This window comes from Methanobacterium sp. (assembly GCF_016217785.1).
GTDB lineage: Archaea > Methanobacteriota > Methanobacteria > Methanobacteriales > Methanobacteriaceae > Methanobacterium.
In genome coordinates this window covers 1-45,229 of sequence record NZ_JACRGA010000022.1, presented here as the reverse complement: position 1 = coordinate 45,229, position 45,229 = coordinate 1, and the positions used below count along the sequence as shown (strand labels likewise).

The following is a 45,229-nucleotide window of genomic DNA, read 5'->3' as shown; positions in this document are numbered from 1 at the left end:
TGCAGGAATTGCGCAGTGTAAACGGTAATCCCATTAACAGTAACAGTGTTAGGTATAGATTTGGTTGTTTCAATGGTGTTTTGTAACACTACAGCCGCAGCAACAATCTGCTCCGGTGTAAAAGTAACCGGAGGCGTGTACAATATCGGAATATTCGAGGAAGTGAAAGGTTTCACCGTTACAAAGGAAGGTAAACTTCCCGTACTATTGTAGATGCTCAAAATTCGTGTGAATAGATAGACCTGTGATTGATATCCAATTTTCCCCAATCCAATAAATCCATAAGGTGGCGCCTGATGATTCTCATCCATATAACCATTAATACGATGAGCAAAATCTAAATAATCTGCTAGAGTTACAGAACCAGAATTCAATTGCTCTTCTGAAAAACCTGGAACATTATCGTTTTGAAGTGCAATAGGTGTATTATCCTTATTATGAATCTGATCAGTGGCCTGTATAGCTAAATGCAGAAACTTAGCCATGTTAACAGAAACACCGCCAATAACTACGTAAGTAGGAAGTTTTTTATTGGTTTCTACAAATTTATTTATACGCTGAGCCGCATCAATAATCTGAGAGATGCTAAAGTCAATGATAACTGATGTATGAACTGTTTGACTGTCAATTGTTGCAGAAACATCAGCAAGACCACCAGCAGCACTATTTAAAGTAGTATTTGCAACTCCATTAATGGTAGTTACTGGACTGTTTATAGATCCTAATGTTGTGTTAAAATTCACTGGGATTCCATCTGGAACATGTCCATCAGTAGGGTTATGGTATGCTCCCGAGTTATCATGAGTTAAGTCTGCCGTAATTGTAGACTTAGCACTAAGATAAGTTATAATATTGAGTACTAACCAATTTGTGGTCTCGATATTGCCATTATTACTGATTATACCCTGAGGACCATTATTTGTACCCCACCAGTTTAATGATGCATCTACTATCCCTCCATCATTGTATATGGAGCTACCTTGATTTGCAGTGTTTCCAGTAATACGGCTGAAATTAACATAAATAGTGCCCATGTTGTATATGGCACCACCAAAACCACTACTATAATAATCTGCAATGTTACCAGTGAAACTAGAGCCCATCACAAGTGTAGGGCTATTATTATAGTTGTAAATAGCACCACCGAGTCGGGCGATGTTGTTGGAGAAAGTACAGTTATCAACCCCACACTCACCATTGAGGTTGGAAATAGCACCACCCATCCCATTAATAGCTGAGTTACCAGTGAAATTACTGTTGGTTACAATCAAATTACCCTGATTGTGAATAGCACCACCCCGACCCTCATGTGAGGTGTTATTGGTGAAAATGAGGTTGGCTAAGTACAAATATGCATCATCAGAATTGCAGATAGCACCACCATTTCCCATAGAAACAGCATTGTTACTGGTGAAAGTACTGTCAATTATTGTCCCAGAACTGTTTGGAGTACTGGCATTATTGAAAACAGCACCACCAAAAAATGCTGAATTATTTTTGAAAGTACTGTTTACCACCACCAGCATACCCATTTGATCACTGTAAATAGCACCACCATAAGTGGCGGTGTTATTATTCAGTGTACAATTTTCAATGATTAAAGTACCACTGTTGCATATAGCTCCCCCATTACTTGCAGTGTGGCCGTTGGTTAGAGTCAGGTTAAACAGGATGACATTTGCATTATTGAGGATGTTGAATATACTTGTAGTCTTTGTTCCGTCTATTATGGTATTTTCCTGGCTTTGCCCAACAATACTCATGTTCTTACCAATGGTGATGTTTGTGTTGCCGGGTCCAGTATACATGCCATTGGCGATGTTTACTGTTCCACCATCAGTTACAGTTCCTGTTGCATTTTTGATTGATTTTTTAGGACCATACAGGGTTCCAATCTGCCAGGTGTCATACTGGCCATCCCATGAATCGTTTCCCCCAGTGTTATTCACATAAATAGTAGAAGAGTCTGCTGCTGATACAGGACCCATACTCAATAAAAATATAAGTACCAAACTCAATATCGTCAAAATTGTTATAATACTATTGCCACTCTCGTGTATGGTTTTAACAACTACTTCGCCCCTATTCCACATTCAATTTTCCCCTTTTCATGTTTAATACATACAATATCTAACTATTAATTAAAACTAATCATTAATAAGGTAATATTATATATAAGTTTAGTGGAATGTACTTATCTTAAATTTAAGCACATCCCCTAAATCATATAATACTTTAGTTATTATCAATTAACCCCAATAATGACCATTATCCTATGAAAAGGATAAATATTAAGGTTTCACAAGATCTAATTGATCCCCCAAATCAACGATTTAATACATTAAAAATTATAAAAATAGAAATATATCCCCAATTCCATAATCAAGGATATTACCGTTGAGAATTCAACACCTCCCCCTCTACATCAAACTCTGCTCTTTTTTACTGAAAATGAGTGCGGATATTAAGATCATCAGGACTGCGAAAATAGCCACCACAATGACATCCACATAGATAGGTAGTACTGATTGGTGCAGAATTATACCTCTCAGGGCATCCACTCCATATGTTAGGGGGTTAACGTAGACTGCTGCTTGTAGCCAGCTGGGAAGTCCGGTTATGGGGAATAGAGCCCCACTTAAAAGGAATATTGGCATCACAATGAAACTCATAATAAGGTTGAACCCTTCCATACTGTCAGTGAATGATGCTATCAACAGACCCATGCCTGAGAGGCCCAGGGCTATGAGGATTATAACCCCTATTGATCCCAGGAGAATGGTGATATTCATGGGGACACTCACCACAAATGAGAGGAAAAGCAGTATTATCCCCTGAATAAGGGCAGTGGTGCTTATTCCAATGGCTTTCCCTAGGACGATAGAAGGACGAGATATGGGAGCCACCAGAATCTCCTTTAAGAATCCAAACTGCCGATCCTGTATCACGGAAAGTCCTGAAAATACAGAAGTGAACAGGATGGTCTGGGCAATGATTCCCGGGAATATGAAAGCCTGGTAACCTCCTGCCATGTTACCGAATCTTATGGCTGAACCCAGCCCGGTTCCGAATATGAGAAGCCATAGAAGCGGAGTTACCACTGAAGTTAATATTCGTGACCGGTAACGGAGGAATCGTTTGTTCTCCCTGAGCCAGATGGTGTAAATTCCTTCCAGTTCTGCCATACTTATCCCTCCCCCTGAATGGTTCTACCGGTGTATTTAAGGAACACATCCTCCAGGTTGGGGTGCTCCAGTTCTATGGAGTAGACAAAGATGTTATTTTTATTGGCAAAATTCACCAGCTCCGCCACCAGATTCTCACCACGTTCCACCATTAACTTAATCTCGGAATCCATCACATATGTCTCCTTGACAAAGTCCAGTGTTTCCACCTTTTTGACGAATTCTTCAAGATTATCCACTTGCATGGTGATTGTGTCTGCCTTTAACTCCCTTTTCAGGTTTTTTGGTGAGTCTGCAGTTATTATCTGACCCTGGTTGATTATTGCTATCTCATCACACAGTTTATCAGCTTCTTCCATGTAATGGGTGGTCATCAGCACCGAAACATCCTGGTTCTGATTCAATTCCTGAATATATTCCCATATACTCTCCCTGGTCTGTGGGTCCAATCCCAGGGTAGGTTCATCCAGGAAAAGAACCTTGGGACGGTGTATCAGACCCCTACCTATTTCCAGTCTGCGTTTCATACCCCCAGAATAGGTTTTAACGAATTCATCTGCCTTGGGACCTAGGGCAATCAGATCCAGAATCTCTTCTATACGTTCTTCCCTCACATCCTTGGGAACTCCGTAGAGTGAAGCATGCATCTCCAGGTGTTCACGACCAGTGAGGATGTCATCCAATGCCCGGGATTGAAAAACAATACCAATAGATTCCCGAACCTCTTTGGGGTGTTTACTGACATCATAACCATTAACTGTGGCCGATCCACTGGTGGGATGCAAAATGGTGCACAGCATAGAAATTAATGTGGTTTTACCCGCCCCGTTAGGTCCTAAAACTCCATAAACACTATTTTTAGGCACTTTAAGATTCACACCATTAACTGCGGTGAAATCATCATATTTTTTGGATATATCATGGGTTTCGATAATGTATTCCATGCTCTTCCTCCAGGTAAAAAAAATTAACTTATAATAGAAAGTGTGTTCTGGTAAGATTTAATAATATCGAACTGACATCCACATAGAGTAAAATTGTTCTCACTCAGGGGTTCTTGCTAGATGTTAAGTAATCATTACTAAAGGTTAAGCAGTTTTTTAGTTGGAGTTTGAGTTGTTCTGCAAAATGTAGTTCTACAAATGAGTTCTACAAAATTATTAATTTCAGGAGATCTATAATTAACTATAGAAATTTATTTGGATGGGGAATTATCATGATAGTTAAACAGATCAAATCAGAGGGAATAGCCCATCATTCTTATTTTATTGGGGCTAGTGGCCGGGCGGTTGTTGTTGATCCTCGTCGGGATGTGGATGTTTATCTGCGTCTAGCAGAATCATCTGGACTGAATATAACCTATATCTTTGAAACCCATCGTAATGAGGACTATGTTATTGGTTCGTTGGAGCTGGCAGATGCCACTGGCGCGGGAATATTCCATGGTAAAAATCTGGACTTTTCCTACGGAACCCCGGTAAGTGAAGGGGATAAATTCCAGTGGGGAAACGTGGAATTGGAAGTCTTGGAAACACCGGGACACACACCAGAAAGTATATCTCTGGTTTTAAGGGATCTGAGTGTTTCCAAAGATGCGCAGATGGTATTCACCGGGGATGTGCTGTTCGCCGGGGAAACTGGTCGCATTGACCTCTACGGAACTGATAAACAGAGGGAAATGGGAGGATTACTTCATGATAGTATTTTTAACAAGATCCTGCCACTGGGTGATCAGACTGTTTTATGCCCGGCCCATGGTGCTGGTTCAGTTTGTGGGGCGGATATACGTGAACAGGACTACACCACCATTGGTTATGAGAAGAAAACCAACCCACAACTACAGTGCACCATTAAAGAAGAATTCATCGGGATGAAAGTGGATGAAAAACTTTACACACCACCGTACTTCAAGAAGATGGAGTTTTACAACCAAAATGGAGCCCCTGTACTGGGCAGACTTCCTTATCTGGAACCTATACCACCTAAAATCCTGAAAAAAATGAAGAATAATGGAGCGTGCATCCTGGATGTCCGGAAGCCCACCAGCTTCGCCGGGGGCCATGTACCCGGCAGTTTGAACATCTGGAGAGAGGGTGTTCCTGCCTTCGCTGGCTGGTTTTTAAACTATGAAGATCCCATTATTGTGGTTGATGATCATGATTATGGTCTGGAGGAAATCCGCCAGACACTCATCAGACTGGGCTTTGATAACATTCATGGTTATCTTGCTGGTGGTTTCCCCAGCTGGTATCTCCACGCAGAGGAAATAGACACCATAAATCTGTGGAGTGTGCACCAGTTAAAAGAAAAGTTAAATGGAGATTTTTTTCTCATGGATGTGCGCAAAATAGATGATCGAAGGGAAGGTTACATTGAAGGATCACATCACATCTACGTGGGAGAAGTGCCAGGAATGATAGGAGAAATACCCCGTAACCTTCCGGTGGTTGTGTACTGTGATTCTGGTTATAAATCCACCACTGCATGCAGTTATCTACAGAAAAATGGTTACACTAACTTGACCAGTATTCTGGGTAGTATGACTGCATGGAAAAAGGCAGGTTACCCCGTGGTGAATGATTGATACACACCTACCCCGGTATTCTTAATCTTTTGTGGAAATTATAACATCTCTTGAGATAAAATAAATCTTAGAACATGACATGAAATTATAGATAAAAGTAAAGGTGATGCCTTTGAACATTCTGAAAATCCCTTCTATGAAGAAAAAAGAGTACGATGCATTCATTGCTCAGGAGTTTGTGAGTAGAATTGCTTTTAAAGGGGATTACCCATATATTGCCCCATTTTTATATGTTTTTGATGGGCAGTTTATTTACTTCCTCAGTACCAAGTATGGTAAAAAAGTAGAACTCTTGCATACCAATCCTCAAGTTGCAGTGGAGATCGAAAATTACAGTAGTAATATGTCAGAGTATCGTTTTGTGACACTGCAGGGTCGTATAAATGAAGTGGATGAAAGAAGTGAAAAACTGAAAGCCAGGCAGATGTTCGTGGACATGATCAAGAAAAATAATCTCTCCCCCAATGTACTGGCTGCCCTGGGACACTCACCTGAAGACCCACTGGAATCCCTCCTGGAAGAAGAACGATCAACAGTATGGAAATTGGTGGATGTCAAGGGAATTGTGGCCCTTAAAAGTTCATGATATCTTTACATTCAATCTTAGCAAACACCTTGATAATAAGTTATAATTAAATAAAGTTTAATAACTCTTTAAATATGAAATGGGGGCTTGATAGGTCATGGAAGGTTTTAAGATAAATGAGATTCCAAAGTTAATTGCTTCTGTATTTATAGTTTTTATTTCTGGTGCAGTGGGAACTTTAGCCACTCTTCCCCAGATAACCACCTGGTATGTTACCCTGGCTAAACCAAGCTGGACTCCCCCTAATGATTGGTTTGGACCCATATGGACTACTATTTACATTCTCATTGGGATAGCTCTTTTCCTGGTGTGGAGACAGGGTTTAGATCGGCGTGATGTGAGATTCACAATAGGAATATTCGCAGTGCAACTGGTGTTGAACGTTCTATGGTCTCTGGTGTTTTTCGGATTGCATTCCATACTGGGCGGGTTCATACTGATCTGCTTACTCTGGATAGCCATACTAGCCAACATGATCGCCTTCTACGTCATATCCAAACCAGCAGGACTACTATTCATACCCTATATAATCTGGGTGAGCATTGCATCCTACCTGAATTACAGCGTGCTTATGTTGAACTAATAAATACCATATCCCCCCTTTTTTTTATTCCTTTTATTTCCTTAAACTCTTAAAGATTCTTAGAAACTCTGGAAAGAAATATTGTGTCATAACACCAGTAATTTTTAAACCGTAATCAATTTAGAATAGCATGACAGAAGTTGCCATACAACTTTCATACCTGAAATAAGCTGAATAGGATGAATAAAAAAAATGAATAATTCTTTAAAAATGAATAATATTAAGATTTAAAATGAATAATACTAAGAATACTTTTTAAATAATCGATTCAGGGATAAGGGATTATAATCTCTCTTTATATGGTAATTCCTGGAATTTAATGGTGAATTTTGTGCCGTTGGTCCTGTCAATTTCCATTGCACCGTTTAATTGATTTACCAATGTTTTAACAACCATTAATCCCAGTTTTTTAGATTTTTGAGGATTCACGTTTTGAGGTAAACCAATTCCATCATCAGCAAAAGTTAGAACGTAAGATTTACCATCGGATTTTAATTCAACTTTTATAGTACCATTACCCTCGGGAAAGGCGTGTTTAATGCTGTTGGTTGCCAGTTCATTGATTACGAGACCACATGGCATGGCAGTTTCAATACCCATTTCCACACTTTGAATCAGGGTGTTTAAGTTGATGGATCCCTTATCCACACGGTAGGAATTAAAAATATCATACAACAGCTTTTCCACATAGTTACTGAAGTTTATGAAACCAATATCTTGTGACTGGTACAGGTTTTCATGAATCATGGCCATGGTCCTGACTCTTCCCTGACACTCCCACAATATATCCGCGGTTTGTTTATCTTCCACTTGAATGCGCTGCAAACTCAGTAGACTGGATATGATCTGTAAATTATTCTTTACCCTGTGGTGAATTTCCCTTAGTAAAATCTCTTTTTCTTCTAAAGAATGCTTAAGACTGTTTTCAACCTTTTTAAGTTCAGTTATGTCTTCCATAATTAGCAAGATGCCATTTATGCTATTTTCATTTTTTATGATGGATGGCCGAACCCTGAAAATTACTTCTTTCCCATTTTTATTTTTTACGGCCCATTCAACCTGTTTTAACTGATTTCCAGAGATAAGATGGTTGAAAACTATTCTGGCCTCTTCATAATCCATTTCCATCATAGCAACGATGCTCATGAAGTTATGTCCCATGATTTCCTCTTTTTTGAAACCAAATATCTCCTCGATCTTGTCATTGGATTCAATGATATTCCCCTGACAGTCAAATAGGATAATAGCCTCTGCAGCATTTTTAAAAATGCTTTTAAACTTCTCTCTGGATTCTTCAATGACTTTTTTAGATCTTCGTAGCTCGGTCATATCTAAAATTGATACCATGCTTTTTCTGGTGCCAGGCAGCATAGTCACCGTTAAATAAACATACCGGATAGTATCATCAATGGCAACCAGTCTCGCTTCATAATTGCGTGGGGCGTAATCTGGATCAATTCTACGCAGACGGTGGTTCTCTTCCATCTGCCCAATGTCTTCCGGGGCAAAAAACTCGGTCCACATCATTTTCCCCTCAATTTCTTCCTTGGGATAACCAGTCAAGGAAGAAAATTCCATATTTACCAGGGAAATTAAATTATTCTCCTCCACAATTATAGTGGCGGCACCTGTATTTTCAAAAATAGTTTGATAATAATAATCCTGAGATCTTTTAAGTTTATTTTCCATCTTTTTCTTGTAAAGAGCAACTTCAATGGATATTTTTAATTTACGAAAATCAAATGGTTTGATTAAATAGCCGTAGGGTGCACTGATAAGAGCCCGATTAATAGTGGCATCATCAGGAAGAGCCGTAACATATATAACTGGTATTTCAAGTTTTGAAATAGCTTTTGCAGCTGCTATCCCATCCATACTGCCCTTTAAAATAATATCCATTAAGATGAGGTCTGGTTTTAATTTTTTGGCCTTTTCAACTGCTTCTTCACCATAGGATGCAATTGCTACCACATTATAATTCATTGATTGGAGGCTTCTTTTTAAATTCATGGCCTCCACCATTTCATCTTCCACCAGAAGAATATTTGCCAAATTTTGCACCTCTAATTCCCGTACTCTAATCATCTGCTCCCAACTTTTAATATAATTATTTGTATTTTTAGAATTAATAAGCTACTGAATAATCCCCATAAATTACAAAGTTAAATGGTCAATGGACCCTTTTTTAGGATAACCACCAAATCATTCATTTTTGTTTATATTTGATATGGCTTTTATGCAAATTTAGTAACACTGAATATTTTTTTTATATTATCCTTATTTTCAAGTGTTAATATTTGGTCGAAACGAGAATATGAGGTAAATCTCTTTAGGAGTTCTTTTTATATTCTTTAGGGTTAACAGCCTTCTTAAGTTAGGTGTTTATTTACATTTACAAAACTATATATTAGACTATTGAATATATATTCACAATATGGCAAGGCCCCGGAGATTTAGAAGAATTTCAGAAGAACCTCAGATACGATGCTTCAAACCAGAAAGAGAAGATTTAGATTCTTTTGAACCTATTGAAATATTGATAGATGAATTTGAAGCAATCCGACTAAGAGACTATCATGATATTCAGCAGAAGAGATCTGCAGAAATAATGGGAGTTTCACAGCCCACATTTCATCGCATATTAACTTCCGCCCGGAAGAAGATAGCCAATGCGCTGATTAACGGAAATACAATCGTTATAACTGGTATAGACCGGTTAATACGTTATGAATGCAATGGTTGTGGGTTTAAATGGCAACACCCCCGTAAGGAATATAAAAAATGTCCCGATTGTGGATCTGCCAATATCAGCACCGTGGAAGAAGAAGAGTACCCTCCAGACTCTGATGAATCATTAATGGATAGAAAATCATATGGAGGCAGAGGGCTTGGTGCAGGGCCACCACTGGTTTGTAAATGTCCAAATTGTGGTTATGAATCTCCAAAAACAAGAGCGGTGCCCTGTAGCAATACTAAATGTCCTAAATGTGAAACTCCCCTCTGTGGGAACCATTAAAGGTTAATGAAAAATGGATCATTATTCATCCCCTAAATCATGTCATTGTTATTATAAACATCAAAAGTTTTGGCTAAGTAAAGGGAAAATAGATGAAAAACTAAATAAACGTTTTTAACGGTCCATATAATGATATTATAACAAGAATGGGTGATTGGATGTCTTTCATAGAAATAAAAAACATCACAAAAACATTCAATGGCGTTGAAGTCCTGAAGAACTTGAACATCAGTGTGGAAGAAGGAACAATATTGGGAATTTTGGGAAAGAGCGGTTCTGGAAAATCAGTTTTGATAAACATGCTCCGTGGAATGAAAGATTACAGGCCAGATGAGGGCCAGATAATTTATAACATTGCACTGTGTCCTGAATGTCTTGCTGTGGAACCACCATCAAAGGAAAACCAGCTCTGTAAATGTGGAGGCAATTTCCAGAGAGAGGAAGTGGATTTCTGGAGTGCAGATCGACATGTATTCGCATCTATCCGGCGTCGTATCTCCATAATGCTGCAGAGAACCTTTGCACTGTATGAAGATGAGACTGTGATTGATAATGTCCTAAAATCAATTAAAGGACATGATGAGGAAGAAAGCACCTACATGGCCATTGATCTCCTTGATCTGGCCCAGATGACCCATCGGATCACTCACATTGCACGTGATCTTAGTGGTGGGGAAAAACAGAGAGTGGTTCTGGCCCGTCAACTGGCCAAAGAACCCATGATTTTCCTGGCAGATGAACCAACTGGTACCCTGGATCCTACTACTGCCGAGTTTATACACCAGGCCCTTATTGAAGGTATAAAAGGTCAGGGTCTAAGCATGGTAATCACCTCCCACTGGCCAGAGGTAATGAGAGACCTCTCTGATGAGGTGATCTGGCTGGATAACGGTGAAATTATCCAGAAAGGAGATCCCGAAACTGTGGTGGAAAGCTTTATGGAACACGTCCCCCAACCCAAAATAAATAAAGACTTTGAAACTGGGGGCCCCATTATTGAGCTCCAAGATGTTAAAAAACATTACTACTCCATTGACCGGGGAGTGGTTAAAGCCGTGGACGGTGTTAACCTCAGTGTGGATGAAGGTGAGATATACGGAGTGGTGGGTCTTTCTGGAGCAGGCAAAACCACCTTATCAAGGCTGTTATACGGTCTCACTGATCCCAGCAGTGGCCAGATAAAGGTGAAACTGGGAGATGAATGGATCGACATGACTGAAAAAGGTCCTTTTGGCAGGGGACGGGTTAAACCATATCTGGGGATACTCCACCAGGAATACAGCCTGTACCCTCATCGTAATGTGCTGGGAAACCTGACTGAAGCAATTAGTCTAGAGTTACCCGCTGAATTTGCTAGAATAAAAGCACTTTACGTTTTAAACGCGGTTGGATTTGCTGAAGATTATGCTGAGAAGATTCTCTACAAATATCATGATGAGTTGAGTGGAGGGGAACGCCACAGGGTGGCCCTGGCTCAGGTACTCATTAAAGAACCCAACATCGTTATTCTGGACGAACCCACCGGTACCATGGACCCCATTACCCGAGTTCAGGTTACAGATTCCATTAGGAAAGCACGTGAAGAGCTTAATCAAACTTTCCTGATAATATCCCATGACATGGACTTTGTACTGGATGTTTGTGACCAGGCCTCTATTATGAGAGGTGGGAAAATCCTTAAAACAGGACTTCCATCAGAAGTTGTGGAAGACCTCACCAGTAAAGAGAAAAATAAGATGTTAAAAAATACTAAAACTTAAATGAAGGATTTATCCTTCTTTTCTGTCTTTTTTTATTTAGGTTTTTAACCATTAATCCAGAAAATTTTGAAAATTTAATCAATAGAAGGTGAAAATGTGTATAGGATACTTTTATTAGCTTTAGCTATAGGAGTAATTGTTTTTGTAGCCATAAACGATCCTCTGAAAAAATATTAGAATTTATTTAATACCCTTTTTGTATAGTCCATTTGGATTAAGTATCCCCATAGGATTATTTACCTCCCACAGGATATTTACCTAATAAAATCCTTTATTTTATAGTTTGAAAATTTGTTTGAAAATTTTATTTATCCGAATACCAGTAATAGTACCATTAATTTTTCATTTAAACCCTTTTTCATTATTTAAGATTTAATAATAATTTTTCCGCGGATTAAAACTGAATGATGATCATAAATATTTAAATATTAGTTTTGAATATATATTCATAATTGAGTAAAGGAGTTGATCATATTACTGGTAAAAAAGAATACATCTGCCGTGTTTGCGAATTCCAATGGCAAAAAGAAGACCAGACATACGAAAAATGTCCGGACTGTGGATCAAAAGAAATAATCCAGGTAGATTCTTCCCAAAAAGATGATAAAACCATTAAAAAAGAGGACATTAATATTCGCAGGTCTTATGGTGGAAATGGTCGTGGCGGAGGCGCTCCCAGAGTGTGTAAATGCCCAAACTGCGGCTATGAATCACCTAAAACACGCAGTGTCCCCTGTAGAAATCAAAAATGCCCAAAATGCGATACACCATTATGTGGGGCAGACTAGGACACATTCATTTTCATGTTTTATCCTAAGTGGCTAAATTAAATGAATAATTTGATAGTAAATCATCCATTTTAATAATTCAACCATTTAATTAGTTTTATGAACCAGTTCCACAGAAATAATAATAGCAGAGAATATTCCCCCCACTGCCCAGCAGAGGGGAGAAGTAAATGAAATTCCAAAAATAACCCCAAAAATGATTGCCAATATCGCCCACATGGCAAAAATAAGGAGAATAAGAACTCCACCCATTACCAGTCCAAAAACACCCACCAAACATCCTAATTTAAGACCTTTGATTGCGTTACCATCTCCTTTTTTGGAAGTTTACAGTGTTGTTGAGGGCTTGTTACCCCATTCACTACACTCATCTTCATTATCATTCCGGGCTCTGTATTGAGGGCATTTCATGTATCTTTATCCCATATTGCAAGTTAGGTAGGAATTTTCTTTATTTTAAGTGTGCTCAGGATCTCTTTGTAGGCCTGTTTATATTCTGATTTAAAATCCATCTGCAACGACTTAACCGGGGCATCTGCAGAGGATAACAGGATATAAATGTAGGGCCCATTGGCATCAGTACCTTCCCATGTACGGTACCCATTGTATTCCCCAAGAGAACCTTCATTATAAACTTTTTTTAGATTTGTCAAGTTACTGGTGGAAAAACGGATATTCCCAACATAGTTGTCAAAATTGGAAGTATCATTGGAGTTAAAAAAATCCACGATGGTGTAATTTTCAAATGTGTATTGCACTGCTACCAGCGAAGTGGGATAACTAAATTTTATATACTGGTCTTCAAAAGTTCCATTATTAATTATTTCCTTCTGGGAAGTTTCAGTGGCCCATGATAATGCTATCACAATTCCTACAAGTAGAATCAATCCTAATAATATGATATTAATTTTTTTAATCTTGATGGTTTCTCTAATTAAATCGCCTCCAGTATGGAGAAAATACAAGTATTAACTCTAATTAATCTTTAAATCAATACATTATCCATAATTCACAGGTATAGTGTGACCTGGTTAAATATTTTAATATTATATGAATAATGACGAATGTTTATAAGAATATTTTCCCAAATTAGACCCAATTTGAATATTGAGTTAGTAAATACCACTAAGAACAGTATAATCATATTCAAAAGAGCAATATTACCCAATTTTGGATAAATACAAAAATTAAACAGTAATAATCGAAAACAACTTCAACCAAATTCCAATAAAAAGTCACCCTTAATCCCCATAATGAAAAAATTGTTATGTTTTATAGTAATCTTTCCTGAACTTTTTCACTCTTTAACTCCCGCAAAGCATCAGCAGCTATCCATTTAGCACTCCTAGCATCAATTTTGTGGATTTCCTGAGCTACAGTGATAGCTTTTTTATTCAAGACTGTATTCCTTTTTCCAATATGCCTTAAAGCCCAGTTAACAGCTTTTTTAACATAATTACGATTATCAGTTGATTCATTAATTATTAGGGGAAAAAATTGTTCGAAATTTTCATTAGGTGCCTTTTTATCATGGACTGCTAAAACTGCGATTAAAGCAAATGCCGCTCTCTTTTTGAACTCTTTCTCACTTTCACTCCACTTGAAAACTTTCTGATATGCAAATGGTGTCATGCGAAATAGTTTCATGCAGCACTGGTCACAAATCTCCCAGTAATCAAATTCAGCGGCCCATACATCCATCTGTTCTGAGGTAACCTGTAGAGGGTTCTCAATCATGCAGGCCAGTATCCTAGTCTCACGGTAACCTGCCTCCCAGAGCTGCGCTGCTAATTTGTGATTTTTTCCAGCTTTTTTTGCAATCTTCCTAAGTTCCGGGATGCGGACAGCATAGGTTTTTTGAGGGTTGATTCCAAAACGAGCCATTCCTTCCACATCTTGCGGGTTTGACCGTGATTCCAGTTCCTGGATGATCTCATCAAAATTCATTTAACAACCTCAAATTCAGGAGACTTATATCTTATTTGCTCTTTCTAGGAATGTTAATCTTTTATAAACTAACCAGACACCATTAAATTGTGTTAACAATAATTTATGGATAATACTAAAAATAATTATCAACTTATACATTATTCTGGTGGAAAAAAGTATAATTCAATTGAACAATAAAAAAAAGGACATAACTGATAGGGATGGGAAAATGATTCTCTTGGTGGGTTTTTATGCTTGAAAGTTTGAAAGGTAATCAGAAATTAACTTTACTGATAATTTCACTGGCCAGCTTCATGGCCTTCCTTGATATTTCCATTGTGAATGTTTCCCTACCCACTATGGCCAAGTACTTCGGTGTGACCACCAACACGGTTTTATGGACCATTTTAATTTATATAATTGTTTTTAGTAGTTTTTTAATTGTTTTCGGGAAATTAGCCCAGCAAAAAGGTTTTAAAAAGGTTTTTCTCGCGGGTTTTCTTATCTTCATCACTGGTTCTGCTTTGTGTACTATCTCCACCCAGTTTCATGAACTGATTATTTTCAGGCTCGTGCAGGCAGTGGGTGCCACCATGTTCTCTGGAATCACCTCTGCCATGGTACTACAATACCTCCCTAAAAACCAGCGGGGGCGGAATCTTGGAATTGTTACTACCATTGGATCTATGGGCCTGGCTTTGGGTCCCTTGCTGGGTGGTTATATAACTGAATACATTAACTTCCACTGGATATTCTTCATCAACGTCCCCATCGGGATTATTGGTATCATACTGGGCCATGCCGTACTACACGAAACGGATAAACATCCCGGATCCCTGGACCTACCGGGAGTGGTGATGATCTTCATAGCCCAGAGCACCCTGATTTTTGCCCTTAATAAGGGACTGGACTATGGCTGGACTTCTACCATAATAATAGGTAGTATAATTTGTTCTGTGATATTCTGGGCACTCTTTGTGTTCCGGGAATCTCGGGCAGATGAACCCCTGATTGACCTTAATTTTTTGAAGATGAAGGATATTGCACTGGCCAATGCAGCGAATATCTTCTCCAACATGCCCTTTGCCGGAGCAGTGGTACTTCTACCATTTTACTTTGAAGTGGTGAAAGGAATGAGCACCAGTCAATCTGGTTTGATATTAACCCTGATGCCTGTTGCCATTATCATAATTGGCCCCATTGCCGGGAGTATTTCTGATAAAATCGCTTCGAACCGGGTTACTTTAATTGGGGCTATGATTGGGGTCATTGGTTGTCTGGTTCTCTCTACCCTTAACCCATCAAGCAGTCTCCTTTACGTAGCTATGGGACTTTTGATTTTAGGGGCTTCAGTGGCCACTTTCAACCCACCCATCACCAAATTCATTCTCTCCAAAAGTCCCTCTAAGTACAGGGGGATAGCATCAGGCCTGGTTAACACTTCTAATATGATTGGTAATGGTTTTGGAACCGGAATTCTGGGCACTGTAGCAGCTATGGTTGTCTACACCTCGGTAGGCCCCAGTACTAGTGATAAATTAACACCAGCTCTGGTATCCCAGGGATTGGATAATGCATTTCTGGTGGGTACTGTGGCAATGGGAATAGCACTGGTTCTTATTGCCCTGACACTGTATAAAAAACCGGTTAATTAAAAAAAACCTGAACTATCCCTAATATTACTAAAACTCTCATACAAATAGAATTAAAATAGTTAGAGATATCATGCTAAGGGCTGTGCTCAAGAATATGCAGGCCACTGTTGCCTTTATATCCAAGTCATAGGTGATGGCCAGCACCAGACTGAGCATGGCGGATGGCATTCCTGCTTCCACAATGCTTACTGTCCTGTCTAATCCGGTGAACCCCGCCAATCCCACAACAATCATGGCAATCAGGGGCGAAATAACCAATTTAAGTATTGAAACAAAAGAAGCAACACCAAAATATTCTTTAATACCCTTAAATTCCAGTGACAGACCTAAGGATAGCATTATCAGCGGTATTGCAGCACCACCCAGGTAATTAAGGGTGCTGGGAATAACGGATCCCAGTGGGAGATGAAGTAGATTGGCAATAACTCCCATGATAACTGCCAGTAAAGGGGGGAATAAGACCGATCTTTTGATTATTTCCTGATAACTGCCACCATAAATAATTAAGAAAAATATTCCGAATGATATAAAAAGTATGGTGGACCCCACATCATAAAATATGGCCCTAACGAGTCCTGCAGCTCCGAAAACACCTAATACTACAGGATACCCCAAAAATCCGGAGTTGAAGAGAGTGGATGCTGCTACTACTCCCCATCTGGTTTTAGAGGGGTAACCTTTAAGGTAGGTGAAAATGTAGGCAAAAATTCCAGATATAAGGCCCATCGTGATACAAATGAGGGTAATGGTTCCAAAAGTTTTGATATTGGATAAATCAGCACTGTACATGGCCATGAATATTAATGAGGGGATAGCTATGTACACTACAATCTTATTGAGGGTTTGGGTATCTTCTCCTTTTAGAAAATCAAGCCTGCGACATGCATAGCCAATTATAATCATTAATACAATGGCAATGATGGTTTCATAGGAGTTCATGTATTATGATATTTATTTTTTCAATAATTTATATAATCAGGGTTTGTAAGAAATTCATATTAACTCATTTCTATGCCATAGGACAGTATCATAGGATATTATATCTAAAAAAAGATATCTAAGAATCAATATCGTTTTAAAACTCTTAAAGCGTTTAAAGTAATCCATTTACTTGGTTTTCCCTTTCTTTCAATGTTGGTTATGAATCTTCCATTGAAGGTGTTCTCCAGGATCCACTGGCCTTCAGGATTCTGTTTGGAAATCATGATCTCCAGGGCTTCATTCATTCTTTCATCTTTGTATCCTAATTTAGTAAGTAGACCCAGTACTTCGAGGGCGTCAACCTTCCACATCAGTGGAAAACCAAATTCTAACCATTTAAAACTGCCTTTAACTGGAGGCTGGGTTCTTTTATGAATATGGTGGTTGAGCATGTGTTCTGCGCCTTTGGCAATGTAATCTTCCATTTCAGGAGTTCTACTTTTTAGTGGTATTTCAGCCAGGGCTTTGAGGGTTTTTATTATGATGCTGTGGCAGGTGCGCTCCCCCCAGCATCGTTTCCATCGTTTATATGGCCATTCATCTGGAGCTTTCCCGGCTTCATCATCAAATCTCTGATATTTTATAAGCCATTTTATGGCTTTTTGAACCCGCTCATCATCCAGGTATCCCAATCGGATAAGACTCCAGGTCATGTTGGCTGTGAGGCAGGGTAGGACTCTTTCATGATCTCCGCCACATTTACTGCTTACTTTATTACCCGATTTCTTACCACTTACCTCTTTACTACTAATATATGAAAATGCACCACTTTCAGGATCCTGGGAGTTTTCAAGGATGAATTCACATGCCCTTTTAATTCTTTCATCCTTAAAATCTGCTCCCAGCTCTGCCAGGATTATTAGCTGCCAGGAAGTCCCCTTATATTTACCACGAAGATAAAAATTCAGAGGAGAACCCCAGTATCCGCCAGGTTCCTGTTTAGCCAGAATTTTAGGAATAACACCCGTATGCATTATCTTCTTTTTGGCATCAACTACTTCGGGATTATCTTCTGGCTTGTCCAGGATATCCAACAATGTGAAGTATCTAACTGAAGGATTATCTTCTTCCAGTAACCATTCTGTGGGATCTGCCTTTAGATAGGATTTCCAATTACCCATACTATCACCTAAAATCTTGATCTTACCCCCCCCATTCATTTAAATGGCTGTCTAATGACTGTTTTTAGTTTTTCAGGTTTTATACGGCGCATATCACTAATGTATATTTCGTGATGCTTTCCTCTTAATTTGTAACCTTCATTTTCAATAAATTTATGCAATTTACCGACTGCAAGACCTTCAGCTTCACCATAAGGCCCAATATGCATGATTTGCACAGCCAAACCCTCTTCGAACGTGTCAAACCGAAGTTCAGAAAGTGAAGGTAAGTCTTTTTTCTTTACCAGTTCACTTATGGCCTTATCGACTAATGATTTATCCACAAAATCGGGTTGTCTAATCATTACCGTCCATTTCCAGGAACTTTTATCCACAATGGAGAACTCCTCCATGTTATCTGCCCACCACAGGCCTTCCAAAGGCATTACCACATAATCTTGGGATTTTTCCTTTTTACTGATGAATTTAGTTTTATATGAAACAGGGAATATGGTTTCCATGGCATTTTGATACTCTTCGGAGGTATTTGGGTCTCCCTGACCATCTATCATCAAAAATTTCATCGCAGGTAATTCTACCACTGAAACATCCCCTGCGGAAGGGTAGTAAAAGTCTTTATTCTCTTTTTTTAAATCAACTTTAGGCATTTTATTCCCTCCATTTAGTTTTAAAGTGTTATTGAAATTTCATTCCGAATTCCAGATTAAAAAAATAGATGGAGGTTACTTTTTAACCACTGGAAAGCACATCTCAGTTAAAAGCTCGCTTTCTGGGGTTTCGTTGGGATCAGAAATGTAGGTTTCCATAGGTGGGCCGATAATCTCATAGCCATTTTTGTAGGCGTGTTCAGCCAGTGCACCAATTGCAGTACCACATTCACTGTAGGGACCTTTATAAACAGTTGAAAGAACCAGTTGTTCGGGTTCTGTTTTGATTTTCACTCGCCCTTCTTCTTCTGCCTCTCCTACAAATGGCATTCCCACTTCATACTGGAGTTCCTCAACTGGCACTTCATTGGGGCTGTTGAAGTACACTCCGAATGGTGGACCCATCATCTGCAATCCTTTGGCCATTATAAATCCCACAATTTCCCCCATTAGAACTGGGACTTCCTCATAGGATCCGTTATAAGTTATGGATGCCACCTGTCTTTTTCCGATCTTCTTTTCTCCAATTTCCATTTTTTCACCACTTAAAGATTCTCTTCTTTTTTAATTTTTTGAATGAATTCATCCACCCAAGCCATCTCTGTTTTAAGATTAGCCAGTGGCCTACTGAAAAGTGCTACCACATAGTAGGGAGCACCCAATTCTTCTTGGGTCTTCACTGAGCTTTCCAGAAATCGAATCCTGCCCTGTGCGGATTCTATGTAATTTTCCAGGCACTTTATGACTTCTCGTGGTTGGAGATAGTTGAGGTAGGCCAGCCCTAGATCAAAGGATGAAATTAATTTTTTATTCCAGGAAAGGAGTTCACGGAGTTTTTCTTCCATTGTAAGCTTTCCCAGAGGAGTTATGGTGAAAACTTTCCGTGAAGGTTTGCCCTCCACTTTTTCAAGTTTTGATGTAACTAATTCTTTCTTTTCAAGCTTTTTCAAAACGTAATAGATTGACGAAAAACCTATGGGAGTCCAGTTACGCATTCCCCAGGCCTCAATGGTCTTTTCAATCTGGTAACCATACTGTGGTTCCTCATAGAGTAAACCTAATATGGCTATCTCCAGATCTGATATTCTAGTCATAGAATATTCTATATATATAATAGTATAAAAGGTTTACTAAGTTTGATCAAAGCCCGAGGTTATTCATCCAATGGACGGGGAAAATCAGCATTATGAAAAATCAGCATAAATTTATACAATAGAGAATTTAATTATTACATGAATGAATTGATAATATTGTTACTGTTTTTCTTAGCGGCTTTTATATCAATTTTAGTGGGTACTGTAGCTGGATTTGGAATGTCCACTATTTTACTACCTATTGCACTTATTTTTATGGACTTTAAAACTGCGCTGGTACTGGTGGCCATCACCCATCTTTCGGGCAGCTTAGGAGCGGTCACTTTCTTCCGCAAAGGTTTAAATAAAAGATTGATTTTACTTTTTGGTGTTCCCAGTGTGATCTTAACCGTTTTAGGAGCTTATATTGTAATTTATATCCCCCAAAACATTTTAACTACCCTCTTAGGAATGTCTTTACTGTTATTTTCTATTTATTCACTTTATCATCCGGATTTTAAGGTTAACACCGGGAAAATTTACACAATTCTTGGAGGGAGTTTATCTGGATTTTTACAGGGTTTAATTGGAATAGGTGGTCCTTTAAGAGGATATTTCCTTATTTCATGTGATCTGGATAAAACAGTATATATAGCCACATTAGCCGTTATAGCAATAATGATTGATGTAACCCGGATACCCATCTATCTTACCACTAACTTGCTTGATGCGCAGTTCTATTACTTCATCCCCCCACTGATGGCAATTGGTGTTATTGGATCCTACACAGGTAAAAAAATCGTTACCAGAATTCCCCAAAATACCTTCAAAAAATTAGTCCTTGTTGCAATAGGGCTTGCAAGCTTATTATTGATTTATAATGGTATTTATTCAGTTTTATAAACTGATCCGTGAATTAATCCAATTCAAAAATGTTTAAATTTCAATATAGCCAGTTTACCCGGACCTTAACTAATCTCTATATAATTCAAGTTGTGTTAAAAGACGTGTATATTTTTATGATCATGGGCCTCCTATGATCTAGGGTTATGGGCCTCCATAATCTATGATTAGGAGCTTCCATGACTTATGATTAGGAGCCTCCATGATCTATGATTATGAAACTTCTGACCTGGTTTCGGGAATGTCCTCCAATGACTTTTTAGTTTTAAGTAAAAAGATATGCAGGGTTACAGCCAGCCCTACAATGGGGAGTAATATTAGAAGATAACTCTGCTCCTTGAAAAGGTAACCAGATATAATTAACATAGCCCATAAGAAAAGAATACTTTTAAATTTAACATCTAAAGGCACTCCTTGTTGGGTCCGGTAATTTTCAATGTAACTTCCAAAGTACCGGTTACTGGATATCCATTTTTCCGCCCTTTGGGAACTTTTGGTAAAGCAAAAAAAAGATGCCAGAATAAGGGGCGTGGTTGGTAACAATGGAATTACTATTCCGATAGCTCCCACACCCAGTAAGGTTGCACCTAAACCAAAAAAGAATACACGTTTTGGCTCCATACCAGTCATACCTATTTTGCACATCCTACAATCAATAGACAGTTATCTTCCTATTTTTGAGATTTCAATTATTCAGGGAAATGTTTCCGGAATATTTCCACCATTTCACTGGGCTCCTTTAAAATGTATGTTTCATACATGTTGGCCAATTTTTCCACATGTTCCACATCTTCTTTTCTTATGGTGATCTTCAGATCTTTCCCATCGGGGAGTTGGGTGATAGTCACTCCCTCTTCAACATCAGACGGCAATATATAGATAGGAACATCTGCTTTTTGACCCATTATTGCTGCATTGGAGATGAGAGTGTCTCCCATTCTCATGGCTATCTTGGCCACGGTGTTGGAGGTGGCTGGTGCAATTAGCATGAATTCGTACTTACCCAACTGAATATTACCTGCTAAAAATGGTGCATTAGCATTAATTTCAACCCATACCCGGTCAAAGTTGCTTTCTATGTCATTGGATATCCCGTAATATTTCACTACCTGATCCCCTGATTTGGAGATGAATACTTCTATGTCCACCCGGTCTTCGAATTCTTTTCGTATTTTTTCCATGACCTTCATGGTTTCCAGTATTTTATCACCGGCGCCGGTAATTCCCCATGCAATTTTCTTTTTCTTTTCCATGCAAAACCCTCCATTACCATTTCAATGGTTTAATACTCGTGAATTAAATATTGACTTTGAAAAATAAATAAAAAATCCATCATTTTGAATCCCCTATGTTATAAACTTAGTTCTATATAGAACTTGGTTCTATATAAGTTTTTGTTCGATAGTTTTTTATTACATTTCCACCAACATATATCTTATGGAAAAGAAATTAACCGACGAGAAGATCAAAATCACACCCCAAAGAAGGGAAATTATTAAAAAATTAAATGAACTGGAAAAAACACACCCCTCCTTCAACCAGATTTACAGGGCAATTAAAGAAACCCAACCCAATGTAAGTCGCTCCACAGTACACGAAAATCTGAAACTACTGGTTCAAAGGGGAATTATAAGGAGTTTTAATTATAAAGGTGAAACTCGTTATGAAATGAGTCCTGAACCTCATGTGAACTTAGCTGAGTTCAATGGCGAGATTAAAGATATAAAAAATGAAAAAATCAATGGAAAGTTGGATGAAATAATAAATATCTTAAATGAAGAAGAGAATATTGAAATTAAATCTTTATTGGTTCTTGTGGAAAATAAATTATAATTTTCAAGAGGGATTTCTCACGGAATACTGTTTCCAGGCTGATGTTTCTTCTTATCGTTTTTTTTGATTTGAAATGATAATTTCATTTCTTACACTTAAAAAGACTATTTAATTAACTTTTTACATGTTATATTATATTATATAGTGTTTTATATGTTTTAACACCTTTCCAGGATATCTTGTTTTTACACCCAAATAATAGAATAAATGAAACCGGGTTAAATCTGAACAGAATTGGTATAACCTGGGTGTCAATTGGGAAAAACTACTTTTAAAGTCTTTTTTAGAGTATAGGGCATGAAATTTAGAAGTTTAATTATCAAAAACATTTTTAGAAACAAAACCAGAAGTTTGCTGGCTATTCTGGGTATTGCATTGGGAGTAGCCACCATACTGGGCCTGGGTCTGGTGACGGGTGGTCTGGCAGCTTCCACTCAACAAGCACTCACCGCAGATGCGGCAGATTTTACAGTGATTTCTGGGACCAGCGGAGGAGGTGGAGGTCCTGACGGGGCTTCAGGAGGGGGTGCTCCTGGTGGTTCAGGTAGTCCTGGTGGCCAGCAGTTAATCAATCAAACCACAATTTCTGAGATCCAACAGATATCCGGAGTGGGAACTGCTGCCGGGGTTTTAAGAACCAACGTTGACCTCAATGACACCAGTACCAACAGCAGTACCAACAGCACCAGTAGTAGTACTAGCAGCACCAGCGGATCTTCCAATGGAAACAGTGGACAGGGACAAGGAAATTTCCAAATGATGTACAGTGTTATCGGAATTGACAGCAGCAACCTTGGTCTGGATGATATTGTAATAACCAACGGTACCTCATTCTCCAATGACAATCAGGTTATAATCGGAGAGATGGCTGCTCAAAGTCTTAATAAGACCGTTGGAGACACCATTGTCCTTTCCAACCAGACATTTACCATTGTGGGAACCTATGAAACTGGAAACTTCCAGGATGATCGGGGAATTGTCATGTCCCTGGGAAAACTGCAGAGCTTGACTGGAAACACTGATATGGTATCGTTGATCCTGGTTAAGGCCGCCAACGGCACTGACGCCAATACACTTGCCGACACCATTGAGAGTAAATATCCCGATGAACTATCCACATCAACATCACTTTCAGGAATGGAAAGGATGAATAATGGACTGGAAATCATTGAATCTGGGTCATGGGCTGTTACCCTCCTAACCCTGCTAATAGGGAGCATAGTTGTTATAGTCACTATGGTAAAATCTGTGGTGGAAAGAACCCGAGAAATAGGGGTGTTGAAAGCTGTTGGATGGACCAGTAAAAGGATATTAACCATGATAATGGGAGAATCACTGGTTCTGGCACTGATAGCTGCTGTTGTGGGAATAGTGATTGGTGTAGGCATTGTAGAAATTATTAGCATTGCTCAACTTATAAGGGGGATTGAACCCGCCTTTTCAGCCGTTTTATTCCTGGAAGCATTGGGAGTTGCCATATTCCTGGGTATAATAGGGGGAATTTACCCAGCATACCGGGCTTCTAAATTATCACCAACCGAGGCGTTGCGCTATGAATAATGAAACCACCACCAATGAAAACATAATCAACATCAAATATCTTAAAAAAAAGTACGATGATGGACAAACTGCAGCGTTAGATGGAGTAGATCTCGAAATCAGAAAGGGAGAGTTTGTTTCATTAATGGGGCCTTCCGGCTCCGGGAAAACAACCCTCCTTAACATGATAGGGGCTCTGGATAGTGCAGAAGAGGGAAGTATCATCGTGGCAGGTCATAACTTAATGGAAAAAAAAGATTTCAGTTCTTTTAGATCCAAAGAAATTGGTTTCATATTCCAGTTCCACAATCTGATACCCAACCTTACTGTCTCTGAAAACGTTCAGATTCCCATGCTTGAAACCGATATTCAGGATGAGGAAATGGCTAAAAGAGCAAATAAACTCCTGGAATCATTGAACCTTGGAAACAAGGTTGATCAGGTTCCCACCAAACTTTCAGGAGGGGAAAGGCAGCGAGTGGCAATTGCCCGGGCCCTGGTGAACCATCCGTCCATAATACTGGCCGATGAACCCACCGGATCCCTGGACTCCACAACAGGTGACATAATTCTGAACATACTGCGTGAAATCCATCAAAAAGAAAATGTAACCCTCCTGTTAGTAACACATGAGCCTTACGTGGCCGATATGGCTGATCGAAAGATAAGCCTAATGGATGGGAAGATAAAGGAAGAATGATATTATGAACAGACAAAACAGTATAGAATATAGATTGAAAAACATCTGACATTACACGATAACCTATTGGTTATAGGGAAGCCTCCAGACGCTTTTTTATCCACCTCCATGGAAAACCTCCAATATTTTTCTGGAGGCTTCACTCCTTTTATTATTTTTATCTTATGATTTTAGTAGATCTAAATTTAGTAAGAATAAAAAAACTATTTTGATAGTAAAATTATCTCAAAATTAGCCCCTTTTATCATGATTTACTGTGAGAGATTAGTTTATTTTCAATTTATCCTTACATATTCCTTAAGATACAAATATTAAAATATTAAAATAAATAGAAAAAAGATACATGTTAAAGATTCCAGATATTAATCTTGGATTGATAGCAGTTATTCTTGTTTTATTACTGGCATCCATCCCCATGGTGAGCGCTCATCAACCCCGTCTGAATACTGAAACTGCAGTGTCTACTCAAAACCCAATCATAGTAGATAATCCAGAGATATCCCAGGCATTTTATGGGGAGCTAAATGGGAAACCAGCATATTATCAAATAAATTCTGATAAACCATTCCAGTTGTATGTAAACCTGCTGGTACCCACCAGTCCAGGGCAGGGGGGCGAATTTGTATCTGCAGAGATCACTGACACCTCAGGAAACGTGGTGATATTTTTAAACGGCACTAACTCCAACTGGACACCATACTTTGAGGAGTTCGGAGGAGATTATTATCTTAAAGGACCAGAAGCAACCCTGGAAGTTCCGGCTGGTGTCTACAACATAAGAGTGTTCAACTCGCAGAACCAGGGTAAGTACTCCATTGCCATTGGAAAAAATGAAAGTTTCCCTGCCAATGAAGCCATCACTGCTCTTTTCACTTTACCCCTATTAAAGGAACAATTCTTCGGTAAACTTGTCACCACACTATTTTTCGAGATCCTGGGCATTATACTGGCACTGGGAAGTCTCATGACTCTTTTAACCCTCATGGTGAAGTCCAGAAAATCTGAAGAAATAACAAAAATCACTTTCAAAGTAGGAGGCGTAGTGGCACCAGTATTGTGGCTGGGAACTATCATAACCACCATGGTATGGTTATGGGTAATGTATAAAAACCCCATGAATATATTAGGACTTATAAACAGTTTTATACTGATAATAATCCTATTATTAACCTGGAGAGTTAGTTCTAAAACCATGAATACTGCTGAAGATAAATTACCACTTATCTCCACCATCAGCCTGGTAATTTTATGGTGGATGTTCGTGTTTTTAGTTATAAATGTAATTTAAGGGGTGATCATATGGATGAATTTGAAAAGTTAATCGAAGAACTCAATCAGTTAAATGAAGAAGAAGGTTTGAAGAAGATTAAAGAATTAGAGAAGGACTGTGTCTGTCCAGTATGTCCCAGCTATAATGAGTGTGCCAACAGAAAGCATGAGAATATGTTCTGCATAACCGGGAAAAGTGATGGTTGCATCAGCATGGAACTGGGCTGCCTGTGCCCTACTTGTGCCCTGGCCCAAAAATATCAGATTGGAGTGATGTACAATTTCTACTGTCACCGTGGCTCTGAAACTGAACAAAGAGGATAATAAAGCTGATTTTGGGTGTTAAGCTTATTCTTCGAGACCTGCATCCCTATTATTTATTTAAGTGGCTATTATAGTAGGGATCTTAATGATACTCAACTTTTTTATATTGATATCCACTAAGTGACACTATGAACCTGGAATCTATTCTCGTAATTTTTGCAGCCAGTGCAGCTGAACTATGGGTGGCCATCCCCCTGGGCTTGGTTATGAAAATTAACCCCATAATAATAGCCACGGTATCTGCCGCTGGTGCGATATTCGCTGCAGTTTGCGTTACCCTTCTGGGGGATAATTTAAGGACCCGTTTATTAAAATGGAAATACGACGATGAAAAAGCATTAAAAAAAACCCGTTTGTATAATGTATGGAACAAATATGGAGTTATTGGCCTGGGTTTATTATCACCACTGATTTTCGGGGCCCCTTTGGGTGCTGCGGTGGGAATTGCACTTGGTGCCCGAAAAAATGGCCTCCTGCTATGGATGAGTATAGGAATTATCATTTGGAGCATAGGTTTGACTGTTGCCGGATCAATGGGATTATTAGCCCTTGAAACCCTGGCAAAATAACATTCAAACAATCTATGGTCATTAAACTCATAATTAATTAGTTCACGAAAACTGTCTTTCACAAACTTTTAATAGATGATTGGACGAAACATTTAATAGTATATTAGGCTAACTTTACACTCAGAAGAAGTTAATTAAGCTTATGAACCATGAAATGAGGGTATTGATTTTATCATAACATCAACCATCACTATTACGGTGATATTGGTGTTTTTTAGAAGGTGTTAAATTGGAAAAGATAAGGGTAGCGATTATTGGTATAGGCAATTGTGCCAGTTCATTGATCCAGGGTATCTATTACTACGCGGATAAAAAGCCAGAAGAAGCAATAGGCTTGATGCACTGGGAAATTGGAGGATACAAACCATCAGATATAGAAGTGGTGGCTGCATTTGATATTGATGCTCGTAAGGTTGGAATGGATGTAAACGAAGCCATTTATGCTCCACCTAACTGCACTACTGTTTTCTGTCATGATATTAAACATAGTGGCGTGAAAGTAGAAATGGGATGTATTTTAGATGGTGTGGCTCCACACATGGTAGAATATCCTGAAAATCACACCTTTGTGGTTTCGGAAGAGTCTGAAAAAAATAAAGAAGACATTGTCAAGAGACTTCAGGATACTGGAGCTGAAATTCTGCTGAATTATCTACCAGTGGGATCTGAGAAAGCTGCCCGTTTCTATGCAGAATGTGCCCTGGAAGCAGGCTGTGCATTCATAAACTGCATGCCAGTATTCATAGTCAGCGACCCATCATGGTCAACTCGTTTTGAAGAAAAAGGAATCCCCATGGTTGGAGATGATATTAAAGCCCAGATCGGGGCAACTATCACTCACAGAACCCTGGCCAACCTCTTCCGTGAAAGGGGTGTGGAACTGGAGCGAACCTATCAGCTTAACACCGGTGGAAACACTGACTTTTTGAATATGCTAAACCGTGACCGGCTAGATTCTAAAAAGGAATCAAAAACCGAAGCAGTGCAGTCTGTCTTGGGAGAGAGGATGGATCCAGAGAACATTCATATAGGCCCATCAGATTACGTGCCCTGGCAAAAGGATAACAAACTCTGCTTCCTTAGAATGGAGGGTAAAACCTTTGGAGATGTTCCCATGAACATCGAACTCCGCCTCAGTGTGGAAGACTCACCCAACTCGGCGGGATGCGTGATTGATGCTGTAAGGTGCTGTAAACTTGCCCTGGAAAGGAAAATTGGTGGCCAACTTACATCCATCAGTGCCTACACCATGAAACACCCCCCTGAACAGTTCACTGATGATGTGGCTGTGGAAATGGTGGATGAGTTTATTGAAGGTAAACGGGAAAGGTAATTTTCCCGAACATTTATTGTTTAAAAAAAAACTATTTGGAACATTTTCACTTTTTTTTAAAGATTTAATATCCCTAGATCAATGATTCTTCTTTTGGGATTCTTAAGAACCTTGATATTATTAAGAACCATTGATACCATATCAACAGCATTTTCATATTTACCCACTATTCTTTTTACCCCACTAATTCTTCAAGAATACACGATTTTCACCAATAGTTTTATCCCTGACCGTTGCTTCACTCTCCAATTGAGGTACTTGGGTGTAATTACCCCTCTGGAGATCTTTTCTTACTTTTTCCAGTATTACACTTCTTGGGAGTTTGTTCTTACTGGCGTTTATTTCCTTACAGAAGTAGTAGGTGAATGCACCGTGCCATCCTCTACCAATACTGGCATCAGCACTGGTTTGATCCGCACGGCATGCTGCCCATAGTATATGTTGGGTTATTCCCTGTTCTAAGAGGGCTTTTTTAAGTCCTCTTTGTCTTTTTCCATCAACTTCCTGGAATGCTTCCATTGATGGTGGTGGTAAGTATCGTGGTCTGCGGTCTAACAGAAGGTCAATTGCTTTAAGCCCGGTTCCACTGTGACATGTGTCCAGATAAACTTCCAGAAGTACGTTTTCAGGAAGTTGTATGAAAAGATCTCGAAATTCATCATCGGTGATTATGTACCTGGGATCCCACACATTGCCCTTCTGAGCTAGATCATGGGGACAGAATGCTTCATCAGCCAGATCCGGCTCATCACCACTTAAATCAGGCACTTGAGTGCCGTGACTGGACATGCTAAATACCAGGTAACTGTATTTACCAGATTTCGCCCCTTCAACCATTTCTTCAAGGTTTTTCATTATGTTAGTCTTGGTGGCCTTGGAGTCTGTAAGTTTAATTATATCTTGAGCTTGGAATCCCAGTAGTGCCTTTAATAATTTTTCCATGTCATCCGCATCATTTACACAACCCTGCAGTGTAGCTGAAGGTAAATTTTTGAATTTATTTATTCCCACACACAATGCTTTTCTACCAGCCATAATATCCCCCTCATATGATTTTTTTATCTAAATTTAGCTTTGACCCTTCAATTATAAGATATGGAAGAGTGAATGGTTGTTATAAATAAAGAATTGTTAAAATACTGAATTTCAACTATTTTGGTAATCCCACCTCTCTGAATGCCTTTCTAACTTTCTGAGTGGCTCCCTGTGGAACAACATCCTCTTTAACCAGGTCTCTGGTGGTTTCCACGATGATCTTCACTGCATCGTTGAAGTTGGGCATTGGGCCACAACTTCTGGAGGGCCCTGTACCAGATTAAAGCAGCTTTACCAGTTCCGATTTCCAAAGATGCCAGATAAAAGGCCTTATTTGGTATTCCACTGTTTATGTGAACTCCGAAATTGTCTGCCGACCCCTGGTAGTAATTATCCATATGGGCTGGCTGCTGATCCTTTCCCAGTAAACTGTTATCATATGCAGTTCCGGGTTCGCTCATGGAGCGTATGGACTCCCCATAGAGCTCAGGTCCCATTATTTCATTACCTATTAACCAGTCCGCATCATGGGCATTTTGATTGGCAGCATGTTGGGTGATGGCGCTGCCAAATACATCAGAGAAATGTTCATGCAGTGCCCCTGATTGTCCACTGTATTTAAAGTTAGCAGAAAACTGAGTTATCCCATGGGCCAGTTCATGGGCAATTACATCCAGTGACCTGGAAAAATTAGAAAATATCTTACCATCACCATCACCCAGGATGATTTCATCCCCATCCCAGAAAGCATTCTGGTATTTTTCACCAAAATGTACATTAATCACCATATCCATGCCCAGGTTGTCAATGGAATTACGGCCCATCACATCCCGAAAATAATTAAAAACTTGCCCTACATAGTTATAGGCGTTGTTAACTGTTTCGTCAGTTGATGGAGATCCCCCTTCTTCTCTAACTAATTCAACTCGGGCTTCGTAGGTATTTTTAGAATCAAAAACTTTTCGGCTGGCTTTACCCTCTTTTGCTGTTCCCAGAAATGTTCCCATATCTACCATTCGCTTTGACCTATTTCGCCTAATTAAACGACTTTGTTGAATGGTTACACGGGCTTCTTCTATTCCTTCCCTGGCCAGCCCTCCCATCATATAGGGCGGGATAAAACCATAATACCGATTGGATGGACTAATTTCAAACTGATTATTCAATTTATGAACCATCCCCATCACCCCCATATTATACGTAAATTCTCCAATTTTTTAAATTATTTCACATGTTTAGCCGAAAATATAACCCCAATTATATTTCATATGAACTGGCTTAAAACGCAGCTTTTTGAACTTAATATCAAAAAATAACCATTTACTCCCCCTTCTTAGATATTTGAATTCATAATCACCCCCCCCTAATCATGAGAGCTTATATTCCCAGAACCGAATTCTGTTTGAGTGCACAAATTTGAGACACTTTTAGTAATACTATATGGTATGGTTACTTTCATTTTTTGCATAATATTGCCATCATAAAGCAATATTATAATATTTTAATTGATAATTTACGGTAAATGATCTTTATTATCAATTTATAGAAGTATGTATTCATTTTTTATTGTATTTAAAGATTTCAGTTACTATTTTATATATTATTTTCATACTTATACATAATATAATTATTTTTGGCAGTTACATATATTATTCAATCAAAAATGAAATTTTAGGATAAGAATTTTATTTTAAAAATATTTTATGAAACTAAAGATTAAACCCCATGATCATACCTTTTTAAAATATTATCATTCTTCCAGACACCGGTGGTAAAATCTTAAGGTAAGGATATAAGGAAGTTTGCACTATCTATATAAGGAAATTAAGATTATGTTAATGACAAGTTTATCCAATATTTGAGGGTCACTATGACTAAAATTAGGCTAATTGAAACCGCTTTTAGAGATGCACACCAGTCACTCCTGGCTACAAGAATGAGAACCAGGGATATGCTCCCCATTGCCGAGGAAATGGATAAAGTGGGATTTTTCTCTCTGGAATGTTGGGGAGGAGCCACCTTCGACACCTGCATCCGCTACCTGAATGAGGATCCCTGGGAAAGATTAAGGGATATTAAAGAGCTGGTAAAGAAAACTCCACTTCAGATGCTCCTCCGTGGGCAGAATTTGGTGGGTTACAAGCATTATCCTGATGATGTGGTAAGAGAATTCGTTGAAAAATCCTATGAAAATGGTGTTGATGTTTTTCGTATATTTGATGCCCTGAACGATATCCGTAACATGGAAATGTCCATTAAAGTTGCCAAGGAACAGGGAGCCCATGTGCAGGCAACAATCAGTTACACCACCAGCCCTTATCACACCATAGAAAAGTACGTGGAACTTGCCAAGGAACTAGAAGCTCTGGAATGCGATTCCCTTGCCATAAAGGATATGGCCGGATTGATATCACCACATGACACTTACGAACTGGTTAAAACCCTTAAAGAAGAAACTGACCTTTTGATTAACCTACACTGCCATTGCACCAGCGGTATGACCCCAATGAGCTATTATGCGGCATGTCAGGCAGGTGTTGACCTATTAGATACAGCCATATCCCCCTTAGCATGGGGTGCTTCCCAACCACCAACTGAAAGTGTGGTTGCTGCCTTGAAAGAAACTCCTTACGACACTGAATTGGATTTGAAGCTTTTAAATCAGATTAAAAAGTATTTTGAAGAAATAAGGGAAAAATACAGCGGCATTATAGATCCAATCACCGAACGAGTGGATACCGATGTACTTCTCTATCAGATCCCTGGAGGAATGCTCTCCAACTTCGTATCACAGCTTAAAGAACAGAATGCACTGGATCGTTACGAGGATGTTTTAAAAGAGGTTCCACGGGTGCGGAAAGACCTTGGTTACCCCCCACTGGTTACTCCCACCAGCCAGATTGTAGGTATCCAGGCAGTTATGAATGTTCTCGGTGGAGAAAGGTACAAGAATGTCTCCAAAGAAGTTAAAGAATACATTAAAGGATTCTATGGAAGACCACCAGCACCTATTGACCAGGAGATTGCTCATAAGATCATTGGCGATGAAGAGCTCATAACCTGCCGCCCTGCCGATCTTCTAGAGCCTGAACTTGAAAAATCCAGGGCAGAAGGAGAAGAGATGGGAATCATCAAAAAAGAAGAAGATGTGCTAACCTTTACACTTTACCCTGCTGTAGCTCCAAAATTCCTGAGAGGAGAAACAGAAGAAGAACCATTAGTTCCACCAAAATCAGATAATTGTTCTAGTACCCCATCGTCAATGCCCACCGAGTACCAAGTGGATGTGGATGGTGAGAGTTTCCAGGTTAAGGTGATTCCAACAGGATATCTGGAAATTGAACCCTCCGAAGGTGTTAAACCATCAGGACCTGTGGAAGGTGGAGTAACCTCTTCCATGCAGGGAATGATCCTGAAGTTAAAGGTTAAAGAAGGGGATAAAGTTATAGAAGGAGATGTTGTTGCAGTTTTGGAGGCCATGAAGATGGAGAATGATATTCACTCCCCTGAATCCGGGATAGTTCAAGAGATCTTCGTGGATGAAGGAGATACTGTAGGTGCAGGGGATACTTTGATGGTTATAAAATAAAAATACCATCATTCATTTATTTTATGTGAATGAACTATTGGGTTCCAATTTAGAATAATGCTCTGATTTTTAATTTAATTTTATCTAAAAATATAATTTATCAGGGGAGTATCTCTTCAACCTCTTCTGCCCTTGCTTCCATCTCAAAAAGTATAAGACCTATTTGGGCTTCAATCTCAGTTAAAGCGGTTAAAATAGCTTTTGATCCTGCAGGTATCAATACTATATTCCCTTTTTCTGTTTTAAGTGAAATTTGACTGACAGATCCTGTTTTCATTTGTGTTGAAGCAGCTTCTGCAGCTCCCATTATAGTAGAGCAGAGTGCTGAAAATATGCGGGCATCAACATCAGGAGGGGTTCGGGAACTGATGAGGAGGCCTTCCTTTGAAACAATGGCACAGGCTTTTATTTGACCGACCTGTAAAAATGATGATAAAACGTTATCTAATCTCTCTTTTTTGGTTTCCACCATACATTTACCCCTCAAGTATGTGTAATTAATAGTTCATTATCTTTTATTATATGATTCTTTTTCCCATTTCTAATACTAGTCTTTTATTTCTACATTAAAGTGACAGAAAGAATAACCACTGGCCCAACACCGTATTTTCTCAGCAAAAACCTCTTTAGGAGTTAATTCTCTTAATATGCCAATGATCATGCCCGTTTCAAAATAACATACAGGTTCTCCAATATTAGGCAATCCAGAACACTTTATACATTCATAAACCCTTAAATCAAGCTTTTTTCCATCTTCTATTTCTTTTCATTGAAACTATCAAGAATACCGATTTTATAGAACATAATATGGTATATCCTGCTTAAGTTTTTTGCCCAAATTCATTGATTTTGATCCTTCCTGGGACTATTTAATAATCCAATTTTTGATTCTGACACAAACCAATAGTGTGGTAGATTTTATTTATTAAAAAAAGCCAATTCATTAGTAAGGGAGATATCCATGAGTTCAAAAAATAAGTATTCAAGGAAAATATCAGCAAAAGAAGCAAAGAAAAATTTTATATTTATTTTAAAGAATAATTTATCATTTTTCCCCCCATTGGGAGAAGTTTTTGTACTTAAAGGAGATGATTCCTCCTGCGAAGTCAAGGTAGAATCATTCCCTGCACCTGCAGGGGACCAGATCTACCCCATGAACATTACTTTATCAAATGGGAAGGACTAAAAACTGGTGATAAACTGGAAATTGAGAAAACCACTTCTAAAAATTATGAATACCATTTAAAAATAGTCAAATCGATAGATGATATCCCTAAATAAATTTATGAAATCAAAAATCATCATCATTTATTCAAAGCCCATGTCATTCCAAATATTTTGTCCTATCTACAACACCAGCTAATTCAAAGGCCCTTTTACGTCTCATACAAGATTCACAGACACCACAATGCCATTTGTCACCCATGTAACATGAATAACTGATATCGAGTGGTGCACCTATATCATCACCCAGTTTTACAATTTCTTTTTTATCCATCTGGATCAAAGGGGCGTCTATCTGAATATCCTCCAGTGAACCAATTTTCAGAAGGTTATTAAAAGCATCCAAGAATTCCTTGGAATTATCAGGGAATGTGGCAGCTTCTTCAAAATCCCAGCCCACAATTATCTTCTCTGCTTTTTCTGCCTCTGCAAATGATAGTGCAATGGATGAAAAAACAACATTCCTTCCTGGGACCCATACCTTTCGGGCGGTTTCATCACAAATCTCTTTATCATCCAGTTCATCCATTTCAAGTTTGGGAACCTCTTCAGAACTGGTCAAAGCTGATCCTCCTAGTTGAGCCAACCATGGAAGTTCGATAACTGTGTGTTCCATCCCTAATTTTTCACATATGGCCTTTGATGATTTTATTTCCATCCCTGCACTTTTTTGACCATAATCAAAGGTTATTGCATGTGTATTGTAATCTTTAGCGAGTATTGAAGTGGCTACAGTAGAGTCCAAACCTCCGGAGAGGACGGATATGGCTTTTTTTGATTTTTCCATGTGATTCTCCTTAATTAATCTTTTTAGTTGTTGAATCAATAGTTTATAAATTAAACTTATTCTAAGTTTACTATTTATGTGAATGATATGTGCACGATAATTATTTTATTTAAGCTGGATTTCTCTTTTAATTTAAATTATTCAATTTGTCATGAGATTCATCAAAACGCTGGTAAGGTGAAAGATAGTACAAATTCTTTGATTCTTTTATATTTCCATCTTTATCCATCAGGAAGTAGGCTATTATAGCACCACCACTGTGGGCTATTTCATTTGCCCAAAATCTCCTTTTTGTCTGGTTATTTCCCCCTGCCTTTACCACCTTCAGGTAAAGGATATCTGTGCCTGGAGATTTTAGTTCTAAATTTAAAATTTCACCCTTTATCAATTTTTCCAGCCTGTTGGTGCCTGTTTTTTCATCTATATCTACTAAAGCACTTCTTATTTTTTTATAACGGTCATTTAACTCATTTAACTCATAAACATCTTCCTTGTTGCATTCTTCATTATCTTTACAATCCTCTAGTTTTTTAAGGGCTTTATCTCTGCATTTATCTAACTGTGATATTTCAGTTAAAAACTTATAAGGAATAGTTGTCCTGAAAGGAGGGTATATTGGTGTTATTTCATCCTTCAGGGTTCTAACTAGTTCAGCAATCAATGCATCTTCAACTACTTCAACATTTATTCCTTTAATTTCCACATCGGTCCTAAACAAAGAAGCGAAATCTACAATTGAACTTAAAACCGTTGACGCCCCGGTTAATGAAGCAGTGGCAAAAAGACCCCTGACATCTCTACTTTTCACATTTTTCATTTTAGTGCTAAGAACAGCTTCATATTCATTTTTTAATAGTTCTAACTGATTTTGGAATATTTTATATGAGAAATAGTTGTTAAGATCGTTACGATCACAGATAACCACTGCCTTCGTCTCTGGATGTTTCTTTTTTATTTTTTCGCTTATGTACAATACAATTTCAGAGACAGCCTGGTAAGCCAGTATATGACATTCGATGTTAACAGTACCATCAGCAGTTATTGTCCCCTCAGGACCTTTCACATTAAAATCAGGTAATTTCGCTTCTAAAGTGGCTTTCTGAGCTTCAGCTATTGCTTGCTCCTGTTCTGCCTGTGCTTTCGCTTTTTCCATCTCCGAAGGATTTAAAGCACTTTCAGTATCAGCTATCTTCTTTTTAGCTTCAATAATTTTTTGTTCCAGTTGAAGTTTCTCATATTCACTTTCTAAATCTTGTATGTCTGACAAAATCATTCCCCCCTTAAGAACCATTAAAAGTTAAATAGGCTGGTTCAACCATTTTTCATATGAAAATATTTTTATGTAATATACGATCCACAAATTATTTGAATTTTTCCATATTGATTCCAAATAGGAGACCGAGTAAAAATAGATAAAAAAATTATTTCATGTAAAAATAATTCAGCATTTTAAAAACTTATTTTTTGATTTATAAACCTTATAACATCTTTTAGGGGCATTTTTAGTTCATTTGAAACCTTCCTAGCATCTTCATACTCAACTGTGACATTGACTACCTCTTCACCAATTTTAGCAACCTTCATCCTCACAGTCTTTGGTTGTCCATCAAAATCAACCTCAACTGGAATTATCTCGCGGCTTACAATGTTCCTGTGGACATAGGGAATTGTTCTGACACCAAGAGTACCTGTTTCCCGGATTATAGTCTCTGCAAGAATATCATTCATACTGGATTTACTGATCACTCTTAAAAGATGAGCTGGTCTGTTTTTTTTAGCAATAGTGGGAATTATGGTTACGTCAAGGGCACCTTCTTCCATGAGTCTGTCCACTGTGTGTCCTAACACTTCCCCGGTAACATCATCCAGATTAGTCTCTAAAATCGATATGTTATCAGTGGGAATGGGAGAAGTACCAGAAACTATCCTTAGAACGTTCGGATATTCCAGATCAAGCTTTCCCGCACCATATGCAACCTTTTTGTTGGTTATTAATGGGTAAAATTCTGAGAATTCATCCACCATATTCACCAGTAACGCTGCCCCTGTGGGAGTGGTAAGTTCATGATTTACAGGCCCTCCCTTTACTGGGACATTTTTAAGTATTTCAAGGGTTGCCGGTGCAGGGACACTGAGATTTCCATGAGCACTCTTTACCCTGCCCCCTCCAAGGGATGGCGGAAGTCCATAAACTTTCTCGTCAGTTAACCCCAATTCATGGAAGGCATAGGAAGCTCCCATTATATCTGCCACAGCATCAGCCGCCCCTACCTCATGGAAATGTATTTTATCAATATTAACTCCATGAACATGCGACTCTGCTATTGCCAGTGTTTTGAAAACCTTTTTAGCAAAGTTTAATATGGTAGGGGTGATTTTTTCATGTTTAATTCCTTCTAAGGTTTCCAGTAAACTGGGGTACGCTATGGCCTGGTGGTCAGAACATTTAACATTGATGAAGGTCGCAAAAATTCCGGATTTATCAACATCCCCTATGTTAATAGTTATCTGTCCAAAATAGGAACCATAATGCTCCATGATTTCTTTAACTGTTTTTTTATTTGCCCCTAAACTTACCAGGGCACCGATAACCATGTTTCCAGATATTCCTGCCTGTTGTGGATCTATAATTAGTACCATGACTTTAATCCTCCTTAAATAAATTAATAATTATTTGAATAATGTTAAAAGTATTATTCCCCCTTAATCGGGGTTATTCTTACCCCGACTCACACTTCAATTTCATCCACTTATATCTTTTATAATCCTTTTGTTATCATTATTTTATGTTTTCTGGGAAATTTTATATAATTGATTGAGGAGTATAATTAAATTGACTCAAAAACGAGTTTGACTCACAACTATGAGGTGAAATAAATGAAAAGAAAAAGGACTATTTTAGATAAGAAAGGATTTGTGGAGAAGATGATGGAAGATACTGCCAAAGCTATTGACAGTATCAGCAAAGACATTGGAAAATCCGTTGTTGACTACACCTTCGTCCCTGGAAAAGATATTCTGGAAACAGACGATAGTGTAATTGTTCACGTCGACTTGCCTGGTATAAAAAAGGAAGACATCGATCTGGATGTCACCGAAACCAGAGTTCGTATCAAGGCTGATTTTGACATAACACAGGAAATCAATCGCGGAAGCCACATGACCCTTCACGACCGGAAATCAGGAGTTATCCGGAGAACTGTAAGACTTCCTAAAAAGGTCATTCCCCAGGAAGCAGATGCTGAATTCGAAAACGGTGTTTTGAAGATTGAAATTCCAAAACAGGAAAAAACTGAGAGTTTCAAGGTTGAAATTAAATAAATAGGCATATAATATATGCCTATTTTCTTTTTTAATCATCCCCTATTTTTTAAAATCTTTTTAAATTCATAGACTTGAATTTTTAATTTTAAATATAACTGGCAGTACTGTTTATAACCTCAAATAGTAGTTTTTTTCCGAAATAATCTCAATAAATTCATTAAAAAAATGAATATCTTACGATAATTGGATCTAGATTTAAAAAAATTGGTGATCTCGGCTTAAAGAGTATCTGATCTGGATTAAAATAGTGAGATCAAAAAAAAGTTTAATCTTAAATTAAGTCTGTTTTCTACTTCAACTTTCTAACACTACAGTCATTTACGGGGCAGATCTACCATATGGAATGTGTAATAGCGGCTGAATCCACATTCACGGCAGCGAATTTTAATGTCGAACTCGTCCACCTCTATGTCATGAATAGTGGCATCTCCACAGTTATAACAGTTAGCCCCCTTTTCAAGTTTCCATTTTTTAACTGCCATCAGCTTCCCTCCTTTTCCACACCTTTTATGAGGTAGTAACGAGCTGCACCACAATTAGTACACCATATTTTAGCCTTGTTCATGTCAATTCTTATCCTTTGAACTGAATTTTCACCACAATAGAAACAGGGAACTTCCTTCTCAAGTAACCATGTTTCAGCCCTTTCTTTTTCATTGCCCTGCTTACTGACTATGATTCTGCGGATAGGAACCTCTAAAATGGTATATTTTTCGCCTTCCAATGCCTGCATTACTGATTCTACTATATTATCAGTTTTTTCCTCATCCACCACACTGCAGACCAGCACTGCATCGGTGGCGTAGTCCTTGATAAGTCCAATAGCAGATTTAGGGTCTTCTTTAATGGAGAACCCTTTCCAGTCCTGAGGTGACATGCCTTTATATTCCAGGATATAAAATCCGGTAATTCCTGCATCAGTAAGGGCATTCATAGCTTTTCCAAGGTTTTCAACCTCTACAAAGACTCTAAGATGAACTTTCAATATAACACCCCCATATATTGATAACAACCGTTTCAAACGGCTATTATGAATATTAAATCCTATTTAGGACTTAACATTCCCTATTTCAATTCAATTTGATAACTTTATTAATTATTATATATCCACAATTATCTAAATAATATTCGTTTTTTGAGATTCCCAAAATAAGATACTCATTAATAGATATTTTATTTTATCAGAATGATTAGATCTTAAGACAATCCAACAGGAAGCATACGCAGTTACAACTAAAATTAACTCAATATTTAGAATAAACTATTTTAGATAGTGTATGCCTCTTAATATTATAGATTACAGGTGTTTTAATGAAAGATAATGATGTATCTGGCTCGATTTACGACTTCATGAGGGAAGCAGGGATTGAAGTACCACAACTGGTGGAAGCAGGATTGGAACTCCTGGCAGGTGTGGAAAAAACTGAAAAACTTGAAATAGCGTTGGAAAAACAAATCAAGAAGTCACTAGAAGATATTAATGTTATAGTGTTGATTATAGCTGGTATCAGGGTTGAGGAAGATCTTATTAATCATCGGATTAAGGGTGTGGATGTGGATGATGATCCAGCCTACCTTTACTCTGATGAGGTTCTGGGGATGGCTATTGCCAACCAGATCGCTGGTACTAAGGCTATTTTCAACTTTAAAAGGTACGATGAAGCAAAACCTGGGATCATTGGGACATTGGGCCCTATGCTGGATGATGTTTTCGCCGGCCTAATTGCAGGCTGCATGTCCAAAATTTTTGAGGAATGAAAAATGTCCCGGAAAAGTCTCCAGAGGAAGGTTCCCATTTCTGATGTGGGGAAAAATGATGATGAATCCCATGTTAGCTGGCATGGTTTTCTGGGCCTAATATCATTCTCAACTATACTACCCCTAAATATTCACAGCACCATCCCAGAAATGGCAAGGTTTACTTTCTTGTGGCCAATAATTGGGGCTTTCATTGGAATTATTGCAGGTGGCTTTGGCTGGCTGCTGGTGTATCCACTACATCTATCCCCACTGGTATCAGCAGCACTGATTTACAGTTTGGCCATCAGTTTCACTGGTTTCCATCACCTGGATGGTCTGGTTGACTGCGGGGATGGTATTATGGCCCACGGAGATCCCAAGCGGAAGATAGAGATAATGCGGGATAAAAGAATAGGCACTGGTGGCCTGGCCTTGCTTTTAATTGTTTCTCTAGTGACCGTCACATCCATTGCATCCTTAACTGCAGTTTACATTTTACCTGCCATTTTTGTGTCGGAAGTAGCTGCAAAACTCAGCCTGATAACCTGTGCTACATTTTCAGAACCATTGAACGATGGTACTGGTCAGTACTTCATCAATAACATGGACTGGAAACTCCTCACTGGATCAGTCGCTCTGACCGTCATTTTAGGATTTTTAGGTTTCAATTTCATGGGAATTGCTGGTAATTACACTGGAGTCATTGGCATTCTTGGGGGTCTTGTTTCAGGATTGTTAATGGCCCTTATCACCAGGAAGAACTTCAAACAGGCTAATGGAGATATTCTGGGTGCATCTAATGAGATGGGTAGGATGTTATCCCTTTTATTCATGGTCATATTTATTTCAGGGAGTGTTTAAATGGAAGTTAAAGTTTTACGATTGGATCATCGCTGGCAACGTGATGCACGGATCACCACACATGTTTGCCTCACTGCCAGGGCACTGGGAGCATCAGGCGTGTTTTTAAGTGGGGATCATGATAAAAAGCTCATGGAAAATGTTCGGGATGTGGTGAAGCGCTGGGGAGGTGATTTCCAGGTGGAATACCGTAAAGGTTGGGAGAATCTCATGGATGAATGGAAAAATAAAGGAGGAGAGGTAATTCATCTAACCATGTATGGTGAGCCTGTTCAGGATGCTACCCCCAAAATCAGAAGCTCATCCACAGATAAACTGGTGGTGGTGGGTGGCTCCCGGGTCCCCAGTAAAGTGTATCAGGAGGCAGACTGGAATGTTTCAGTGACCACCCAACCCCACTCTGAGGTTTCATCACTGGCCATATTCCTCCACATGCTACATGAGGGGAAAGAGCTAGACTTGGAGTTTGAAGATGGGGATATGAAAGTTATACCCTCAGCTAAGGGTAAAAACGTTCGGATAAAACATAATAGAGATGATAATAATAAAAAAGAAGATGAAATAAAAAAGGATTATAATTGACAACAAGAACTGATTAAGGATGAGGATTAAAGTTTGTAGTCTTATTGATGATTAGATCTACAACTATTATTAATTTTGAACCACTTTAATTCCCCTTAAATCATTTTAATTCTGATTATTTTATCATCACCACTCTGTGGAACTCCCCTTCCATCACGATTGGAAGTGGTGATGTAGAGATATCCATTGTGCTCAACTACATCTCTTATTCTCCCCAGCTCCGTGAAAGTTGATTTTTCCCCCATAATAGTTTTACCATCACTAGATAGGGTGATTTTCCTAAGTTGAGTGCCTCTAAGACTTGCAACATAAAGAGCACCCTGGTAGTAGGCTATTCCAGAAGGGGCGAGAGTGAGTTCTGTGTATGCCCTCAGAGGCTTTATGTAACCTGTTACGGTGTTGTTACCCTCATAAAGTGGCCATCCATAGTTTCCACCCATGGTAATAATGTTGATCTCATCATTTTGACTTTGCCCGTGTTCAGAGGCGTACATTATCCCTGTGGGACCCCAGGTTATCCCCTGAGGGTTTCGGTGGCCGTAACTGTAAACATAGTTCCCGAATGGGTTGTCCTCAGGTACTGTGCCATCGGTGTTGAGACGTAGTATTTTGCCGGCCAGTGAAGTAGTATCCTGGGCCAGGCTGGGATTGGCAGAGTCACCAGTAGTTGCATAGAGCTTGCCATCTGGTCCGAACTTCAATCTGCCCCCATCATGGATGGCTGCTGCCGGGATCTTATCCAGTATAACTGTTTCATTGATTATCTGGTCTCCTTCCAGATTGAAACGGGATATTTGGTTGAAATCACCCAGGGAATAATAGACGTAGATGTAATGGTTCGAGGTGAAGTTAGGGTCCACTGCTATTCCCAGAAAACCGGATTCACTATTCTGAGTTACATTTACCTGTCCGACTGTTTTGACCGCTTTTCCTTCCAGAATGCTCACCTTTCCTCCGCGCTGGGTAAAGATCAGACGATCATCAGGAAGGAAGTCAATGGCCCAGGGGACTTCCAGATTTTGGGCTAAAATTTCAGAACTGTAACCTGTTTCGTTAATGCTTTGGGGAACGATAAGAATAAAAACTGCGAGGATAACTATTAAAATTAGAGGAACTGCAGCTATTGCCAATAATTTTATTTTCATTTAAACTCACCATTTATTATTATATTTTTTAAGTAAGATGAATTTTTTGAAAATCCCATATTAATAATGTAGTCATACAAAGATCAACTAATAATAAATCACCAATAGTTAATTAATAACTGGACATTTCAGGTGTAATAATTATGATAAAATTAGTCGATCATTTACTGGTTCAGGAAAAACTCACCATGATTAGAAGGGAAGGAGTAGATGGCATTCACTTCCGCGGTGGAATAATCGAAATAGGGCGCTGGTTAGCCTATGAACTAACCAACACTCTTGAAAAAGAGGATGTGACCGTGCAAACCCCTTTGGGAATTGCAAAAGGAGTCAGAATAAGAGATAAGAATGATATTGTGGTGGTGAGTGTTTTAAGAGCAGCTATCCCCCTGGTTGAGGGGATTATGAGAGTTTTCAGAAATGCACAATATGGTGTGGTGGGTGCCTCCCGGAAGGATGAACCGCCCTTTCCAGTGGAGGTTGGCTATTTTAAACTTCCCCCTGTGGATGATAAAATATTAGTAATTGCTGATCCCATGCTGGCCACTGGAAATACCATGAATGCCATTTTGGACCGTGTTAAGGAGAAGGGAAATCCACGTCGGTTGGTGTTACTCAATGTGATAGCCTCCAAACAGGGCATAGAACGGGTGCAAACCGAACATCCTGATGTGGAGATATATACCTGTGCCGTGGATGAAGAACTGAACCCTGATGGTTATATCGTACCCGGACTGGGTGATGCAGGGGATAAGGCTTTTGGAAAGCCATACCCGTGAATATAATTTTTCATAACATCCTATGATTGGGAGAATAAGCAATATTTAATATAAAAAGTGGTTTGATTTGAATTAAAAAAGAGTAATTAATAATAATGGATGTTTAATTAAAAAATAACTGGATTTTCAATAAATAATAACAAAATTCCTTAATAAATAGACTTTCCATGAGCCACTGCCACAATTCCTGGAAAATCCAGGACATCTAAACTATGAAGGGCTTCCATACCTTCTTCAGGGAATGCCACCACATTTGATGATGTCATCTTACTGGTGAGGAGGGCTGCTGCTGGTGGGGTAACCACAAAGACAGATTTATATTTATTCAATGAATCTACTGTGTCTGGAGATAGTGCTCCCTTTCCAATATGCATTTTCACCCCTGCTCGAGACAGGGGAGCTATACTACTTTCTATTTCGGTTTTATTGCTACTAGTTGGTGCTATTCCTGCGGGACTTACCGCAGTGTGCATGATCACTGCCCCTTTAACATCCACCGGGCTGTCGCCTTCCTTTAATAGTTTTACTAGTTGGGGAAGAGCAGCATCACGGCCTGTGAGGATGGTGCCTGAAATCAGAATTCTGTCACCTATTTTAAGGTCTTGAATGGTTTGGTTTACTATTGGTGTTCTGATGATCTTCAAGTTGTTTACTCCTTGATCCCCTAATATTCATATTTCATATATTATGTATGGTTAGTATAATATTCCTGTGAAATTATTATTCCGGTGAAAATTATTAATATATGTGAACATCAGATTTTCAGTTGAATTATTTTGATCTTAAAAATAATATATTATAATGAGTACACATCGATGGTGAGAAACAAGAATTAATATTTCTAGGGTTAACACCAATTAAACGTATTTTAACGTTTTAAATTTAATAAAAAGAAATTTAAAGGATTTTTTTATGAAATTAAACATAACGTTTATATATGTTAAAAGGGTAGTATGAAATAACAACAAAAAATGCGTATGAATTTTTGCGTAAGTGGAGGGGGCATTTATAATAAATAAAAAAATATTTTTATCCTTGGTTATACTTTTGGGAGTTGCACTCTTTTTAAATGTTAGTGAGGTTTCAGCATCATCAACATCATTCACTACTGATGAAATATCAGCCGCCTCAACTACAGTTCAAAACCAGATTGAAACAACAAAAGCACTACCAAATAGTGTAACTATCGGGAATAAAAACCTGACCACTGCCCAATATCTTCACCTGGCCACACAGGCTACTCATCAGATAAATAACAATAATAACACCCCCATCGCACTACAAGACGATAAAGCACCCATCAACCAGGAAGAACAATTAAACACAGGTACCTTAAATCAAGCAGATTACGTGGATTTTGCTCAGCGTATTAATAGTTATATGAACGATAACCACCAAGCACCACCATATGGTCTTGTTGGTCAGGGTAAAATTAGTTATTCATCTCAAATTTATCTTTTCAGTCGTGTTTTAAGCATTTACAATAGTACAGGAAGTTTACCATCATTTATAACTGTTAAACCCTGGACCTCCTCAAACATACCCATATTATACACACCACCAGTTACTTTCACACCAGAACAAATCGTAAACTCCGCCGTGACACTACAAAACAGAATTGAATCCACCAAAACCATCCCTAACACTGTTACTGTAAATGGAATTACCATATACACTGCACAATTCCTGCACCTAGCCACACAAGCCACCAACCAACTAAAAAACAACAATAACAACCCTATTTTACTACAAAATGATGAAAAACCAGGATACACTGAAGAATCA

47 protein-coding genes and 1 pseudogene are annotated in these 45,229 nt (G+C 38.6%); 23 read left to right on the top strand and 25 right to left on the bottom strand.

The window, feature by feature from the left end; genetic code table 11:
- The 3 genes from HY987_RS08770 to HY987_RS08760 form a co-directional block, all read right to left on the bottom strand.
- A partial coding sequence (locus tag HY987_RS08770; RefSeq protein WP_292757654.1) for a pseudomurein-binding repeat-containing protein occupies positions 1-2,093 on the bottom strand: 2,093 nt, incomplete at its 3' end.
- 327 nt (positions 2,094-2,420) lie between these two features.
- Positions 2,421-3,185, bottom strand: a complete 765-nt coding sequence (locus tag HY987_RS08765) for an ABC transporter permease (RefSeq protein ID WP_292757652.1) — start codon at positions 3,183-3,185, stop codon at positions 2,421-2,423.
- A 2-nt stretch (positions 3,186-3,187) separates the two neighbouring features.
- Positions 3,188-4,129 (bottom strand): ATP-binding cassette domain-containing protein, encoded by a 942-nt coding sequence (locus HY987_RS08760; RefSeq protein WP_292757650.1) that lies wholly within the window; start codon positions 4,127-4,129, stop codon positions 3,188-3,190.
- 272 nt (positions 4,130-4,401) lie between these two features.
- Between HY987_RS08760 and HY987_RS08755 the strand changes: the two genes are divergently transcribed.
- The 3 genes from HY987_RS08755 to HY987_RS08745 all read left to right on the top strand — a co-directional run bounded on the left by HY987_RS08755 (position 4,402) and on the right by HY987_RS08745 (position 6,938).
- On the top strand, positions 4,402-5,769 hold the full coding sequence (locus HY987_RS08755) for an MBL fold metallo-hydrolase (protein WP_292757648.1): 1,368 nt from the start codon (positions 4,402-4,404) through the stop codon (positions 5,767-5,769).
- 112 nt (positions 5,770-5,881) lie between these two features.
- The gene (locus HY987_RS08750; RefSeq protein ID WP_292757646.1) at positions 5,882-6,355 is read left to right on the top strand and encodes a pyridoxamine 5'-phosphate oxidase family protein; all 474 of its coding nucleotides are present in this window, start codon (positions 5,882-5,884) and stop codon (positions 6,353-6,355) included.
- A 97-nt stretch (positions 6,356-6,452) separates the two neighbouring features.
- Complete coding sequence (locus tag HY987_RS08745) at positions 6,453-6,938, top strand: TspO/MBR family protein (protein WP_292757644.1); 486 nt, start codon at positions 6,453-6,455, stop codon at positions 6,936-6,938.
- 282 nt (positions 6,939-7,220) lie between these two features.
- Here the strand turns inward: HY987_RS08745 and HY987_RS08740 are convergent, their stop codons facing one another.
- Positions 7,221-9,023, bottom strand: coding sequence for a PAS domain S-box protein (locus tag HY987_RS08740; protein ID WP_292757642.1), 1,803 nt, complete (start codon positions 9,021-9,023; stop codon positions 7,221-7,223).
- 349 nt (positions 9,024-9,372) lie between these two features.
- Here HY987_RS08740 and HY987_RS08735 point away from each other — a divergent pair, with 349 nt between their 5' ends.
- From HY987_RS08735 to HY987_RS08725, 3 genes are all read left to right on the top strand, one after another.
- Positions 9,373-9,954, top strand: coding sequence for a DUF134 domain-containing protein (locus HY987_RS08735; RefSeq protein WP_292757640.1), 582 nt, complete (start codon positions 9,373-9,375; stop codon positions 9,952-9,954).
- Between the two features lie 158 nt (positions 9,955-10,112).
- The gene (gene atwA, locus HY987_RS08730) at positions 10,113-11,714 is read left to right on the top strand and encodes a methyl coenzyme M reductase system, component A2 (RefSeq protein ID WP_292757638.1); all 1,602 of its coding nucleotides are present in this window, start codon (positions 10,113-10,115) and stop codon (positions 11,712-11,714) included.
- A 452-nt stretch (positions 11,715-12,166) separates the two neighbouring features.
- Positions 12,167-12,502: a hypothetical protein gene (locus HY987_RS08725; RefSeq protein WP_292757636.1), complete on the top strand. Its 336-nt coding sequence runs from the start codon at positions 12,167-12,169 to the stop codon at positions 12,500-12,502.
- Between the two features lie 87 nt (positions 12,503-12,589).
- On the opposite strand, the gene HY987_RS08720 is transcribed toward HY987_RS08725, so the two are convergent.
- The 3 genes from HY987_RS08720 to HY987_RS08710 form a co-directional block, all read right to left on the bottom strand.
- Positions 12,590-12,775 carry a hypothetical protein gene (locus HY987_RS08720; RefSeq protein ID WP_292757634.1) on the bottom strand — a complete coding sequence of 62 codons (186 nt, stop codon included), beginning with the start codon at positions 12,773-12,775 and terminating at the stop codon, positions 12,590-12,592.
- A gap of 161 nt (positions 12,776-12,936) precedes the next feature.
- A complete protein-coding gene (locus HY987_RS08715) occupies positions 12,937-13,467 on the bottom strand; it encodes an LRR adjacent (RefSeq protein WP_292757632.1) in 531 nt (176 codons plus the stop codon).
- A gap of 307 nt (positions 13,468-13,774) precedes the next feature.
- Complete coding sequence (locus tag HY987_RS08710; protein WP_292757630.1) at positions 13,775-14,449, bottom strand: DNA alkylation repair protein; 675 nt, start codon at positions 14,447-14,449, stop codon at positions 13,775-13,777.
- Positions 14,450-14,682: 233 nt separating this feature from the next.
- On the opposite strand from HY987_RS08710, the gene HY987_RS08705 reads away from it, so the two are divergent.
- Entirely contained in the window at positions 14,683-16,086 is a 1,404-nt protein-coding gene (locus HY987_RS08705) for an MFS transporter (protein ID WP_292757628.1), read from the top strand.
- 36 nt (positions 16,087-16,122) lie between these two features.
- Here HY987_RS08705 and HY987_RS08700 read toward each other — a convergent pair whose 3' ends face one another.
- The 5 genes from HY987_RS08700 to HY987_RS08680 all read right to left on the bottom strand — a co-directional run bounded on the left by HY987_RS08700 (position 16,123) and on the right by HY987_RS08680 (position 19,929).
- Positions 16,123-17,025 carry an AEC family transporter gene (locus tag HY987_RS08700; RefSeq protein ID WP_292757627.1) on the bottom strand — a complete coding sequence of 301 codons (903 nt, stop codon included), beginning with the start codon at positions 17,023-17,025 and terminating at the stop codon, positions 16,123-16,125.
- Positions 17,026-17,150: 125 nt separating this feature from the next.
- On the bottom strand, positions 17,151-18,188 hold the full coding sequence (locus HY987_RS08695) for a nitrogen fixation protein NifH (protein ID WP_292757625.1): 1,038 nt from the start codon (positions 18,186-18,188) through the stop codon (positions 17,151-17,153).
- 35 nt (positions 18,189-18,223) lie between these two features.
- On the bottom strand, positions 18,224-18,835 hold the full coding sequence (locus HY987_RS08690; protein ID WP_292757623.1) for a GyrI-like domain-containing protein: 612 nt from the start codon (positions 18,833-18,835) through the stop codon (positions 18,224-18,226).
- 75 nt (positions 18,836-18,910) lie between these two features.
- Entirely contained in the window at positions 18,911-19,369 is a 459-nt protein-coding gene (locus HY987_RS08685; protein ID WP_292757621.1) for a GyrI-like domain-containing protein, read from the bottom strand.
- An 11-nt stretch (positions 19,370-19,380) separates the two neighbouring features.
- A complete protein-coding gene (locus tag HY987_RS08680; protein WP_292757619.1) occupies positions 19,381-19,929 on the bottom strand; it encodes a PadR family transcriptional regulator in 549 nt (182 codons plus the stop codon).
- A 138-nt stretch (positions 19,930-20,067) separates the two neighbouring features.
- On the opposite strand from HY987_RS08680, the gene HY987_RS08675 reads away from it, so the two are divergent.
- The gene (locus HY987_RS08675) at positions 20,068-20,811 is read left to right on the top strand and encodes a sulfite exporter TauE/SafE family protein (protein ID WP_292757617.1); all 744 of its coding nucleotides are present in this window, start codon (positions 20,068-20,070) and stop codon (positions 20,809-20,811) included.
- A 213-nt stretch (positions 20,812-21,024) separates the two neighbouring features.
- On the opposite strand, the gene HY987_RS08670 is transcribed toward HY987_RS08675, so the two are convergent.
- Together HY987_RS08670 and afpA are read right to left on the bottom strand one after the other, a co-directional pair.
- Positions 21,025-21,456 carry a YbaN family protein gene (locus HY987_RS08670; protein ID WP_292757615.1) on the bottom strand — a complete coding sequence of 144 codons (432 nt, stop codon included), beginning with the start codon at positions 21,454-21,456 and terminating at the stop codon, positions 21,025-21,027.
- Positions 21,457-21,500: 44 nt separating this feature from the next.
- A complete protein-coding gene (afpA, locus tag HY987_RS08665) occupies positions 21,501-22,064 on the bottom strand; it encodes an archaeoflavoprotein AfpA (protein ID WP_292757613.1) in 564 nt (187 codons plus the stop codon).
- A gap of 184 nt (positions 22,065-22,248) precedes the next feature.
- Between afpA and HY987_RS08660 the strand changes: the two genes are divergently transcribed.
- From HY987_RS08660 to HY987_RS08630, 7 genes are all read left to right on the top strand, one after another.
- Positions 22,249-22,644, top strand: coding sequence for a Fur family transcriptional regulator (locus tag HY987_RS08660; protein ID WP_292757611.1), 396 nt, complete (start codon positions 22,249-22,251; stop codon positions 22,642-22,644).
- A gap of 297 nt (positions 22,645-22,941) precedes the next feature.
- Positions 22,942-24,204, top strand: coding sequence for an FtsX-like permease family protein (locus tag HY987_RS08655; protein ID WP_292757609.1), 1,263 nt, complete (start codon positions 22,942-22,944; stop codon positions 24,202-24,204).
- A complete protein-coding gene (locus HY987_RS08650; RefSeq protein ID WP_292757607.1) occupies positions 24,197-24,883 on the top strand; it encodes an ABC transporter ATP-binding protein in 687 nt (228 codons plus the stop codon). Before HY987_RS08655 ends, HY987_RS08650 begins: the two co-directional genes overlap by 8 nt.
- A gap of 343 nt (positions 24,884-25,226) precedes the next feature.
- Complete coding sequence (locus HY987_RS08645; protein ID WP_292757605.1) at positions 25,227-26,171, top strand: hypothetical protein; 945 nt, start codon at positions 25,227-25,229, stop codon at positions 26,169-26,171.
- An 11-nt stretch (positions 26,172-26,182) separates the two neighbouring features.
- Positions 26,183-26,476 carry a DUF2769 domain-containing protein gene (locus HY987_RS08640; protein WP_292757603.1) on the top strand — a complete coding sequence of 98 codons (294 nt, stop codon included), beginning with the start codon at positions 26,183-26,185 and terminating at the stop codon, positions 26,474-26,476.
- A gap of 128 nt (positions 26,477-26,604) precedes the next feature.
- Positions 26,605-27,045 (top strand): small multi-drug export protein, encoded by a 441-nt coding sequence (locus HY987_RS08635; RefSeq protein WP_292757601.1) that lies wholly within the window; start codon positions 26,605-26,607, stop codon positions 27,043-27,045.
- A gap of 229 nt (positions 27,046-27,274) precedes the next feature.
- The gene (locus HY987_RS08630) at positions 27,275-28,378 is read left to right on the top strand and encodes an inositol-3-phosphate synthase (RefSeq protein ID WP_292757599.1); all 1,104 of its coding nucleotides are present in this window, start codon (positions 27,275-27,277) and stop codon (positions 28,376-28,378) included.
- A 183-nt stretch (positions 28,379-28,561) separates the two neighbouring features.
- On the opposite strand, the gene HY987_RS08625 is transcribed toward HY987_RS08630, so the two are convergent.
- Entirely contained in the window at positions 28,562-29,413 is an 852-nt protein-coding gene (locus tag HY987_RS08625; RefSeq protein WP_292757597.1) for a caspase family protein, read from the bottom strand.
- A 188-nt stretch (positions 29,414-29,601) separates the two neighbouring features.
- Entirely contained in the window at positions 29,602-30,591 is a 990-nt protein-coding gene (locus HY987_RS08620; protein WP_292757595.1) for a M4 family metallopeptidase, read from the bottom strand.
- A gap of 692 nt (positions 30,592-31,283) precedes the next feature.
- On the opposite strand from HY987_RS08620, the gene oadA reads away from it, so the two are divergent.
- Positions 31,284-33,002, top strand: coding sequence for a sodium-extruding oxaloacetate decarboxylase subunit alpha (oadA, locus tag HY987_RS08615; protein ID WP_292757593.1), 1,719 nt, complete (start codon positions 31,284-31,286; stop codon positions 33,000-33,002).
- Positions 33,003-33,102: 100 nt separating this feature from the next.
- Here the strand turns inward: oadA and HY987_RS08610 are convergent, their stop codons facing one another.
- Together HY987_RS08610 and HY987_RS08605 are read right to left on the bottom strand one after the other, a co-directional pair.
- Positions 33,103-33,474 (bottom strand): roadblock/LC7 domain-containing protein, encoded by a 372-nt coding sequence (locus HY987_RS08610; protein ID WP_292757590.1) that lies wholly within the window; start codon positions 33,472-33,474, stop codon positions 33,103-33,105.
- A 75-nt stretch (positions 33,475-33,549) separates the two neighbouring features.
- Positions 33,550-33,705 (bottom strand): V4R domain-containing protein, encoded by a 156-nt coding sequence (locus HY987_RS08605; protein WP_292757588.1) that lies wholly within the window; start codon positions 33,703-33,705, stop codon positions 33,550-33,552.
- 258 nt (positions 33,706-33,963) lie between these two features.
- On the opposite strand from HY987_RS08605, the gene HY987_RS08600 reads away from it, so the two are divergent.
- On the top strand, positions 33,964-34,188 hold the full coding sequence (locus HY987_RS08600; RefSeq protein ID WP_292757586.1) for a hypothetical protein: 225 nt from the start codon (positions 33,964-33,966) through the stop codon (positions 34,186-34,188).
- Positions 34,189-34,326: 138 nt separating this feature from the next.
- On the opposite strand, the gene queC is transcribed toward HY987_RS08600, so the two are convergent.
- The 3 genes from queC to larC all read right to left on the bottom strand — a co-directional run bounded on the left by queC (position 34,327) and on the right by larC (position 37,653).
- On the bottom strand, positions 34,327-35,049 hold the full coding sequence (gene queC, locus HY987_RS08595) for a 7-cyano-7-deazaguanine synthase QueC (protein ID WP_292757656.1): 723 nt from the start codon (positions 35,047-35,049) through the stop codon (positions 34,327-34,329).
- 91 nt (positions 35,050-35,140) lie between these two features.
- Complete coding sequence (locus HY987_RS08590) at positions 35,141-36,280, bottom strand: hypothetical protein (protein ID WP_292757584.1); 1,140 nt, start codon at positions 36,278-36,280, stop codon at positions 35,141-35,143.
- A 182-nt stretch (positions 36,281-36,462) separates the two neighbouring features.
- Complete coding sequence (gene larC / locus HY987_RS08585; protein WP_292757582.1) at positions 36,463-37,653, bottom strand: nickel pincer cofactor biosynthesis protein LarC; 1,191 nt, start codon at positions 37,651-37,653, stop codon at positions 36,463-36,465.
- A 237-nt stretch (positions 37,654-37,890) separates the two neighbouring features.
- On the opposite strand from larC, the gene HY987_RS08580 reads away from it, so the two are divergent.
- Complete coding sequence (locus HY987_RS08580; protein WP_292757580.1) at positions 37,891-38,334, top strand: Hsp20/alpha crystallin family protein; 444 nt, start codon at positions 37,891-37,893, stop codon at positions 38,332-38,334.
- 317 nt (positions 38,335-38,651) lie between these two features.
- Here HY987_RS08580 and HY987_RS08575 read toward each other — a convergent pair whose 3' ends face one another.
- Together HY987_RS08575 and HY987_RS08570 are read right to left on the bottom strand one after the other, a co-directional pair.
- Positions 38,652-38,819 (bottom strand): hypothetical protein, encoded by a 168-nt coding sequence (locus HY987_RS08575; protein WP_292757578.1) that lies wholly within the window; start codon positions 38,817-38,819, stop codon positions 38,652-38,654.
- Positions 38,819-39,322 (bottom strand): MJ1244 family protein, encoded by a 504-nt coding sequence (locus HY987_RS08570; RefSeq protein WP_292757576.1) that lies wholly within the window; start codon positions 39,320-39,322, stop codon positions 38,819-38,821. Before HY987_RS08570 ends, HY987_RS08575 begins: the two co-directional genes overlap by 1 nt.
- A 326-nt stretch (positions 39,323-39,648) precedes the next feature.
- On the opposite strand from HY987_RS08570, the gene HY987_RS08565 reads away from it, so the two are divergent.
- From HY987_RS08565 to HY987_RS08555, 3 genes are read left to right on the top strand one after another with little or no spacing between them, the layout of a single operon-like run.
- The gene (locus HY987_RS08565; RefSeq protein WP_292757574.1) at positions 39,649-40,095 is read left to right on the top strand and encodes a phosphatidylglycerophosphatase A; all 447 of its coding nucleotides are present in this window, start codon (positions 39,649-39,651) and stop codon (positions 40,093-40,095) included.
- A 3-nt stretch (positions 40,096-40,098) separates the two neighbouring features.
- On the top strand, positions 40,099-40,938 hold the full coding sequence (cobS, locus tag HY987_RS08560; RefSeq protein WP_292757572.1) for an adenosylcobinamide-GDP ribazoletransferase: 840 nt from the start codon (positions 40,099-40,101) through the stop codon (positions 40,936-40,938).
- On the top strand, positions 40,939-41,520 hold the full coding sequence (locus tag HY987_RS08555; protein WP_292757570.1) for a tRNA (cytidine(56)-2'-O)-methyltransferase: 582 nt from the start codon (positions 40,939-40,941) through the stop codon (positions 41,518-41,520).
- Between the two features lie 95 nt (positions 41,521-41,615).
- Here HY987_RS08555 and HY987_RS08550 read toward each other — a convergent pair whose 3' ends face one another.
- On the bottom strand, positions 41,616-42,665 hold the full coding sequence (locus HY987_RS08550) for a sorbosone dehydrogenase family protein (protein WP_292757569.1): 1,050 nt from the start codon (positions 42,663-42,665) through the stop codon (positions 41,616-41,618).
- Between the two features lie 143 nt (positions 42,666-42,808).
- On the opposite strand from HY987_RS08550, the gene upp reads away from it, so the two are divergent.
- Positions 42,809-43,444 carry a uracil phosphoribosyltransferase gene (gene upp / locus HY987_RS08545; RefSeq protein WP_292757567.1) on the top strand — a complete coding sequence of 212 codons (636 nt, stop codon included), beginning with the start codon at positions 42,809-42,811 and terminating at the stop codon, positions 43,442-43,444.
- A gap of 149 nt (positions 43,445-43,593) precedes the next feature.
- On the opposite strand, the gene HY987_RS08540 is transcribed toward upp, so the two are convergent.
- Positions 43,594-44,088 (bottom strand): fumarate hydratase C-terminal domain-containing protein, encoded by a 495-nt coding sequence (locus HY987_RS08540; RefSeq protein ID WP_292757565.1) that lies wholly within the window; start codon positions 44,086-44,088, stop codon positions 43,594-43,596.
- Positions 44,089-44,491: 403 nt separating this feature from the next.
- Between HY987_RS08540 and HY987_RS08535 the strand changes: the two are divergent.
- Positions 44,492-45,229: pseudogene (locus HY987_RS08535) on the top strand (pseudomurein-binding repeat-containing protein); the annotation flags it as partial.

What these genes read in the sequence shown, in the direction of transcription:
- HY987_RS08760 (WP_292757650.1), bottom strand. Translation starts at nt 4,129, where the DNA reads ATGGAATACATTATCGAAACCCATGATATATCCAAAAAATATGATGAT.
- HY987_RS08600 (WP_292757586.1), top strand. Translation starts at nt 33,964, where the DNA reads ATGAGTTCAAAAAATAAGTATTCAAGGAAAATATCAGCAAAAGAAGCA.
- HY987_RS08685 (WP_292757621.1), bottom strand. Translation starts at nt 19,369, where the DNA reads ATGGAAATTGGAGAAAAGAAGATCGGAAAAAGACAGGTGGCATCCATA.
- HY987_RS08700 (WP_292757627.1), bottom strand. Translation starts at nt 17,025, where the DNA reads ATGAACTCCTATGAAACCATCATTGCCATTGTATTAATGATTATAATT.
- HY987_RS08680 (WP_292757619.1), bottom strand. Translation starts at nt 19,929, where the DNA reads ATGACTAGAATATCAGATCTGGAGATAGCCATATTAGGTTTACTCTAT.
- HY987_RS08645 (WP_292757605.1), top strand. Translation starts at nt 25,227, where the DNA reads ATGTTAAAGATTCCAGATATTAATCTTGGATTGATAGCAGTTATTCTT.
- HY987_RS08765 (WP_292757652.1), bottom strand. Translation starts at nt 3,185, where the DNA reads ATGGCAGAACTGGAAGGAATTTACACCATCTGGCTCAGGGAGAACAAA.
- HY987_RS08690 (WP_292757623.1), bottom strand. Translation starts at nt 18,835, where the DNA reads ATGCCTAAAGTTGATTTAAAAAAAGAGAATAAAGACTTTTACTACCCT.
- HY987_RS08735 (WP_292757640.1), top strand. Translation starts at nt 9,373, where the DNA reads ATGGCAAGGCCCCGGAGATTTAGAAGAATTTCAGAAGAACCTCAGATA.
- HY987_RS08660 (WP_292757611.1), top strand. Translation starts at nt 22,249, where the DNA reads ATGGAAAAGAAATTAACCGACGAGAAGATCAAAATCACACCCCAAAGA.
- HY987_RS08580 (WP_292757580.1), top strand. Translation starts at nt 37,891, where the DNA reads ATGAAAAGAAAAAGGACTATTTTAGATAAGAAAGGATTTGTGGAGAAG.
- HY987_RS08755 (WP_292757648.1), top strand. Translation starts at nt 4,402, where the DNA reads ATGATAGTTAAACAGATCAAATCAGAGGGAATAGCCCATCATTCTTAT.
- upp (WP_292757567.1), top strand. Translation starts at nt 42,809, where the DNA reads ATGATAAAATTAGTCGATCATTTACTGGTTCAGGAAAAACTCACCATG.
- HY987_RS08610 (WP_292757590.1), bottom strand. Translation starts at nt 33,474, where the DNA reads ATGGTGGAAACCAAAAAAGAGAGATTAGATAACGTTTTATCATCATTT.
- HY987_RS08620 (WP_292757595.1), bottom strand. Translation starts at nt 30,591, where the DNA reads ATGGTTCATAAATTGAATAATCAGTTTGAAATTAGTCCATCCAATCGG.
- HY987_RS08745 (WP_292757644.1), top strand. Translation starts at nt 6,453, where the DNA reads ATGGAAGGTTTTAAGATAAATGAGATTCCAAAGTTAATTGCTTCTGTA.
- larC (WP_292757582.1), bottom strand. Translation starts at nt 37,653, where the DNA reads ATGGTACTAATTATAGATCCACAACAGGCAGGAATATCTGGAAACATG.
- HY987_RS08655 (WP_292757609.1), top strand. Translation starts at nt 22,942, where the DNA reads ATGAAATTTAGAAGTTTAATTATCAAAAACATTTTTAGAAACAAAACC.
- HY987_RS08675 (WP_292757617.1), top strand. Translation starts at nt 20,068, where the DNA reads ATGAATGAATTGATAATATTGTTACTGTTTTTCTTAGCGGCTTTTATA.
- afpA (WP_292757613.1), bottom strand. Translation starts at nt 22,064, where the DNA reads ATGGAAAAGAAAAAGAAAATTGCATGGGGAATTACCGGCGCCGGTGAT.
- cobS (WP_292757572.1), top strand. Translation starts at nt 40,099, where the DNA reads ATGTCCCGGAAAAGTCTCCAGAGGAAGGTTCCCATTTCTGATGTGGGG.
- HY987_RS08650 (WP_292757607.1), top strand. Translation starts at nt 24,197, where the DNA reads ATGAATAATGAAACCACCACCAATGAAAACATAATCAACATCAAATAT.
- HY987_RS08740 (WP_292757642.1), bottom strand. Translation starts at nt 9,023, where the DNA reads ATGATTAGAGTACGGGAATTAGAGGTGCAAAATTTGGCAAATATTCTT.
- atwA (WP_292757638.1), top strand. Translation starts at nt 10,113, where the DNA reads ATGTCTTTCATAGAAATAAAAAACATCACAAAAACATTCAATGGCGTT.
- HY987_RS08625 (WP_292757597.1), bottom strand. Translation starts at nt 29,413, where the DNA reads ATGGCTGGTAGAAAAGCATTGTGTGTGGGAATAAATAAATTCAAAAAT.
- HY987_RS08695 (WP_292757625.1), bottom strand. Translation starts at nt 18,188, where the DNA reads ATGGGTAATTGGAAATCCTATCTAAAGGCAGATCCCACAGAATGGTTA.
- HY987_RS08710 (WP_292757630.1), bottom strand. Translation starts at nt 14,449, where the DNA reads ATGAATTTTGATGAGATCATCCAGGAACTGGAATCACGGTCAAACCCG.
- HY987_RS08705 (WP_292757628.1), top strand. Translation starts at nt 14,683, where the DNA reads ATGCTTGAAAGTTTGAAAGGTAATCAGAAATTAACTTTACTGATAATT.
- HY987_RS08555 (WP_292757570.1), top strand. Translation starts at nt 40,939, where the DNA reads ATGGAAGTTAAAGTTTTACGATTGGATCATCGCTGGCAACGTGATGCA.
- HY987_RS08635 (WP_292757601.1), top strand. Translation starts at nt 26,605, where the DNA reads ATGAACCTGGAATCTATTCTCGTAATTTTTGCAGCCAGTGCAGCTGAA.
- HY987_RS08565 (WP_292757574.1), top strand. Translation starts at nt 39,649, where the DNA reads ATGAAAGATAATGATGTATCTGGCTCGATTTACGACTTCATGAGGGAA.
- HY987_RS08640 (WP_292757603.1), top strand. Translation starts at nt 26,183, where the DNA reads ATGGATGAATTTGAAAAGTTAATCGAAGAACTCAATCAGTTAAATGAA.
- HY987_RS08575 (WP_292757578.1), bottom strand. Translation starts at nt 38,819, where the DNA reads ATGGCAGTTAAAAAATGGAAACTTGAAAAGGGGGCTAACTGTTATAAC.
- oadA (WP_292757593.1), top strand. Translation starts at nt 31,284, where the DNA reads ATGACTAAAATTAGGCTAATTGAAACCGCTTTTAGAGATGCACACCAG.
- HY987_RS08550 (WP_292757569.1), bottom strand. Translation starts at nt 42,665, where the DNA reads ATGAAAATAAAATTATTGGCAATAGCTGCAGTTCCTCTAATTTTAATA.
- HY987_RS08670 (WP_292757615.1), bottom strand. Translation starts at nt 21,456, where the DNA reads ATGTGCAAAATAGGTATGACTGGTATGGAGCCAAAACGTGTATTCTTT.